General features: G+C 63.6%; 56 protein-coding genes and 1 pseudogene (1 of these 57 only partly in view). 34 read left to right on the top strand and 23 right to left on the bottom strand.

The features are described 5' to 3' along the window. On the bottom strand, window positions 1–1,082 hold the beginning of the coding sequence (gene metE, locus BG83_RS0124675) for a 5-methyltetrahydropteroyltriglutamate--homocysteine S-methyltransferase (protein ID WP_024979261.1). The gene continues 1,240 nt to the left of window position 1, outside the view; the window shows 1,082 of its 2,322 coding nt (coding positions 1–1,082); its start codon is at window positions 1,080–1,082; its stop codon lies off the left edge, out of view. A 124-nt stretch (window positions 1,083–1,206) separates the two neighbouring features. On the opposite strand from metE, the gene BG83_RS0124670 reads away from it, so the two are divergent. Beyond that, window positions 1,207–2,124 (top strand): LysR family transcriptional regulator, encoded by a 918-nt coding sequence (locus tag BG83_RS0124670; protein WP_024979260.1) that lies wholly within the window; start codon window positions 1,207–1,209, stop codon window positions 2,122–2,124. Here BG83_RS0124670 and BG83_RS0124665 read toward each other — a convergent pair whose 3' ends face one another. Next, window positions 2,125–3,045: a LysR family transcriptional regulator gene (locus BG83_RS0124665; protein WP_024979259.1), complete on the bottom strand. Its 921-nt coding sequence runs from the start codon at window positions 3,043–3,045 to the stop codon at window positions 2,125–2,127. A gap of 113 nt (window positions 3,046–3,158) precedes the next feature. Between BG83_RS0124665 and BG83_RS0124660 the strand changes: the two genes are divergently transcribed. After that, window positions 3,159–4,316: an acyl-CoA dehydrogenase family protein gene (locus BG83_RS0124660; protein WP_024979258.1), complete on the top strand. Its 1,158-nt coding sequence runs from the start codon at window positions 3,159–3,161 to the stop codon at window positions 4,314–4,316. A gap of 104 nt (window positions 4,317–4,420) precedes the next feature. After that, the gene (locus tag BG83_RS0124655) at window positions 4,421–5,059 is read left to right on the top strand and encodes an FMN-binding negative transcriptional regulator (RefSeq protein WP_024979257.1); all 639 of its coding nucleotides are present in this window, start codon (window positions 4,421–4,423) and stop codon (window positions 5,057–5,059) included. Between the two features lie 40 nt (window positions 5,060–5,099). On the opposite strand, the gene fahA is transcribed toward BG83_RS0124655, so the two are convergent. The 3 genes from fahA to BG83_RS0124640 all read right to left on the bottom strand — a co-directional run bounded on the left by fahA (window position 5,100) and on the right by BG83_RS0124640 (window position 9,510). After that, window positions 5,100–6,371: a fumarylacetoacetase gene (gene fahA, locus BG83_RS0124650; protein WP_024979256.1), complete on the bottom strand. Its 1,272-nt coding sequence runs from the start codon at window positions 6,369–6,371 to the stop codon at window positions 5,100–5,102. Between the two features lie 307 nt (window positions 6,372–6,678). Continuing rightward, on the bottom strand, window positions 6,679–8,037 hold the full coding sequence (hmgA, locus tag BG83_RS0124645) for a homogentisate 1,2-dioxygenase (protein WP_024979255.1): 1,359 nt from the start codon (window positions 8,035–8,037) through the stop codon (window positions 6,679–6,681). 63 nt (window positions 8,038–8,100) lie between these two features. Beyond that, on the bottom strand, window positions 8,101–9,510 hold the full coding sequence (locus BG83_RS0124640; protein ID WP_024979254.1) for an MFS transporter: 1,410 nt from the start codon (window positions 9,508–9,510) through the stop codon (window positions 8,101–8,103). A gap of 133 nt (window positions 9,511–9,643) precedes the next feature. On the opposite strand from BG83_RS0124640, the gene BG83_RS0124635 reads away from it, so the two are divergent. Then, window positions 9,644–10,561 (top strand): LysR family transcriptional regulator, encoded by a 918-nt coding sequence (locus tag BG83_RS0124635; RefSeq protein ID WP_024979253.1) that lies wholly within the window; start codon window positions 9,644–9,646, stop codon window positions 10,559–10,561. A gap of 3 nt (window positions 10,562–10,564) precedes the next feature. Here the strand turns inward: BG83_RS0124635 and BG83_RS0124630 are convergent, their stop codons facing one another. From BG83_RS0124630 to kdgT, 4 genes are read right to left on the bottom strand one after another with little or no spacing between them, the layout of a single operon-like run. After that, the gene (locus tag BG83_RS0124630) at window positions 10,565–11,413 is read right to left on the bottom strand and encodes an ureidoglycolate lyase (protein WP_024979252.1); all 849 of its coding nucleotides are present in this window, start codon (window positions 11,411–11,413) and stop codon (window positions 10,565–10,567) included. A gap of 38 nt (window positions 11,414–11,451) precedes the next feature. Beyond that, window positions 11,452–12,210, bottom strand: coding sequence for an SDR family oxidoreductase (locus BG83_RS0124625; RefSeq protein ID WP_037032465.1), 759 nt, complete (start codon window positions 12,208–12,210; stop codon window positions 11,452–11,454). Beyond that, window positions 12,207–12,665 carry a nuclear transport factor 2 family protein gene (locus BG83_RS0124620; RefSeq protein WP_024979250.1) on the bottom strand — a complete coding sequence of 153 codons (459 nt, stop codon included), beginning with the start codon at window positions 12,663–12,665 and terminating at the stop codon, window positions 12,207–12,209. The genes BG83_RS0124625 and BG83_RS0124620 overlap by 4 nt, the downstream gene beginning before the upstream one ends. 51 nt (window positions 12,666–12,716) lie before the next feature. Next, window positions 12,717–13,733 (bottom strand): 2-keto-3-deoxygluconate transporter, encoded by a 1,017-nt coding sequence (kdgT, locus tag BG83_RS0124615; protein ID WP_024979249.1) that lies wholly within the window; start codon window positions 13,731–13,733, stop codon window positions 12,717–12,719. Between the two features lie 278 nt (window positions 13,734–14,011). Between kdgT and kduI the strand changes: the two genes are divergently transcribed. The 4 genes from kduI to BG83_RS0124595 all read left to right on the top strand — a co-directional run bounded on the left by kduI (window position 14,012) and on the right by BG83_RS0124595 (window position 17,717). Continuing rightward, window positions 14,012–14,848, top strand: coding sequence for a 5-dehydro-4-deoxy-D-glucuronate isomerase (kduI, locus tag BG83_RS0124610; protein WP_024979248.1), 837 nt, complete (start codon window positions 14,012–14,014; stop codon window positions 14,846–14,848). 4 nt (window positions 14,849–14,852) lie between these two features. Continuing rightward, window positions 14,853–15,638 (top strand): 2-dehydro-3-deoxy-D-gluconate 5-dehydrogenase KduD, encoded by a 786-nt coding sequence (kduD, locus tag BG83_RS0124605; protein WP_024979247.1) that lies wholly within the window; start codon window positions 14,853–14,855, stop codon window positions 15,636–15,638. An 84-nt stretch (window positions 15,639–15,722) separates the two neighbouring features. After that, entirely contained in the window at window positions 15,723–16,562 is an 840-nt protein-coding gene (kdgR, locus tag BG83_RS0124600; protein WP_024979246.1) for a DNA-binding transcriptional regulator KdgR, read from the top strand. Window positions 16,563–16,664: 102 nt separating this feature from the next. Then, on the top strand, window positions 16,665–17,717 hold the full coding sequence (locus BG83_RS0124595) for an aldo/keto reductase (RefSeq protein ID WP_024979245.1): 1,053 nt from the start codon (window positions 16,665–16,667) through the stop codon (window positions 17,715–17,717). Here the strand turns inward: BG83_RS0124595 and prfH are convergent. The 5 genes and pseudogenes from prfH to BG83_RS0124570 all read right to left on the bottom strand — a co-directional run bounded on the left by prfH (window position 17,714) and on the right by BG83_RS0124570 (window position 22,583). After that, window positions 17,714–18,332 (bottom strand): annotated as a pseudogene (gene prfH, locus BG83_RS28080) (peptide chain release factor H). The gene BG83_RS0124595 and the pseudogene prfH overlap by 4 nt on opposite strands. Next, entirely contained in the window at window positions 18,332–19,459 is a 1,128-nt protein-coding gene (locus tag BG83_RS0124585; protein ID WP_024979243.1) for an RNA ligase RtcB family protein, read from the bottom strand. The pseudogene prfH and the gene BG83_RS0124585 overlap by 1 nt, the downstream one beginning before the upstream one ends. A 261-nt stretch (window positions 19,460–19,720) precedes the next feature. Further along, entirely contained in the window at window positions 19,721–19,924 is a 204-nt protein-coding gene (locus BG83_RS0124580) for a DUF2783 domain-containing protein (RefSeq protein ID WP_024979242.1), read from the bottom strand. Window positions 19,925–19,941: 17 nt separating this feature from the next. Next, complete coding sequence (locus BG83_RS0124575) at window positions 19,942–21,621, bottom strand: FAD-dependent oxidoreductase (RefSeq protein ID WP_024979241.1); 1,680 nt, start codon at window positions 21,619–21,621, stop codon at window positions 19,942–19,944. 2 nt (window positions 21,622–21,623) lie between these two features. Next, the gene (locus tag BG83_RS0124570; protein WP_024979240.1) at window positions 21,624–22,583 is read right to left on the bottom strand and encodes an MBL fold metallo-hydrolase; all 960 of its coding nucleotides are present in this window, start codon (window positions 22,581–22,583) and stop codon (window positions 21,624–21,626) included. Between the two features lie 277 nt (window positions 22,584–22,860). Here BG83_RS0124570 and BG83_RS0124565 point away from each other — a divergent pair, with 277 nt between their 5' ends. From BG83_RS0124565 to BG83_RS0124550, 4 genes are all read left to right on the top strand, one after another. Further along, window positions 22,861–23,745 carry an IclR family transcriptional regulator gene (locus BG83_RS0124565; protein ID WP_024979239.1) on the top strand — a complete coding sequence of 295 codons (885 nt, stop codon included), beginning with the start codon at window positions 22,861–22,863 and terminating at the stop codon, window positions 23,743–23,745. A 114-nt stretch (window positions 23,746–23,859) separates the two neighbouring features. Continuing rightward, on the top strand, window positions 23,860–24,912 hold the full coding sequence (locus BG83_RS0124560; protein WP_024979238.1) for a branched-chain amino acid ABC transporter permease: 1,053 nt from the start codon (window positions 23,860–23,862) through the stop codon (window positions 24,910–24,912). Between the two features lie 4 nt (window positions 24,913–24,916). After that, window positions 24,917–26,743, top strand: a complete 1,827-nt coding sequence (locus BG83_RS0124555) for an ABC transporter permease subunit (RefSeq protein ID WP_024979237.1) — start codon at window positions 24,917–24,919, stop codon at window positions 26,741–26,743. A gap of 11 nt (window positions 26,744–26,754) precedes the next feature. After that, window positions 26,755–27,498, top strand: coding sequence for an ABC transporter ATP-binding protein (locus tag BG83_RS0124550; RefSeq protein ID WP_024979236.1), 744 nt, complete (start codon window positions 26,755–26,757; stop codon window positions 27,496–27,498). Between the two features lie 18 nt (window positions 27,499–27,516). Here the strand turns inward: BG83_RS0124550 and BG83_RS0124545 are convergent, their stop codons facing one another. Continuing rightward, a complete protein-coding gene (locus BG83_RS0124545; RefSeq protein ID WP_024979235.1) occupies window positions 27,517–27,819 on the bottom strand; it encodes a hypothetical protein in 303 nt (100 codons plus the stop codon). 104 nt (window positions 27,820–27,923) lie between these two features. Then, window positions 27,924–28,433 (bottom strand): GNAT family N-acetyltransferase, encoded by a 510-nt coding sequence (locus tag BG83_RS0124540; RefSeq protein WP_024979234.1) that lies wholly within the window; start codon window positions 28,431–28,433, stop codon window positions 27,924–27,926. Between the two features lie 165 nt (window positions 28,434–28,598). Between BG83_RS0124540 and BG83_RS0124535 the strand changes: the two genes are divergently transcribed. Both BG83_RS0124535 and BG83_RS0124530 read left to right on the top strand, forming a co-directional pair. Beyond that, window positions 28,599–29,471 carry a D-amino-acid transaminase gene (locus BG83_RS0124535; RefSeq protein ID WP_024979233.1) on the top strand — a complete coding sequence of 291 codons (873 nt, stop codon included), beginning with the start codon at window positions 28,599–28,601 and terminating at the stop codon, window positions 29,469–29,471. A gap of 65 nt (window positions 29,472–29,536) precedes the next feature. After that, entirely contained in the window at window positions 29,537–30,091 is a 555-nt protein-coding gene (locus tag BG83_RS0124530) for a surface-adhesin E family protein (protein ID WP_024979232.1), read from the top strand. 41 nt (window positions 30,092–30,132) lie between these two features. Here BG83_RS0124530 and BG83_RS0124525 read toward each other — a convergent pair whose 3' ends face one another. The 3 genes from BG83_RS0124525 to BG83_RS0124515 form a co-directional block, all read right to left on the bottom strand. Beyond that, window positions 30,133–30,357, bottom strand: coding sequence for a hypothetical protein (locus BG83_RS0124525; protein WP_009239764.1), 225 nt, complete (start codon window positions 30,355–30,357; stop codon window positions 30,133–30,135). A gap of 171 nt (window positions 30,358–30,528) precedes the next feature. Continuing rightward, complete coding sequence (locus BG83_RS28075) at window positions 30,529–31,479, bottom strand: alpha/beta fold hydrolase (RefSeq protein WP_037032462.1); 951 nt, start codon at window positions 31,477–31,479, stop codon at window positions 30,529–30,531. 85 nt (window positions 31,480–31,564) lie between these two features. After that, window positions 31,565–32,485 carry a LysR family transcriptional regulator gene (locus BG83_RS0124515; RefSeq protein WP_024979231.1) on the bottom strand — a complete coding sequence of 307 codons (921 nt, stop codon included), beginning with the start codon at window positions 32,483–32,485 and terminating at the stop codon, window positions 31,565–31,567. A gap of 106 nt (window positions 32,486–32,591) precedes the next feature. Between BG83_RS0124515 and BG83_RS0124510 the strand changes: the two genes are divergently transcribed. From BG83_RS0124510 to BG83_RS0124500, 3 genes are all read left to right on the top strand, one after another. Continuing rightward, on the top strand, window positions 32,592–32,843 hold the full coding sequence (locus tag BG83_RS0124510; protein ID WP_024979230.1) for a DUF2798 domain-containing protein: 252 nt from the start codon (window positions 32,592–32,594) through the stop codon (window positions 32,841–32,843). 418 nt (window positions 32,844–33,261) lie between these two features. Beyond that, window positions 33,262–33,729 carry a GNAT family N-acetyltransferase gene (locus BG83_RS0124505; RefSeq protein ID WP_024979229.1) on the top strand — a complete coding sequence of 156 codons (468 nt, stop codon included), beginning with the start codon at window positions 33,262–33,264 and terminating at the stop codon, window positions 33,727–33,729. A 143-nt stretch (window positions 33,730–33,872) separates the two neighbouring features. Next, window positions 33,873–34,349 (top strand): DUF1348 family protein, encoded by a 477-nt coding sequence (locus tag BG83_RS0124500; protein ID WP_024979228.1) that lies wholly within the window; start codon window positions 33,873–33,875, stop codon window positions 34,347–34,349. Between the two features lie 49 nt (window positions 34,350–34,398). Here the strand turns inward: BG83_RS0124500 and BG83_RS0124495 are convergent, their stop codons facing one another. Continuing rightward, window positions 34,399–34,716: a helix-turn-helix transcriptional regulator gene (locus BG83_RS0124495; RefSeq protein ID WP_235193271.1), complete on the bottom strand. Its 318-nt coding sequence runs from the start codon at window positions 34,714–34,716 to the stop codon at window positions 34,399–34,401. 173 nt (window positions 34,717–34,889) lie between these two features. Between BG83_RS0124495 and BG83_RS0124490 the strand changes: the two genes are divergently transcribed. The 15 genes from BG83_RS0124490 (at window position 34,890) to BG83_RS0124420 (ending at window position 49,777) form a co-directional block, all read left to right on the top strand. Then, on the top strand, window positions 34,890–35,456 hold the full coding sequence (locus tag BG83_RS0124490; RefSeq protein ID WP_024979226.1) for a TetR/AcrR family transcriptional regulator: 567 nt from the start codon (window positions 34,890–34,892) through the stop codon (window positions 35,454–35,456). 182 nt (window positions 35,457–35,638) lie between these two features. Further along, complete coding sequence (locus tag BG83_RS0124485) at window positions 35,639–35,944, top strand: recombinase-like helix-turn-helix domain-containing protein (protein WP_037032460.1); 306 nt, start codon at window positions 35,639–35,641, stop codon at window positions 35,942–35,944. A gap of 79 nt (window positions 35,945–36,023) precedes the next feature. Further along, the gene (locus BG83_RS0124480; protein WP_024979224.1) at window positions 36,024–37,091 is read left to right on the top strand and encodes an aromatic ring-hydroxylating oxygenase subunit alpha; all 1,068 of its coding nucleotides are present in this window, start codon (window positions 36,024–36,026) and stop codon (window positions 37,089–37,091) included. Beyond that, window positions 37,084–37,857 carry an SDR family oxidoreductase gene (locus BG83_RS0124475; RefSeq protein ID WP_024979223.1) on the top strand — a complete coding sequence of 258 codons (774 nt, stop codon included), beginning with the start codon at window positions 37,084–37,086 and terminating at the stop codon, window positions 37,855–37,857. Before BG83_RS0124480 ends, BG83_RS0124475 begins: the two co-directional genes overlap by 8 nt. Window positions 37,858–37,889: 32 nt before the next feature. Then, window positions 37,890–38,426, top strand: a complete 537-nt coding sequence (locus BG83_RS0124470) for a cupin domain-containing protein (protein ID WP_024979222.1) — start codon at window positions 37,890–37,892, stop codon at window positions 38,424–38,426. A 4-nt stretch (window positions 38,427–38,430) separates the two neighbouring features. After that, a complete protein-coding gene (locus BG83_RS0124465) occupies window positions 38,431–39,333 on the top strand; it encodes an alpha/beta fold hydrolase (RefSeq protein WP_024979221.1) in 903 nt (300 codons plus the stop codon). A gap of 12 nt (window positions 39,334–39,345) precedes the next feature. Continuing rightward, the gene (locus tag BG83_RS0124460) at window positions 39,346–40,173 is read left to right on the top strand and encodes an IclR family transcriptional regulator (protein WP_024979220.1); all 828 of its coding nucleotides are present in this window, start codon (window positions 39,346–39,348) and stop codon (window positions 40,171–40,173) included. 2 nt (window positions 40,174–40,175) lie between these two features. Continuing rightward, window positions 40,176–40,979: an SDR family oxidoreductase gene (locus BG83_RS0124455; protein ID WP_024979219.1), complete on the top strand. Its 804-nt coding sequence runs from the start codon at window positions 40,176–40,178 to the stop codon at window positions 40,977–40,979. After that, a complete protein-coding gene (locus BG83_RS0124450) occupies window positions 40,972–42,699 on the top strand; it encodes a thiamine pyrophosphate-binding protein (protein WP_024979218.1) in 1,728 nt (575 codons plus the stop codon). Before BG83_RS0124455 ends, BG83_RS0124450 begins: the two co-directional genes overlap by 8 nt. 32 nt (window positions 42,700–42,731) lie before the next feature. Continuing rightward, window positions 42,732–43,535, top strand: a complete 804-nt coding sequence (locus tag BG83_RS0124445; RefSeq protein WP_024979217.1) for an aspartate dehydrogenase — start codon at window positions 42,732–42,734, stop codon at window positions 43,533–43,535. Window positions 43,536–43,551: 16 nt separating this feature from the next. After that, on the top strand, window positions 43,552–45,054 hold the full coding sequence (locus BG83_RS0124440) for an aldehyde dehydrogenase (RefSeq protein ID WP_024979216.1): 1,503 nt from the start codon (window positions 43,552–43,554) through the stop codon (window positions 45,052–45,054). 35 nt (window positions 45,055–45,089) lie between these two features. Beyond that, window positions 45,090–46,052, top strand: coding sequence for a VOC family protein (locus tag BG83_RS0124435; RefSeq protein ID WP_024979215.1), 963 nt, complete (start codon window positions 45,090–45,092; stop codon window positions 46,050–46,052). Between the two features lie 21 nt (window positions 46,053–46,073). Beyond that, window positions 46,074–47,024, top strand: coding sequence for a PDR/VanB family oxidoreductase (locus tag BG83_RS0124430; protein ID WP_024979214.1), 951 nt, complete (start codon window positions 46,074–46,076; stop codon window positions 47,022–47,024). 177 nt (window positions 47,025–47,201) lie between these two features. Continuing rightward, a complete protein-coding gene (locus BG83_RS0124425) occupies window positions 47,202–48,302 on the top strand; it encodes a porin (RefSeq protein ID WP_024979213.1) in 1,101 nt (366 codons plus the stop codon). Window positions 48,303–48,373: 71 nt separating this feature from the next. Further along, the gene (locus BG83_RS0124420; RefSeq protein WP_024979212.1) at window positions 48,374–49,777 is read left to right on the top strand and encodes an MFS transporter; all 1,404 of its coding nucleotides are present in this window, start codon (window positions 48,374–48,376) and stop codon (window positions 49,775–49,777) included. Between the two features lie 66 nt (window positions 49,778–49,843). Here BG83_RS0124420 and BG83_RS0124415 read toward each other — a convergent pair whose 3' ends face one another. From BG83_RS0124415 to BG83_RS0124400, 3 genes are all read right to left on the bottom strand, one after another. Continuing rightward, window positions 49,844–50,722: a 2-hydroxy-3-oxopropionate reductase gene (locus tag BG83_RS0124415; RefSeq protein WP_024979211.1), complete on the bottom strand. Its 879-nt coding sequence runs from the start codon at window positions 50,720–50,722 to the stop codon at window positions 49,844–49,846. A 435-nt stretch (window positions 50,723–51,157) separates the two neighbouring features. After that, window positions 51,158–51,676, bottom strand: coding sequence for a cupin domain-containing protein (locus BG83_RS0124405; RefSeq protein WP_024979210.1), 519 nt, complete (start codon window positions 51,674–51,676; stop codon window positions 51,158–51,160). 17 nt (window positions 51,677–51,693) lie between these two features. Continuing rightward, on the bottom strand, window positions 51,694–52,899 hold the full coding sequence (locus BG83_RS0124400) for a sterol desaturase family protein (RefSeq protein ID WP_024979209.1): 1,206 nt from the start codon (window positions 52,897–52,899) through the stop codon (window positions 51,694–51,696). A 296-nt stretch (window positions 52,900–53,195) separates the two neighbouring features. On the opposite strand from BG83_RS0124400, the gene BG83_RS0124395 reads away from it, so the two are divergent. Both BG83_RS0124395 and BG83_RS0124390 read left to right on the top strand, forming a co-directional pair. Further along, window positions 53,196–53,768, top strand: coding sequence for a DUF4337 domain-containing protein (locus tag BG83_RS0124395; RefSeq protein ID WP_024979208.1), 573 nt, complete (start codon window positions 53,196–53,198; stop codon window positions 53,766–53,768). Between the two features lie 130 nt (window positions 53,769–53,898). Next, window positions 53,899–54,600 (top strand): hypothetical protein, encoded by a 702-nt coding sequence (locus BG83_RS0124390; protein WP_024979207.1) that lies wholly within the window; start codon window positions 53,899–53,901, stop codon window positions 54,598–54,600. The last annotated feature ends 204 nt before the right edge of the window (window positions 54,601–54,804 follow it).

The raw sequence follows: 54,804 nt of genomic DNA, 5'->3' as shown, positions 1-54,804 counted from the left end.
AGTGCAAGCTTGAGGATCGCCAGTTCATCCAGCTTCTGGCGCGCGAAGGCCAGCCAGCCCTTGAGTTCGTCGTCGAGCTTGGTTTCGGCAGACAGGTCCACCGGCACGTGCAGCAGCGAGCAGCTTGGCGCCACCCACAGGCGATCGCCAAAGGCTTCGGCCAGCGGAGCCACGCGTGCCAGCACGCGTGCGAGATCCGAGCGCCAGATGTTGCGGCCATCCACCACGCCAACGGAGAGGACCTTGTCTGCAGGCCACGGCGCGAAGGCGCCAAGCTGTTCCGGTGCACGCACCAGATCCAGGTGCACGCCATCGACCGGCAAGGCTTTGATCAGTGCCGCGTGGTGGGAAGCGGCTTCAAAGTACGTCGCAAGCAGCAGCTTCGGGCCCTTGGCGGCGGTCAGCGCCTGGTAAGCGGGGCTGAATGCATCGACCCACGCTTGCGGCAGATCCAGCACCAGCGCAGGTTCGTCAATCTGCACCCATTCCACATTCAGGGCGGCCAGGCGCTGGAGCACGGCCGTGTAGGCCTGCAGAACCTGCGGCAGCAGGGCGAGCTTGTCGTTCAAGCCGTTGCGCGCCTTGGTCAGATGCAGGAACGTGACCGGCCCCACCAACACGACCTTCACGCGGTGCCCAGCGGCCTGTGCTTCGCGCACTTCATCGAACAGCCATTCGGTGCCGGGGCCAAAGTGCAGGTCCGGCGTGAGTTCGGGCACGAGATAGTGGTAGTTGGTGTCGAACCACTTCGTCATCTCCATGGCTGCATGGTCGGCATTGCCGCGCGCGAGCACGAACGATTGCGCCAGCGTCAGTTGTGCGGCGTCAAAGCCATAGCGTGTGGGAATGGCGCCGAGCAGCGCGGCCGTCTGCAGTACCTGGTCGTACCAGGCGAAATCGCCCACGGTCACAAAGTCGAGGCCCGCATCGCGCTGTGCCGTCCAGTGGCGCTCGCGCAAAGCGCGGCCGGTGGCGCGCAGGTCGTCTTCGGACGAAGCGCCTTTCCAGAACGATTCAAGGGCGAACTTCAGCTCGCGTTGTGCACCGATGCGCGGGTAGCCGAGGGTATGGATGGTCGTCATAGTGGTCGCAGGAGAGGCGATTCGTTTTTCAGTCCTGCGATGATCGGCGACCCTATGTCATGAATCAAATGATATTATTTTCGATAAAGTTGAATCGTATTCATACATTGGAAGCCGCACCAACATGCTTGAAATCCGCCACCTACGCACGCTGATCGCCTTGGCCGACGGTGGCTCCGTCTCGCGCGCCGCCGAGCGGCTGCACTTGACGCAATCGGCGCTGTCACATCAGTTGCGCGCGCTGGAGTCGCATTACGGGCTGGCCGTCGTGCGCCGCAAGGGCCAGACGGTTGAATTGACCGAAGCGGGCGAGCGCATGCTTGAACTCGCACAAAAGGTGGTCGCCGACATCCAGACCGCTGAGCGCGATCTTGAACGCATCAAGGGCCGCGCGGCCGGCACGCTGCGCATCGCGCTCGAATGCCACACCTGCTTTGACTGGCTGATGCCTGTGATGGACGCCTTCCGCCAGCGCTGGCCGGAAGTCGAGATGGATCTTGTGTCGGGCTTCCACACCGATCCGCTCGCGCTACTCAAGGACGGCCGTGCCGACGTCATCATCGGCTCCGATGCCAAGATGCGACGCGGCGTGGTGTTCGCGCCGCTGTTTCGCTTCGAGATCCTCGCCGTGCTGCCGGTCGATCACGCGCTGCGCAAGAAGAAGTGGCTGGACGCGAAAGACTTTACGGACCAGACGCTCATCACGTACCCCGTGCCCGAAGAGCGCATCGATCTGATCCGACAGGTGCTGACACCGGCCGGGATCGCATTCAACCGCCGCACTGCGGAACTGACCATTGCCGTGCTGCAACTCGTTGCCAGCCGCCGCGGGCTTGCCGCGCTGCCGAGCTGGGGCATCAAGAATTACGTCGATTACGAATACGTGGTGGCCAAGCGTGTCGGCAAGGAAGGCCTGTGGAGCGATCTGTACGCGGCCATGACGCGCGACTACGCACAGGCGCCGTTTGCGCAGGACTTTATCGAGACGGCCAAGTCGATCTGCTTTGCGCAGTTGCCGGGCCTGATGCCGCTCGAGGCGTAGTCAAACGCGTTCCTTCTGGGGCAGGCGCGGCAGCTTGCCTTGCAGCCCCTCTTTGAGAAAGTCCAACAGATGCCGCGTGGCCAGCGTCCGGTATCGGCTTGGCATCGCCAGCATGTAAAGGCGGCTGCCGAACACGCTGAACCGATACCCGGGCAGCACGCGTTTGACGTGGCCTCCGCGCAAATCATCCGCAGCGGCGTAATAAGGCAGGATGCCGAGCCCATTGCCCGAACGCACGGCGGCCTGCAGGAACAGGTAGTTGTCGGACGAGACGCCGGGGTCGAGTGTCACGAGCGTTCGCTCATCGCCCAGTTGTGCCGATAGCCGCAGCGGCTGCCCAACCGCTGGCGCGCTGACGATGGTGTGTTCGTGCAGCGCGTCGAGCGTTTTCGGCATGCCACGCACGGCCAGGTAGTCCGGCGCCGCGCACAACACCCAGTCGACTTCATCGAGCAGCGTGGCGACGAGTGATTCCGGCGGGTTCGACACGATGCGCAGCGCCACATCCACATCTTCGCCAATCAGGTCGGACACGCGGTTGTCGAACCGCACATCAAGGCGGATATCCGGATACGCGCGTTTGAACGCCACCAGCAGCGGTGACACCAGCAGGTGCCCCAGCCCCGTCGGTACCGACAGCCGCACGCTGCCTTGCAGCGACTTGCCGAGCGAAGACACCAGCGCATCGGCGGCGGCCATTTCTCGCAGGATGCTGCGACCGTGTTCGTAGATGCCGGCGCCCACCTCCGTGGGTTCCACGCGGCGCGTGGTTCGGCGCAGCAGTTGCACGCCCAGCGCGCGCTCGAATGCTTTTAGCCGGTGGCTCACGTTGGAGCGCGTGGTCTGCAGCCGGCGCGCCGCCGCCGACAGGTTGCCCGCATCGACGATTTCCACGAACAGCTTGAGCGCATTGAGATCCATGACGGCCAGCCAGATTGGTGAATGGGATTCGACATTCTGTTGATGCGGGCAAAGATTGTCAAAAAACGCCGGCCGGGTAACATCCCCGGGAACATCCCACAGGAGCAGGTGACATGGCGCTCGACGACGAATCCTTCGGTTTGCTGCAGCAATCAGTGCAGCGCTTCATCCAGGAACGGCTCGTGCCGGCGGAGAACATTCTCGAGGAAGAGGACGACGTGCCCGCCGACATCGTCGCCGACATGAAGGAGATGGGGCTCTTTGGCCTGTCGATTCCGGAAGAGCACGGCGGCATTGGCCTGGCGATGGCGCAGGAATGCGAAGTGGCGTACGACCTCGGACACACGGCGCTGGCCTTTCGCTCGGTGTTCGGCACCAACGTCGGCATCGGCTCGCAGGGCATCCTGATGGACGGCACCGATGCGCAAAAGGCCAATTACCTGCCGCGCATCGCCAGCGGCGAGCTGATCATCTCGTTTGCACTCACGGAACCGAACGCGGGGTCGGATGCCGCATCGCTGCAGACGCGCGCCACGCTGGACGGCGATCACTACGTCATCAACGGAACCAAGCGTTTCATCACCAACGCGCCGCGCGCCGGGGCATTCACGTTGATGGCACGCACGGGTGGCGAAGGCGCGAGCGGCATCTCGGCCTTTATCGTGCCGGCCGATACGCCCGGCATCACGCTCGGCAAGCCAGACAAGAAGATGGGGCAGCGCGGCACCAAGACGTGCGATGTGCTGCTCGATAACGTGCGTGTGCCTGCGGCCAACATCATTGGGGGCGTGGCGGGGCAGGGCTTCAAGACGGCGATGAAGGTGCTCGACCGCGGCCGCCTGCATATCTCGGCGCTGGCATGCGGCATGGCGCACCGGCTGATGACCGACGCGGTGGCCTATGCCAAGGAGCGCAAGCAGTTCGGACAGCCCATCGCAGACTTTCAGTTGATCCAGGCCATGCTGGCCGACAGCCAGGCAGAGCTGTACGCCGGCATGTCGATGGTGCGCGACTGTGCGCGCCGCTACGACGCCAAGCCGGTCGGCAAACAGGATCACGAAGTCAGCATGCTGGCCTCGTGCACCAAGATGTTCTGTACCGAGATGGTGGGCCGCGTGGCGGATCGCGCGGTGCAGATTCACGGGGGCGCGGGCTACATCGCTGAATACAAGGCCGAACGTTTCTATCGCGATGTGCGCCTGCTGCGTCTGTACGAGGGCACTACGCAGATCCAGCAGCTCATCATCGCCAAGAACCTGCTGCGCGACTAGGCTGGCTCTAACAATCTGCCAGGATCTGGCTCTGTTTTGGAGCCACGTTCTGGTTCAGAATGGGCGCTTTCCTGTTCGATTGCAGGGTCGCTGCCGGAGTTGCCATGTACGTTCCCGCCCACTTTGAAGAATCGCGCCCCGAGGCGCTGCACGGCCTGATCGCGCAGAACCCGTTCGGAACGCTCGTCACGCATGGCGAGCATGGGCTGGACGCGAACCACATTCCGTTTTTGCTGCTGCCGGAAGAGGGCAAGCTTGGTGTGCTGCATGCCCACGTGGCGCGCGCCAATCCGGTCTGGAAAGACGTGGCGAATGGCGACGAGGTGCTCGTGATCTTCCGCGCGGGCGACGCGTATATCTCGCCGACGTGGTATCCGAGCAAGCACGAAGCCCACCGGCAGGTGCCGACGTGGAACTACCGCGTCGCGCATGCGCATGGTCGTATCACCGTGCGTGACGACGAGCGTTTTGTGCGCGGCGTGGTGGCACGCCTGACGCGCACACACGAGGCATCGCAACCCACGCCGTGGAAGATGTCCGACGCCCCGGCCGACTACACCGACGCGTTGCTCAAAATGATCGTTGGCATCGAGATCGAGATCACGCGCATCGAAGGCAAACTCAAGCTGGGCCAGAACAAGGAAACGCGAGATATCGTGGGCGCCGGCGAAGCGCTCAAGGCTAGCGGCGAGCATGTGATCAGCGACGCGATGCTGGCTTGCGCTGCTGCCAAGACGGAATAAGGCGGAGCGACCGACTGCTGATCCGTCGCTCCGCACTGCATTACTTTGCGCTGCGCGCCGGCAGGATCTCGCCGCGCACCTCCCCAAAGCCCACGCGATAGCCATCGCCCTGGCACCAGCCGGTCATGATGACTTCATCGCCGTCTTCCAGGAACGCACGCGTGGTGCCGTTGCCGAGGTCAAGCGGCTGCTTGCCGTTGAGGGTCAGCTCCAGCAGGCTGCCGTACGAATCCGGTGTCGTGCCGCTGATGGTGCCGGAGCCCATCAGGTCACCCACGCGCACGTTGCAGCCGGACACGGTGTGGTGTGCGAGCTGTTGCGCCATCGTCCAGTACATCGCGCGGAAGTTTGTGCGGGCGATGGTGGTGCGCTCGCCGCCGTGGGGGCGCAGTGCGGTTTCGAGGGCGATGTCGTAAGCATTGGGGCGGCTCTGGCGCAGGTATTCCAGCGGCTCGGGCGATTGGGCCGGGTTGGCCACGCGGAACGGCTCGAGCGCGTCCATCGTCACGATCCACGGCGAGATCGATGTGCCGAAGCCCTTCGAGTTGAACGGGCCGAGCGGCACGTATTCCCATTGCTGAATGTCGCGCGCGCTCCAGTCGTTGAGGAGCACGACGCCGAACATGTGGTCCGGTGCCGCGTCAACGGAAACCGGCTCCCCGAGCCCGCTCGGCTTGCCGACCACAAATGCCATCTCGAGTTCGTAGTCCAGCTTGCGGCAGGCCGTGAAGATCGGGCGCGGCTGATCGGGCAGCTTGATCTGGCCCATCGGGCGATGCAATGGCGTGCCGCTCACCACAACCGAGCTTGCGCGGCCGTTGTAGCCGATCGGGATTTCCAGCCAGTTGGGCAGCAGTGCATTCTCCGGATCACGGAACATGCGGCCGACGTTGGTGGCGTGTTCGCGAGACGAATAGAAATCCGTATAGCCTGGGATGTCGATGGGCAGGTGCATCACGGCATGTGCTTGCGGCACCAGCGCGCGGGCGTGCAGCGTGGCGTTGTCGCGCACGTGCGTGTCGGCCACGCTGAACAGCGTTTGCAGCTTCTTGCGGGTTTCCGCCCATACGGGCTTGCCGAGTGCGATGAAGCTGTTGAGCTTGCCGGTGCGGAACGTGCCGCGTGTGGATGCGGGCAGCAGCCCGGCGTCATCCAGCACGCCAAGATCGATGACTTGATCGCCCAGTGCCACACCTGCGCGTGGCGACGGGTTTTCCTTGGTGGAGAAGATGCCGAAGGGCAGGTTTTCCAGCGGGAAGTGGGTGTCGGGGGTGTTGGCGGATTCGAGCCAGCTTAGTTGTCGGGTGGTCATGATGGGGGCGATGGTTTTGTTTGTTGAGTCGGTTATCTCTTGACGTTGCGGGTGCATCCGGTGTTTCGTCCCCTGCTGGGGCCGACTCACTTTCTTTGTCTTGCCAAAGAAAGTAAGCAAAGAAAGGCGCGCCCGAGATGGCGACTTCCCCTTGAATTTATGTCGCAGGGAGGGAAGGGAGGCAAACTCGCTGCGCTCAGACAGGCCTCCCTTCTTTTTCCTCCCTGCAACAGAAATTCAAGGCGCCATCTAGGGCATCAAGGGCCAAACATTCGCGGCGCTTGCCTTGGCGTGAAGGTTGATTTGCTTAACGCTTGCTCGGGTCGAAATGCTTCTTCAGGCCCTGCCAGCATTCGAAATATTTGGCCTGCAACTGTGCCGATTCCGCCGCGAAGCGCGTCGGGCGGATCACCGCCGGTGTTTCGAACATGAAGGCCATCGTTGCGTCTACCTTGTGCGGCTGGGTGGTGTCGCCGTTGCTGGCTTTCTCAAACGTGTCGGCATCGGGGCCGTGGCCGCTCATGCAGTTGTGCAGGCTGGCGCCGCCCGGCACAAAGCCTTCGGCCTTGGCGTCGTACACGCCCTGGATGAGGCCCATGAATTCGCTTGCAACGTTGCGGTGGAACCAGGGTGGGCGGAACGTGTTTTCGGCCGCCAGCCAGCGCGGCGGGAAGATCACGAAATCGATCGTGTCCACGCCCGGCGTGTCGGAGGGGCTTTGCAGCACCAGGAAGATCGACGGGTCCGGATGGTCGTAGCTGATCGAGCCGATGGTGTTGAACAGGCGCAGGTCGTACTTGTACGGCGCGAGGTTGCCGTGCCAGGCCACGACGTCCAGCGGCGAGTGGCCGATCTTCGCCGTCCACAGGCTGCCCTGGAATTTTGCAACGAGTTCAAAGTTGCCCTCGCGGTCTTCATACCAGGCGTGCGGCGTGAGAAAGTCGCGCGGGTTGGCCAGGCCGTTCGAGCCGATCACGCCCAGGTCTGGCAGGCGGAACATCGCGCCGAAGTTCTCGCAGATGTAGCCGCGCGCGTCACCGTCCGGTAGCTCGACGCGGAAGCGCACGCCGCGCGGGACGACGGCAATCTCCAGCGGTTCGACATCGACCACGCCCATCTCCGTCAGCAGGCGCAGGCGGCCTTGCTGCGGGACGATCAGCAGCTCGCCGTCGGCGTTGTAGAAGAAGCGGTCGGTCATCGACGCGTTGGCGGCGTACAGGTGGATGCCGCAGCCGGTTTGCGCGTCTGGCCCGCCGTTGCCGGCGAAGGTGACGATGCCGTCGATGAAATCGGTGCCGGCCGCCGGCGCGGGCAGCGGGTCCCAGCGCAACTGGTTGGGGGAGGGCGGTACCTCGTTGAAGTTGCTGTGGAAGCGGCCTTGCGCCATGGCGTCGAACGGCAGATGCACGGCACCCGGACGAATGCGATACAGCCACGAGCGGCGGTTGTGCGCACGCGGCGCGGTGAACGCCGTGCCGGAGATCTGTTCCGCATACAGGCCATACGGCGCCTTCTGCGGCGAGTTCTGGCCGTGCGGCAGCGCGCCGGGCAGTGCTTCGGTGGCGAACTCGTTGCCGAAGCCGCTTTGGTAAGCGGGCCGGTCCAGCGACGCGGGGGTGAATGCGAAGGGGGACGCGCTCGGGGCCGTCGGGGCGAGCATGTTCATGGTGAAGTCCTTGGAGAAAAGGTCAGGAGCGTCTTCAGGGAAAGCGTAGTCGTTAGAAAGCCATCAAGCGGGCTTGCCGGTTGTGCGACCTGAGGCAAAGCGTGCGGCGTCCGGGCCACTGGCGGCCAGCGTGAGCGCCAGCACCATGCCAAACGACACCAGCGCCGGCACCGCCGCGGCCGAGAACAACGCCGGGCCGCTCCATTGCATGGCAATCAGTTGCCCGCCGATCACCGGGCCGATGACGGAGCCGATGCGGCCCACGCCAAGGCTCCAGCCGATGCCGGTCGCGCGCAGCGTGGTGGGGTAATACGTGGCGGCCAGCGCATTCACCGCAGGCTGCCCGCCGACGATGCAGAAGCCGGCCACGAACACCACCGCCACCAGCATGGGCAGCGCAGCCGCCACATGGCCGATCAGCCCAACGGTGACGGAGGCGATCAGGAAGCACACGGCCAGCACGCGCACAAAGCCCAGGCGATCGATCAGCCGGCCCAGCGTGAGCGTGCCAATGACGCCGCCCACCTGCAGCGCGGTCGCTACCAGCACGGCGGTATCCGTCGGATACCCCGCATCGCGAATCAGCGTCGGCAGCCAGTTCGACAGGAAATACAGGTCGATCAGGTTCATGAAGTTGATGACCCACAGCACGAGCGTGACTTTGGCGCGGCCTTCGGTGAACAGCGCCGAGACCGGCATGCCGTGCGCAGGTGCCTCGGGCACCACGAATTGCGTCTGCGCGTTCACCTGCAGTTGCGGATCAAGCTTGCTCAACCAGCGAGCCAGGCGCTGATGGCGCGTCTGCCGCATTTGCCCATGGCCCTTGAGCACCAGGTATTGCAGGGATTCCGGCAGCCACAGCACCATCATCACGCCAATGGCGAGGGGCACCAGCCCGCCCACCAGGAACACCGCATGCCACCCAAAGCGCGAGAGCAGCGCCGCGCTGACAAAGCCGCCAAGCGCGGCGCCCACGGTAAAGCCACACGACACCAGCATCATCCACGTCACGCGAGAGCGCGCGGGGCTGAACTCACCGGCCAGCGCCATCGCGTTGGGCATGATGCAACCCAGGCCCAGGCCCGTGATGAAGCGCAAGACGAGTAGGGCCCGCACCGTTTCCACCTGCGTGGTGGCCAGCATGCAGGCCGCAAAGAAGAACGTGGCGACGATCAGCACCGGCCGACGCCCGAAGCGGTCGCCCAGCACGCCAAATACCAGCGAGCCGACCAGCATGCCGAACAGGCCCGCCCCAAATACCGGGCCGAGGCTCGCCTTGGTGATCCCCCAATCCTTGATGATGGCCGGCGCCACATAGCCCATGGCCTGCACGTCAAAGCCATCGATGATCAGGCACAGCCCGCATATGGCGAGCAACAGGATCTGGAAGCCGCCAACCTTGCCCTGGTCGATCAGGCGGGCAAGGTCGATGGGCGTGGACGGCGCTTCATGTGCGGCGGGGGCAGGGCGCATGGTGGTCTCCGGTGGCGGCGTTGCCGCTCTGTTCTGGATTTTTGGTATGCGCGTATTGTCCGGATCGGATGAAAATTTGGAATATCAATGCGAGAATGAGTGCTATTGATATTGTGAATGTTGAGGGGCCGCCATGCTGAATCTGCGGGATGTCGACCTGAACCTGCTGGTGCTGTTTCAGGAAATCCTGCGCGAAAAGCGCATTTCTGTGGTCGCCGAGCGGCTGGGTCTGTCGCAGCCGGCGGTGAGCAACGCGCTGTCGCGCCTGCGCCAGACCTTTGACGACGAACTCTTTGTGCGCACGCCGCGCGGCATGATGCCGACCGCACTTGCCGAGCAACTGGCCGAACCGGTTGCCACAGCGCTCGACACGCTGCAACGCGCCTTCGGCCAGCGCACGCACTTTGAAGCGGCCACATCCACGCGCACCTTCACCCTTGCCATGAGCGACGTCGGCGAGGTGTATTTCATGCCGGTGCTGGCGCAGTTGTGCGCCGAGCAGGCGCCCGGCGTGCGCATCGACACCATGCGGGCCGGCGGCTTCGATATGAAGGCGGGGATGGAGGCAGGCGCCGTCGACCTCGCTATCGGCGCGTTCGATGATCTTTCCGGCGAGAGCATCTTTCAGCGCCGCCTGTTTCAGCAGGATTACGTGACGATGTTCCGGCGCGGCCATGCGCTGTCCGAAGGCAAGCTCACGCTGGAGCGCTTTCGCGCCGCATCGCATCTGGTGGTGGCGAGTTCGGCCAGCCCCTACAACGCCATCGGGCCGCTGCTGGACAAGGCGGGGATCACGCAATCGGCGCGTTTTTCAGTGCCGCATTTCGTGGCGGTGCCATACATTGTCAGCACGACCGACCTGGTGGTGACGGTGCCGCGCAAGCTGGCCGAACGCGCGGCGCCGCCATTCGGGCTGGAGTTCGTTGCGCCGCCGCTCACGCTGCCGGCACTGCAGACCAATGTGTTCTGGCACCGGCGCTTCCATCAGGACGCCGGCAACCAGTGGCTGCGCAACGTGGTCGCGCAGCGCTTTGCAGAGTTGGAGGGCTAGGCTTCAGCCTGCCGAGACCGTGCGCTGCAATTGTTCGCCCAGGCCGGCAATGCCCAATCGGATGGTCTGCCCCGGCTTGAGATAGACCGGGTTGGGTTTGATGCCCAGCCCCACGCCCGGCGGCGTGCCCGTCGAGATGACATCGCCCGGCTGCAGGCTCATGCAGCGGCTCAGATACGCCACCAGTTGCGCCACGCCAAACACCATCGTGCGCGTGTTGCCGTTCTGATAACGATGGCCGTCCACTTCCAGCCACAGGTCCAGCGCCTGCGGGTCAGGCACCTCGTCGCGCGTGACGAGCCACGGGCCAAGCGGGCCGAACGTGTCGAAGCCCTTGCCCTTGTCCCACTGGCCGCCGCGCTCGATCTGCCATTCACGCTCGGAAACGTCGTTGACGATGCAGTAGCCCGCCACGTAGTCCAGCGCGTTGGCTTCTTCGACGTACTTGGCAGCTTTGCCGATGACCACGCCCAGTTCAACTTCCCAGTCGGTCTTGACGGAGCCGCGTGGGATTTCGATGTCGTCGTTCGGGCCGCAGATGGCGCTGGTCCACTTGTTGAAGACGACCGGCTCGGCCGGAACCGGCAGGCCGGATTCCGCGGCATGGTCGGCGTAGTTCAGTCCGATGCAGACAAACTTGCCGACACGCCCGACGCACGGCCCAATGCGGGGTTGCCCGCTGACTGCCGGCAGCGTGGTGGGATCCACGTCGCGCAGCTTGGCAAGGAATGCGTCCGACAGCACGTTGCCCGCAATGTCGTCGACGATGCCCGACAGATCGCGGAGGGTGCCGGTTGCATCGAGCAGGCCCGGTTTCTCTTGGCGGTGGGGGCCGAAGCGCAGCAGTTTCATGAAAGGCTCAAATCGGTTGGGAGAAAGGCATCAAGGCATCAATTTGACCAGCCGCCGTCGATCAGGTGGACTTGCCCTGTCGTGAAGGCGGCTTCGTCGGAAGCCAGATAGGCGGCCAGCGCGGCAATCTCTTCCGGCTGTCCGAGGCGCCCCATCGGCTGGCGTGCGACAAATGCAGCTTCGACTTCTGCGCGCGGTTTGCCTTGCGCGCGGGCTTGTTCGTCGATGCGCTGCGCGAGCGATGGCGACACCACCGTGCCCGGGCAGATGGCGTTGCAGCGGACGCCGCGCGCCACAAAGTCTACCGCCACGGCCTTGGTCAGCCCGATCACCGCGGCCTTTGACGTACCGTACACAAAGCGGTTCGGCACGCCTTTGATGCTCGATGCGGCCGACGACATGTTGATGACACTGCCGCCACCGCGTTCCAGCATGCCCGGCAGGAATGCGCGGATGGTGCGGTACATCGACTTGACGTTGAGGTCGAACGAGAAATCCCACGCATCCTCATCGCACTCCAGCACCGAGCCGGCGTGTACGAAGCCCGCGCAGTTGAAGAGGATGTCGATGCCGCCAAGCTCGGCGGCAAGGGCATTCACCTGCTGGGTATCGCGCACGTCGAGGCGGCGGACGTCGAATGGCACATCGTTCAACGCATCGATGCGGAGATCGGTGGCGATTACGCGGGCACCTTCGCGCGCAAAGCGCTCGGCGCAGGCGCGGCCGATGCCTTGCGCAGCGGCCGTCACGAGCGCGGTCTTGCCCGTCAGGCGCCCGGGAAAAGCGGCGCCGCTCATTGCTTCGGAAGCAGATAGGCCTGGCGCGCAAACAGGCGCCAGCCATCCGGATGTTTCTTCCAAACCTGCAGCACGCCGATATGCGCGGTGCTGGTCTTGCCGTCGGGCAGATTGTTGACGGAGTCGAACACGTGGCGCACCCACGCGTTGTCGCCGTTGATCTGCACGGTCTGGTTGGTCAGCGCAATCGACTTGAATGAATTTGTGCCGTCCAGCGCCTTGAGAAAGGCTGCGTGGTCTTCCAGCTTGCCCGACGAGTGGCCGTAGGTCAGATCGTTTTCGATCAGCTTGGTGAGCGTGGTGCCGTCGCTGGCAACCATGGCCACGCGCATGCGCTCCACGGCTTGCGCCACCGTATCGGCGTCAGTGGCGGCATGGGCGAGGGCGCTGCCGGCCGCGAGTGCGGCGGTCATGGCAACACTCGCAATGCGGCGGACAAACGTGTGCAACAGCATGGGCAATCTCCTCTCTGGTCTGGTCTGGTGTACGGTGGATCGCAGGCGTGGTCAGAAATGGGCTTCGCGGTGCGCAGCCTGCGGCGGCAGGCTCGCGGTTTCCGGCTCGGGTAATGGCGCCGCACGGCCCACGCGACGCACCCACATCGCGGTCAAGATCGGCACGAGAATCGCCGTGACCAGGCAGGCCGTGGCTACCAGCGCGGTTGCGGCCGGCACCATGGGTTTGAACTTCGGAATCATCTCGCCGATGATGGCCGGGTTGGCGACTGCCGCGCCAGCTGTGGACGATGCCGCCAAGCCAGCAGCGCCATTGCCGCCGGCGATGAATTTGTCGGTGAGGATGAGCGGCACGCCGGTGATGATGATCACCGTGAGGCCGAGCAAGAGGCCCGGGAGGCCGCTCTTGGCAATCACGTGCAGGTCGATGCCGTTGCCCAATGCAAAGCCGAAGAACGGAATGAGCGGATGCACGCAGCGGCCGAACAGCTCGCGCAGTTCGCCGTCGAGATTGCCCAGCGTAAAGCCGATCAGGAACGGCAGCACCGCGCCCACGAACAGCCGTGGCTCAAACACGGCAATGCCCGTTGCGCCCAGGATGAACATGCTGACCAGCGGTCCCGATTCGATCGACATCAGCACGAACGCACCGGCTTCTTCCTTGGTGCCGTACTGCTGCATGACGGCGGCATAGAGCCCGCCGTTGGTCATGTCCATCGACGTGGTGATCGCCAGCACCGAGAGCCCTGCAAGGATGCCGGTCTTGATGCCCTCGTCCGGAATGAACTGCGCCGCCACCAGCGTTGCCAGCCACGCCACGGCAATCTTCGTCACGAGCAGGGTTCCCGACTTGCGCAGCACCACACCGGTGGCGTGCAGGTCGATGGTCGCGCCCATGCAGAAGAACCACACCGCCAGGATCGGCACCGTACCGGTGATCAGGCCGTTGGTGAACGAGCCGAAGTATTTCCCGGCATCGGGTGCGAACGTATGCGCGCATGCGCCCAGCAGCAGCGGCACGAGCATCAGCCCGCCTGGAATGCGGTCAATCGCCTTCTTTATCTTCACGTCTCCTCCGTGAGCCTCTATGGGCTCGGTTGGTTGGGGTCCAACATCGTGGAGTGACTATAGCGGATGATGTGGAACGATGTTCCATGTTTTTGAATTCGCTGATTTATCGTTTACCCTAGATCGCAAATGTGTGCGGTGCAGCGCTATTCCCCTCGATCAGGGGCTCGTATCAAAAAAATGGATCGACGTTCCGTATTTTTGGTTTTTGTGCTTCAATCCAACCCAGAACAACCGGCACCCACGCGGATGCCGGCGCATCCCAACGGAGAAATGGCATGGAAGTGCGGCAAGGAATCCACAGCGAACACGCAAAAACTCTCGACACGGCCGGGCTGCGCCGCCAGTTCCTGGTGGAACAGGTGTTCGAGCGCGATGCGCTTCAGCTCACGTACAGCCATATCGACCGGATCATCGTGGGCGGTGCATGGCCGGCAACGCGGCCGGTGGAGGTGCCGGCATCGCTCGCCAAGTCGATGGGCGTGAGCCATCTGCTGGAGCGCCGCGAGCTGGGCGCGATCAACATTGGCGGCCCGGGCTGGGTGGAGGTGGACGGCGCACGGCACGCCGTCGGCAATGAAGAGGCGATCTACGTCGGCCAGGGCGGCCAGAACGTCGTCTTCGGCAGTGACGATGCAGCCAGGCCCGCCAAGTTCTACATCAATTGCGCGCCGGCCCATACGGCCTATCCGACGCGCACGATCACACTGGCGCAGGCGTCGCCCGAAACGCTCGGCGATCCGGCCACCAGCAACCGGCGCACGATCTACAAGTTCATCGTGCCGGACGTGCTGCCCACGTGCCAGCTCTCGATGGGTATGACCAAGCTCGAGCCCGGCAGCCTGTGGAACACCATGCCGTGCCACACGCACGAGCGCCGCATGGAGGTCTATTTTTACTTCAACCTGCCGGACAACGCCGCCGTGTTCCACATGGTCGGCGAGCCGCAGGAGACGCGCCACATCCTCGTCCACAACGAGCAGGCTGTGATCTCGCCAAGCTGGTCGATCCACTCGGGCGTGGGCACGCAGGCGTACACCTTCATCTGGGGCATGGTCGGCGAGAACCAGGTGTTCCACGACATGGACCACATCGCCATTGCCGACCTGCGCTGACACCATGCGGCTCGAGAATCCCTATCTCCAGGGCGCAAGCCTGTTCGACCTGAGCGGCAAGGTGGCCATCGTCACCGGCAGCAACACGGGGTTGGGTGCGGGCATGGCGATGGCGCTCGCTGCGGCGGGCTGCGACATCGTGGGCGCCAACCGTTCGGACCCAGCAGAGACGGCCTCGCGCGTGGAAGCGGTCGGCCGCCGGTTTGTTGACGTGCGAGCCGATCTGTCTTCGCTGGAGCCGATCGAGCGCATTGTCGAGGCCGCGATGGACACCTTCGGCCGTGTCGACATCCTGGTGAACAACGCGGGCATCATCCGCCGCTGCGACGCACTGGAATTTTCCGAAGCCGATTGGGATGCAGTAATCGACGTCAACCTCAAGGGCGTGTTCTTTCTCTCGCAGGCGGTGGCAAGGCAGTTCGTGGGGCAAGGTGGCCGCGGCAAGATCATCAACGTGGCGTCGATGCTGTCGTTCCAGGGCGGCATTCGCGTACCGTCGTATACGGCATCGAAGAGCGGCGTGCTGGGGCTCACCCGGCTGCTGGCCAATGAATGGGCTGGCCGCGGCATCAACGTCAACGCCATCGCGCCCGGTTACATGGAAACCGACAACACAGCGCAACTACGCGAAGACCGGCAACGCAGTGAAGAGATTCTCGCGCGCATTCCTGCCGGACGCTGGGGCGTGCCGGATGACCTGGCGGGCGCGGTGGTGTTTCTCGCTTCGGCGGCATCGGATTACGTGCACGGCCACACGCTCGCGGTGGACGGCGGCTGGCTGGCGCGGTAGGCAACGTCGGCAGGTGGATTGATGGAACGCGGTATGAGACCGGTTATGCTCTCTCCAGATTTTGAAATCACGGAACCACGAGAGATGAAAGCCACGCCCCGGCAACGCAAGCCGGAAGACCTGTCCGCCAATGAAGCCGTTGATACCGGTGCCGATAAGGCCGAATCGGTCTCGGCGGTCGACAAGGTGTTCACCATCCTGGGCGCGATGGGCGAGCTTGGCGCCGTCGGCCCCAGCGAACTGTCGCAGCGGCTGGGCATGTCAAAGACGACGGTTCACCGCTTTCTGCAGACGCTCAAAAGCCTGGGCTATGTCGCGCAGGAGGGCGACACCGATCGCTACCGGCTGACGATTCGCCTGTTCGAGCTTGGCGCCAAGGCGCTCGAAAACGTCGACCTCGTCCGCGAGGCTGACACCGAGATGCGCCGCATCGGACAGCTCACGCGCGAGGCTGTCCACCTGGGCGCCTTTGACGAAGACGCCATCATCTACATCCACAAGATCGACGCCGACTACGGTTTGCGCATGCAGTCGCGCATCGGCCGGCGCAATCCGCTGCACAGCACGGCTATTGGCAAGGTGCTGCTGGCATACATGCCGCCGGAAGAGGCGCGCGAGGTGCTGTCGAAGGTGGAGTTCAAGAAATCCACGCAGAAGACGCTCGCCTCTGCCGAGGCCGTGCTGAGCATCCTGCCGCGCGTGCGCCAGCAAGGTTTTGGCGAAGACAACGAAGAGCAGGAAGACGGGCTGCTGTGCATTGCTGTGCCGGTGTTCGATCGCTTTGGCCGCGTGATCGCGGGGCTGTCGATCTCGTTCCCGACCATGCGTTGCGGCGCCGATACCAAGGCGCACTACGTCGCGCTGCTGCAGCAGGCGGGTGCGGCGATCTCCTCGCGCCTGGGCTATCACCCTGCGTCTGATTGAGCGCTCTGCAGGATCAGCCGGTCCGTCTTATCCTCTGCGTTGTTTCCCGCATCTGAGCCAGTGCGCTCAGCATTCCATTCCCACCGTATTGGAGTCGATCACATGCGTTACAACCAACTGGGCCGGACCGGCCTGTTCGTTTCGGAGTTGTGCCTGGGCACGATGACCTTCGGCGGCAACGACGGCATCTGGCAGCACATTGGCGATTTGCAGCAAGCCGATGCCGAGCGCCTGATCGGGCGCGCGCTCGACGCCGGCATCAATTTCATCGACACGGCCGATGTGTACGCCAACGGCCTCGCTGAGCAGATGACGGGGCAGGCGCTCAAGAACCTGAAGGTGTCGCGCGACAGCGTGGTCGTCGCCACCAAGGTGTTCGGCCAGACCGGCGATAGCGTGAACGCACGCGGCGCCTCGCGGTTCCACATCATGGACGGCATCAAGGCGAGCCTGAAGCGCATGCAGCTCGACCATATCGATCTCTATCAGATCCATGGTTTCGACCCCGCCACGCCCATCGAAGAAACCGTGCGTGCGCTCGACACGCTCGTCCAGCATGGTCACGTGCGCTATGTGGGTGTATCGAATTGGGCGGCCTGGCAGATCGTCAAGGCGTTGGGAATTGCCGAGCGGCTCGGCTGCGCACGCTTCGAAAGCCTGCAGGCGTACTACACCGTCGCGGGCCGCGATCTGGAGCGCGAGCTGGTGCCGATGCTCAAAAGCGAAGGCCTGGGCCTGATGGTCTGGAGCCCGCTGGCCGGTGGCCTGCTCAGCGGCAAATACACGCGCGAGCAGCACGGCGAGCAGGACAGCCGCCGCAACAAGTTCGACTTCCCGCCGGTGGACCGTACACGTGCCTACACGTGCGTCGATGCCATGCGCGTCATGGCCAATGCGCGCAGCGTTTCGGTCGCGCAGATTGCGCTTGCGTGGCTGCTGCATCAGCGCGCAGTGACCACCGTGATCGTCGGTGCCAAGAAGATCGAGCAGCTCGACGACAACATCGCGGCCACCAAGGTTGAACTGACGGCGGAAGAACTGGCGCAGCTCGATGAGCTGAGCAAGCTCCCGGCCGAATACCCGGGCTGGATGCTGGAGCGGCAGGGCGAGTACCGGCGTGGCCAGCTTGCCGGAACGCGGCAGGCCGGACGCTAGTCTGCCGGCTCAAATCGTTCGCCTTTGAACACGCGGTGCGGGTTGCCGCGCTCCACCTGGTGATGGAGCGCGCGCCGTTGCGCACGCTGCGCCGCATCGGTTGCCGCGTCGTGGTCCGCCAGCTTGTGTGCGAGCAGCAGCACGGCCAGCCGCTTGTTGGCGTGCTGGCTGCGCTCGGTTTGCACCTTCACGCTGATGCCCGTGGCGAGATGTGTGGCCCGCACGGCCGATTCCGTCTTGTTGACATGCTGCCCACCGGGGCCTGACGAACGCGTGGTCTCGAAACGGATCTCGCTGGGTAGCGTTGCCGAGGGCGCCGCACAGCGCGCCACCCCGAAGAACCAGTTCTTGCGCGCGTGCCGCGGCCGATACGGGCTGGGGCATGTCCACTGGATCGTGCCTTCCCATGCTTGCGCCAGGGTGTCTTCAGCGTCGCCTTCCAGGCTGACCAAGGCGGAGCGCAGCGTGCCGGTGCGCTCACCGTCTTCCTGTTTCCAGCAGTTCCAGTTGAATGCCTGCGTCTACAGCCTCGCGTTGCAGCCGCTCAAGCGCTTTCCCCACAGCCAGCTCGCATTCGGCCGGACCTTGCGCAGAAGAGAGTTGCAGTAACACCATCAGCAGCATTCCCCACGCGTCTTGTACGTCAACACCGGGCGCAGGCGCGCGAGCACCTTCACCAAGCCGGCATCCACCAGTGGCGCGATGACGCTGTCGATCGGCTTGTAGGCTTCGGGCGCCTCTTCGTAGATCAACTGCTTGTCTTCGCAGATGACGTGGCCGCCGAGCTTGGTGCGGTTGAGCTGCGCGGGCGTGAAGCGGCGGATGAGCCGGTCTTTGCACTCGCTGCGCATCCACTTGCGACCGGCACCGTGAGCGAGCGAGAACAAACCGTGCTCGCTCGGGCGTGGCGCGACGAGGTAGCTGTAATCCCCCCGCGAACCCGGGATGACGACCACGCCGGCATCCGATGGTGTTGTGCCCTTGCGATGCAGCCAGCCGCCTTCGCCAAACACGGTGGCCAGAGCGACAAAGTTGTGATGCACGTCGAGCAACACCTTGCCCTGCGCGTGCAGGCGGTCGAGCATGCGGCGCGCGATGAGTTCGCGGTTGGCCCTGGCAAAGTGCAGCGCGGTGTCGTGGCGCGCCAGATAGGCGGCGCATGCCGCATCGTCCTGTGCAAGCCCGGCGTGGCCATACATGCGCACCTGTTCTTCGAGGATGGCTTGGCCGAGGCCCCGTGAGCCACTGTGCACAAGCAGCAGAAGCTGGCGCGGGTCCAGCGGCAGTTCATCTGCGTCGTAAATCTCGTCGATGCGCTGCAGCTCGGCGAAGTGGTTGCCACCGCCGATGGTGCCAAGCGCAGTATCGAAGCCGGTGCCATTCGGCGCCAACGATGCGACAAGCTCGCTCCAGTTGTCGTCGAGGGGCGTGTCGATGTTGCCGAGACGCTTTTCGAGCTTGTCCAGGCCGATCTTGTTGGCGTCCAGATCGGTGGCCCACAGCGCCATGCCGCAGCCGATGTCATTGCCGATCAATGCCGGATACAACCGGCCGACCGAAAAAAACGCCGCGCCGACGGGGTAGCCGCGACCCGGATGCAAGTCGGGCATGCCGGCCACGTGGCGCATGCCGTCGAGTGCTTTGGTGGTTTGAAGTTGTCGGATCGCGTCGCCTTCGATCCAGGTGTCGTCCGAGGCGATCAGGGAGACGCCGTCGAACAAATGCAAGATGCAATTGCCCATGAACTATCCATATCAGGTCTGAAAAAAAAACTGATGTGGCAGGCCGAAGGCCGGGCAATGCGAAGACGCTGCGAACGGCAGCGCGAGAGATTCGATCAACCCAGGCAAGGGCCTGCAAAGGGGAAAGCAAGGTGACGCATGACGTTTTTTCCTCCTATGCAAAATGGTTGATCGGTAAGCGGGGCGGATACTAGCACCGCACTTTGCGCAGTCGCAAGTACGATCAAGCGTAAGTGTTGGATTGTTGAAACGCGGTGGCGCTCAGGTTGCTGCCGGCAATGCGAGTCGCGCCGCTGTCAGCGCTTCACGCAATACCGCCATGTCGCCGATATGGTTTGCGAGCAGCAGGATGAGTTGCGCGTTTAGCATCGCGCTGTGCTCGTCGTTCAGGTTGCGATGCGCGTCGATCAGCGCTTCGTAAAAATCATCGGGGCGCGGCAAGTTGGGTTGCGTGTTCAGCGGCATGGCGGTCGGTATTCAGCTCAGGCGGAGACAGCGGTGTGGGGCTTTGCTGCGGGCGCCGTTTGTCCGGTGGCGCGGAGCAACGCAGCGGCCAGCTTGGCAGGCTCAAGCGCGCGCCAGCGTGCGCAGACGTGCTGGTCGGGCCGGATCAGGTAAGTCGTGCCGGGGCGTGCGTCATAGCGTTGCGCGACCAGGCCGTCAATGTCTTCCAGCGCCGTCACGTTGGCCGACACCGTGCCCATGCCGCCCACTGGGAAGATTGCCAGCGTCGGCAGCGGCAGCGCATCGACGTGTTCTCCTGCACCGCAGAAACGTAGCGCCATGAAGCCGCCGTGCAGATGACTGAGGAGCCAATCGGCACCGCCATCGGCATTGCGCACCGGTGCGTCGAGTGCGACCGCGCCGGGCACGAGCGCGCAGGCGAAGGGCGCTTCATCTTCCGTCTGTAATGCAGAGCCTTCAAGCACCGTCGGCATTGACAGCCGCCCGCTGTTGACCAGCGTCCGCGCAAACGGATAGTGCTTGGCCAAGCGCAGCGTGGCATCGCGAAAGAGCCGGCTGACAGCGCTCTTGGGCGTGATGAAGTCGGTCGAGCGGGTGGAGTGGCGGATGTTGTCGTCGGCGGCAAACTCGCGCTCGCTCGCGTAGGTGTCGAGCAGCGCGTCGGGCGCATCGCCGGCAAGCACCATGCGCAATTTCCACGCGAGGTTCTCGGCATCCTGCAAGCCGCTGTTGGCACCGCGCGCGCCGAATGGCGATACACGATGCGCGGCATCACCGATGAAGAGCACGCGGCCGTGGCGGAAGCGGTCCATGCGTTCGCACGAGAACGTATAGACGCTGACCCATTCCAGCTCGAAATCGACGCCTTGCCCCAGCAGCGCACGCACGCGCGGGATGACGCGCTCGGGTTGCTTCTCGGCTACGGGGTCGGCGTCCCAGCCGAGCTGGAAGTCGATGCGCCAGACGTTGTCGGGCTGATGGTGCAGCAGCACCGATTGATTCGGGTGGAACGGCGGGTCAAACCAGAACCAGCGCTCGCTGGGGAAGGGCGCATCCATGCGCACGTCGGCGATCAGGAAGCGGTCTTTGAATGTCTGGCCGCGGGCTTCGAGGCCCATCATGTGACGTACCGGGCTGCGCGAGCCATCGGCGGCGACCACGTATTGCGCGCGCTGCGCGTACGTGCCGTCGGGCGTCTCGATGGTGAGCGTCACGCCATCGGCATCCTGCGTGAGGCCCGTCACCTTGTTCTTCCAGCGCAGCTCGATGTTCGGCAAGGCTTGCGCGCGTTCGACAAGAAAGCCTTCCACGTAGTACTGCTGCAGGTTGATGAACGCCGGCCGGCGATGTCCGGTTTCGGGCAGCAGGTCAAAGCTGTAGAGCAGTTCGTTCTTCAGGTAGACCTTGCCGACGTTCCAGCTCACGCCTTTGTCGACCATGCAATCGCCGCAGCCGAGTCGATCAAAAATCTCCAATGAACGCTTGGAGAAGCAGATCGCGCGCGAGCCGGTAGACAGCGTGCAATCGTCGTCGACTACCACCACGGCCACGCCCTGCTGTGCGAGATCGATGGCCGTGGCCAACCCCACCGGCCCTGCGCCGACGATAACGACGGGGCGAGCTTCAGTTGCCGCGCCGGGTTGCTGTTCGGCGCACGGCGTATACGGGAAGACGCGGTTCTGGAAGTCGGGGTTCATGTTCAGCCTTGCAGGGCGGCCCACATTTCCTTGTCGCGCTCGGCTGTCCAGATGCGCGGGTGCTTGATGCCGCTGGCCTCATCGAAGGCACGCGTCACATCAAACGGCAGACAGTGCTCGTAGATGAAGACGCTGCCGAATTTCGGGTCCATGGCCGCGCGGGTGTGCGCCATGGCGGCTTTCAGGCCCATCTTTTGCGCGACGGCTTCCTTGCCGCGCTGGAGCAGGGTGGACACGAAATCGCGCGTATAGGCCAGACCCTTGTCGACTTCGGCCGGATTGAGCAGCGCCGGGCCGCGGCCGGGCACAAGCTTGTCGGCGCCGAGCGCGCGTAGCGCATCCAGTGTGGCGGGCCATTCTTCGAGTTGGGCGTCGCCGCAGTAGCAGGCGGCGTCGTATTCGACCAGATCGCCTGAGAACAGCACCTTCTGCGACGGGATCCACACCACCGTGTCGCCCTTCGTGTGGCCGGGGCCGAGGTGCAGGATCTTCACTTCCAATTGCCCAAGGAACAGTGTCAGCTCGCGCTCGAACACCAGCGTCGGCCACGTCAGGCCCGGCACGGTTTCCACGCCCGCGAACAGGCGCGGAAAGCGTTCGATTTCCGATTTCATATCGGCCTCGCCGCGCTCGACGATCATCTCGTAAGTGCCGCGGCTGGCAATGATGTTCTGCGCGCCTTCTGCAAAGTAGGCTGATGCGCCGAGCACGCGCACGGCGTGATAGTGCGACAGCACCACGTGCTTGATCGGCTTGTCGGTGATGGCGCGGATGCGTGCGATCAGGTCTTGCGCCATCGCGGGCGTGGCGGTGGTGTCGACGATCAGCACCGAGTCGTCGCCGATGATGACGCCCGAGTTCGGGTCGCCCTCGGCTGTGTAGGCGTAGGCGTTGGGGGAGAGTTGGGTGAAGGTGACTTGTTTGGCCTCGAGGTCGGCTTGCGAGGCGAAGGCTTTGGCCATTCTGTCACTCCTGGTGTAGTGGATTACGGTTGGGGGAATTGTTCTTGAACGTGCTCGGGCCGGAAAGCTTGGGTTGGGGCGTGCTGATACCAAGCCATACCGAACGCTGGCAATCATAGACCGCAGGGTCTGGGGATGCGCCTAGGGTATACGTGAATTATGATTAGAAGCATTGTTTCTACAATGCATAAAAATCAAAAACTGGCCGTCGAGGCGAAGCTGCGTGCTACGCTCGCAGCACTTTGTCGGCTCAGCCCAGCCAATGCGCCCCCAAGACATAGAGACTCCGGAAGTCGAAGACGACCTGCCACCCGATGGCGATGCTGAAGACGCGCGCGCAAACCGTGACCGTTCGGGCATCCAATCCATCGAAGTCGGCTCTCAATTGCTGGTGGCGCTGACGCGTGCCATGCGGGCGATGGCGCTGGGCGATCTGGCGCGTGCGGCGGGTATGCATCCGTCCAAGGCGCATCGCTATCTGGTGAGCCTGCAGCGCGTGGGCGCGGTCTCTCAAGACCCGCTGACCGGGCGTTACGAACTCGGCCCGTTTGCGCTGCGCCTGGGTTTGGCCAGCCTCAACCGCTCCGATGCCATTGTCCGCACGCGGCCGTTGCTTGCCGGTTTGCGAGACCAGACCGGCCACACCATTGGCATTGCCGTCTGGAGCGATCGTGGCCCGACCGTTGTGCATTGGGAGAAGGCCGGTGGTGCGCCTGGCGTGAACCTGCGTATTGGCGACGTCTTGCCGATGCTCAATTCCGCCACCGGCCGCCTGTTTGGCGCCTATCAACCGATGGAGCAGACGCTGCCGCTCGTTGAGCGCGAACTGCACGAGCGCGCCAGCGACGACCTGCCGGGCCTGCCGCGTTCGCTGACCGATTACTACCGTCTGTGTGAAGACGTCCGCACCGAAGGCGCATCGTGGGTCACGGGTAGCTTGCTGCCGGGCGTGAATGCCCTGTCGCTGCCGGTGTTTGGTGCGCGCGGGCAGCTTGTGCTGGTGCTGATCGCGCTGAACCTGCAACCGTTGTTCCACGCGCAGCGCGGTGGCGAGCTGGAGCACACGCTGCGCACGTTCGTGATGCGCCTGTCTGCCATGCTGCAGGCGCCCGCGGTCAGCCCCGCCAAGGCCAGCAACCGGCGGAGCAGGGCGACGCGTTAGGGTTGTCGCCAATTTCATCCTGTCGTAAGAAATTTACTATCTCGTAACTCGTGGCGCCCCCTCGCCCGGTTCACATCCGGCGCGAACTCCACGACTACAAGAACGAGGAGCTTCATGGACTTGTCGATTGCCGCCATCCTGGCGCAAGACGGCGTGACATCGGGCGCGATCTACGCGCTGCTGGCACTGGCGCTCGTGCTGGTGTTTTCCGTCACGCGCGTGATCTTCATCCCGCAGGGCGAATTCGTGGCGTACGGCGCGCTTACGCTGGCGGCCATCCAGGCCAACAAGGCGCCGCTCTCGGCCAGCATGCTGGTGACGCTGGGCGTGCTGACGTTCCTCGTCGAGATGGGCCGCACGCTGCTGCAACCCGAACTGCGCCTGCATGCGCTGCGCACAGGCGCGATCTATGCAGTCAAATACCTGGTCTTTCCGACTGCGGTGTACATCGCCGCCAGCATGCTCGCCCCGATGACGCTGCCCATGCTTGCGCAGGTCGCGTTGACATTGCTGATCGTCATTCCCATGGGCCCCATGATCTACCGCCTGGCCTACGAGCCATTGGCCGAAGCCAGCACCCTGGTGCTGCTGATCGTTTCAGTGGGTGTGCATTTTGCGATGGTGGGCCTCGGCCTTGTGATGTTCGGCGCGGAAGGCTCGCGCACGGATGCGTTTTCCGATGCGCGTTTTGACCTGGGTGCGCTCACCGTGTCGGGCCAGAGCCTCTGGGTGGTGGCTGTATCGGTGCTGATGATCGTGGCGCTGTACTTCTACTTTGGCCGTACGGTGTCGGGCAAGGCACTGCGTGCGACGGCGGTGAACCGGCTGGGTGCGCGGCTGGTCGGCATCGGGACCACGCAGGCGGGGCGCCTGGCGTTCACGCTGGCGGCGGCGCTTGGCGCCCTGTGCGGCATCCTGATCGCGCCGCTCACGACGGTCTACTACGAGTCCGGTTTCCTGATCGGCCTGAAGGGGTTTGTGGGCGCGATCGTGGGCGGTCTCGTGAGCTATCCGGTGGCTGCGCTGGGCGCGCTGCTGGTTGGGTTGCTGGAGTCGTATTCATCGTTCTGGGCGTCGGCGTTCAAGGAGGTGATCGTGTTCACGCTCATCCTTCCCGTGCTGCTGTGGCGATCGCTCACCACCAAGCATGTCGAGGAAGAGGAATAAGCCGATGAACACGCTGACCAAATCTTCCGAGGGCACGGCGCAGCGCAGCCGGCTTTCGCGCAATCGCGTGCTGACCGCCTTGTTTGTGGTTGTGCTCGCGTTGATTCCCATCGTGCCCACGCCCGAGTTCTGGATCACGCTGCTGAACTACATCGGGCTCTATAGCCTCGTCGCGCTGGGGCTGGTGCTGCTGACGGGGGTGGGCGGTCTGACCTCGTTCGGGCAGGCGGCGTTCGTTGGGCTCGGTGCATATAGCACCGCCTATCTGACGACGCAGTACGGTGTGTCGCCGTGGATCGGCTTGCTGGCCGGGCTGGTGATCACAGTGGTCAGTGCATATGTGATCGGCCTGATCACGATGCGCATGTCGGGCCACTACCTGCCGCTGGCGACGATTGCGTGGGGGCTGTCGTTGTTTTTCCTGTTCGGCAACCTCGAATTCCTGGGCAAGTACGACGGGCTGAACGGTATTCCGGTGCTAAACGTGCTCGGTAAGTCGTTGCAGACCGGCCGCGAGATGTTCTACCTGATCTGGGCCGTCGTTGTCGTGGCGGTGCTGGCGGTGCAGAACCTGCTGAATTCGCGCCCGGGCCGCGCCATCCGCGCACTCAAGGGCGGCGGCACGATGGCCGAAGCCATGGGCGTGAATACGGCGTGGATGAAGGTGGTGATCTTCGTGTTTGCGGCGGTGCTGGCCTGCATTTCGGGCTTTCTCTATGCGCATCTGCAGCGCGCGGTGAACCCGACGCCCTTCGGCCTGAACTACGGCATCGAATACCTGTTCATGGCGGTGGTCGGTGGCGTGGGCCACGTGTGGGGCGCGGTGCTTGGCGCGGGTTTGCTGACCATCCTGAAAGACAGCCTGCAGAGCATTCTGCCGAAGCTGCTGGGCTCCAACGGCAACTTCGAGATTATCGTGTTCGGCGTGCTGCTGGTGCTGTTGCTGCAGTACGCGCGCGATGGCGTATGGCCGTTCATCCGCAAGCTGTTTCCCTCTGCGCCGACAGCGCGTGCGCCCGACGAAGCGCCGGCGCTGAAGCAGCGCGAGAAGCCCCAAGCCGGTGAGCTGATTCTCGACGTACGCGCCGCGCGCAAAGAGTTTGGCGGCCTTGTTGCCGTGAATGACGTCAGCTTTCAAGTGAAAGCCGGCGAGATCATCGGCCTGATCGGCCCCAACGGCGCGGGCAAGTCGACCACCTTCAACCTCGTGACAGGCGTGCTGCCGGTCACGCGCGGTGAGGTGCTCTACCGTGGCGAGCACATCAGCGGCATGCCTTCGCGCGAGATCGTCAAACGCGGCATCGGCCGTACCTTCCAGCATGTGCAATTGCTGTCGGGCATGACCGTCTTGGAAAACGTAGCGCTGGGCGCCCACCTGCGCGGCGACTTCGCGGCGCAGGGCGGCGTGCTTGCGAGCGTAGTGCGCATGAACCAAGCCGAAGAGCAGAAGCTGTTGTTTGAAGCGCGCCGCCAACTGGAACGCGTGGGTCTGGCCGATTGCATGTATCAGGAAGCCGGCAGTCTGGCACTGGGCCAGCAACGCATTCTGGAAATCGCCCGTGCGCTGTGCTGCGATCCGGCGCTGCTGCTGTTGGACGAGCCCGCCGCGGGGCTGCGCTACAAGGAAAAGCAGGCGCTTGCAGCGCTGCTCATCAAGTTGAAAGCCGAAGGCATGAGCGTGCTGCTGGTCGAGCACGACATGGACTTCGTCATGAACCTCACCGATCGGCTGGTCGTCATGGAATTCGGCACCAAGATCGCCGAAGGGCTGCCGCAGGAAGTGCAGCAGAACCCGGCCGTGCTGGAAGCCTACCTGGGCGGCGTGGAATAAGGAGAACGCGCATGTCGATCATCCTGGAAGTGAAGGACCTGCACGTCCGCTACGGCAAGGTGGAGGCGCTGCATGGCGCCAACCTGAAGGTGGGAGCGGGCCAGATCGTGACCGTCATCGGCCCGAACGGCGCGGGCAAATCGACGATGCTGGGCGCCATCATGGGCGCGCTGCCGACCACCGGGTCGGCCAGCGGCGTGGTCTCGTACCTCGGTCACAACCTGACTGGTCTGCCGGTGGAAAAGCGCGTGGCACGCGGCATGTGCCTGGTGCCGGAAAAGCGCGAGCTGTTTGCCACCATGAGCGTGGAAGACAACCTCGTGCTCGGCGCGTACCGCCGCAAGCGGGCGGGTGAGCGCAACTACCTCGATCAGATGGAGGTGGTGTACGACCTGTTCCCGCGCCTGAAAGAGCGTCGTGCGCAGGAAGCCGGCACGCTTTCCGGCGGCGAGCGCCAGATGCTTGCCGTGGGCCGCGCGTTGATGGCCAAGCCCCAGTTGCTGATGCTGGATGAGCCGAGCCTGGGCCTCGCGCCGCTCATCGTCAAAGAGATCTTCCACATCATCAGCGACCTGCGCAAAACCGGCGTGGCGACGTTGCTGATCGAGCAGAACGCACGCGCCGCGCTGCAGGTGGCTGACTACGGTTATGTACTGGAAACGGGCGACATGACCCTCGAAGGCCCGGCGCACGAGTTGGCTGTCAACCCGCGCGTGATCGAAACCTACCTGGGATTGGCGAAGAAGGCCGCTTGAGCGCGGCCGTGCGCAGGATCAATCGTCGTCGTCGTGACGATGGTGCCTGCGCCATTCACGCTCACGCCAGCGCTGTTCGCGCCATTGGCGTTCCTGCCATTCGCGGCCGCGGCCATCGTCGTAGTAGCCGGGTGCAACGATGACCGGCTGCGGCGCGACATAGACCGGTGGCGGCGCATAGTAGGCCGGCGGCGCGGGCTCGACATAAACGGGTGCGACAGGCACGCCGATTCCAATATCGACATTGACGTGGGCCAGGGCCGCCTGCGACGACAGCGCCGCAGCGGCTGCCAGCACGTACAGCGCGAAGTTCTTATGCATGTGGGAATTCCTCTAGACACTGCACTGTAGTTGAACGGGGCGCGCGCAGTCTTACAGAAGATATACGGATGTTGCAAATTGTAACGGAGTGACGCGATGGCCGCTCACGGCAATGCGCGTTCCATCAATTCAGCATCCTCGCCGTAGATGGCGAGCAGGGCTCCCAACGCGGCGCTATCCATGTCGACGGACTGATAACCAAGGCGGCGCCAGAAGCCATCCGCGCCTTGCACCGCCACCAGCCGGGATCGGCCCAGGCCTTGTGACTGGGCGCTGGCAGATGCCATGGCGTAAAGCCGCTCGCCCAAACGCTGGCCGCGGCGCTCCGGCGCGATAGCCATGTCGTGCACGAACCAGAGAACATCGGTTGCATCCGTGTCGGGCAGCGGCACGTGCAATTTGGGCGGCGTCCATGCGTGCCACGCATGCGAGAGCAGGTACCCCACCACTTCAGACCCACGCAGTGCGACCAAGCACATGGCCGGACTGCGCGCCCAGCGGCTGGCGAGCGCATCGCCCGGTTCCAGGAACCCGTCGCCGTAGCACGCCTGCTGTACGGCCAGGATGCCGGGCAGGTCGTCTGCAACGATCGGGCGGATGGCGAGTTCGGACATGGGCGCGCAATTGGCAAAAAAACGGCAGAGTTTACCGGACGTGTCCCGCGCATCATGCTGTTTTCGCATAACGTGGGCACATATCGGTATTCGCGGCATGGCGCACGTATCCTGTAGATTCGTTGGCAGGGCAGTCCCGCCCGCACCTGAATTCCTTCTCCCAGCATGTCCCGAATCATCTTCCTGAACGGCCAATACGTGCCGGCCGCCGAAGCCACCGTCTCTGTCATGGATCGTGGCTTCACCTTTGCCGATGGCATCTACGAAGTGACCGCCGTGGCGCGCGGCAAGCTCGTCGACAACGACGCGCACCTCGCCCGCCTGACCCGCTCGCTGTCCGAGATCGGCATCGACAACCCGTACACGGCCGCCGAATGGACGCGCGTTTGCGAAGCGTTGGTCGCGCGCAATGGGCTGGACGAGGGCGTGGTCTACATGCAGGTTACGCGCGGTGTGGCCGAGCGCGATTTCGGCATCCCGGCAGACATTACACCGACGTCTGTGGCGTTCACGCAGGTCAAGTCCATTGTCAACAGCCCGCTCGCAAAGAAGGGCGCAACCGTGGTGACGGTGCCCGACCTGCGCTGGAAGCGTTGCGACATCAAGAGCGTGGGCCTGTTGCCGCAGGTGATGGCCAAGCAGATCGCTGCCCGCGCCGGCGCGCACGAAGCCTGGATGACCGATGGCGACCGCGTGACCGAAGGCGCGTCGTCTACCGCGTTCATCATCACCGCCGATAAACGCTTGATTACGCGTCCGCTGTCGAACGCCGTGCTGCCGGGCATCACGCGCGTGTCGATCCTGGCGCTGGCGCGCGAACATGGCCTGACGCTGGAGGAGCGCACCTTTACCGTGGCCGAAGCCCAGCAAGCGGCCGAAGCGTTCTACACGAGCGCGTCGACGTTCGTGATGCCGGTGGTGTCCATCGACGGCGTGCAGATCGGCAACGGCCAGCCGGGCCCGCTCACGCAGGCTCTGCGCACCTTGTATCTGCGCTTTGCCGGCGTGGACGTTGCCGAGCCCGTTGGCCAGATGTGATGTAAGCGGTTGCGCCATCGCGGTAGAATCGCCCGCTAAGTTTTTGTAGCAAGGCGAGATATCCCATGAAAACAGGAGGCTGGCGCTGGCAAAGCGCCATCGCGGCGACCGTTCTGGTGGCCGCGCAGTGGGCAGCGATGCCCGTATCCGCACAAACCGTGTCTGCGTCGGCGGCTGTGCCGACAGCGTCCGCGCAAGCCGTTACGGGCGGTGCGGCACCCGCGGTCGAATCGGCGAGCACCGATTCCCGCTGGCGCCGGTTCGAGAGCATCAACGGCATCGTTTCGTATATCGATCGGCAATCGGTCAAGCCAGAGCCAAGCGCTGAGGCGGAAGCCGACTCGCATACCGTGCACTTCAGGCTGCTGCGCAACGTGCTGCCCGACTTTACGATCAAAACGGCAGATGGCCAGCCGATCCGCTCTTCGGTCAAGCAGGTGGTGCTCGATTGCGCGCGACATAGCTACACGGTGATTGCGCAAACGCTCTATCGCGCGCGCAATGCCAGCGGCAAGCCGCTTTACCAGATCCACTACGGCGACGAGGCGCAAAGCCGCTCGCTGCGCGAAGGCAGCGTGTTCGAATGGATTGCCGGCCGCTTTTGCGGGGCAGGCCGTTAACGCAGTCTCTGCAAGGGCGGCTTAGACGCCGCCCGGCGTCTTCAGATCGGCGCCGCTTCCCGGCTGTCGCTTCCGTTCTCGCTTTCTTCGCGGCCTCGCGCGTAAGGCTGCCGCTCCTGCTCAAGCTCCGGATATCGGCGTGAAGCGAAACCCATGGCGGCTTCGTACGAGCCAAACTGGTTGGATTCGGCCGCTACACCGTCGTTGACCAGGATTGCGTACCACTTCCCGTAGAGCGGGCCGTACACCACGACCTTGCTTTTCATTGTCTTGTCCCTGTTTCTTGTATCGATGGCCGGCGACGCGGTTTGCGCGAAGCGGCGGCTCGAGCCGTCCGGGCACCAGGTCATGGCGCGCCGTCAGCGTTGTGGCGGACGATGATTACAGTGTGTTACACGCGCGTCAACGTTTGCGTTGGGCGCAATGCTCTAGTTGCGTCAGGTCGTTGCCAGCGTGCCGGCCACGCGGGCCTGCCGCAATTCGGCGGGCTCGTGGCCGGATTCGACATAGTCGGCAAAGCGGCGGATGCGGTCCGCAACCCAGTCGGGGCGACGCAAGGGCAGCCAGTGACCGGCGTCGACCTCGTGGCGCCAGTAGTGCGACACCCAGGCTTCAACCGCGCGCGTAACGGCGGGGCTGACGTAGCGGTCGCGCGTTGGCACGATCAGTTGCACGGGCGCATGCGGTGCACGTGCCCGGGGGCGAGCGAGACGGTCGCGAAAATTTGCGCGATACATACGCACGCCGTTGCAGGCATCGCGCACGAGCGTCGGTCGCTGGGCCTCGATGCGAATGCCTTCCGTCCTGTGCAGCCACCACGGCCAGGCGCGCGCCACCCATAGCCGCCACGACCATTCCGGCACCAGCGGCAGGTGGAAATATCCCACGTACCACGATTGCAGCCGCTGCTGCCACACCGCGCGCTTGGCCGTCCATGTGCCGGCATCGAGCTGTGTGCGCATCCAGTGGCCGACGTGGTCCAGGCATGGGCCCGAGATCGACGTGTACGACGCGATGCGCCCGCGCAGCCGGTCGGTCGTTACCGATTCCCAGCTATGGATGGAGCCCCAGTCGTGCCCGACCAGATGGAAGCGCTCCCCGGGCAGCAGCGCATCGGCCACGGCGGCAAGGTCGTCGACAAATTGGGGGATGCGGTAACCGCTGGTATCTGCCGGGGCGTCTGACAGCCCGGCACCGCGCACGTCGAAGGTAAGCACGCGGCGATCGCGCGCCAGGGTATCGCGCACGCCGTGCCAGACGGAACTGTCGTCCGGATAGCCATGCACGAGAACCACGGCGGGGCGCTGCCGCGCGGAACCGTCGGCGGGCTGTGTCATGCGGGCATGCAGACGAATGTTGCCGGAGCGCACCACGTGGCTGCTGTGCATCGGGCCTCCAGTGAAAACGGCGTGATGGAATGCTTGCAGCCTACGGGGTGATCGGGCGGTGCGACAACGCGTGTTTTTACCCGTTTCAAGCAGCGTGGGAGGCACTCGGCGCGGCGTCGGCCTGCAGCAAGGGCGCAGCCGCGGCGAAGGCCGCCAGATGCTCCAGCAACGTACGCACCTTACGTGGCAACTGCTGCTGCGGCCACACCGCGTAGATGGGCCGCTGCGGTGTACCCCATTCGGGCAGCAGGCGCACCAGCCTGCCTGCCTCCAGCGCCTGATGGCAGAGCGTGCGCGGACAGTACAGCAGACCGAGGCCCGTTTCGGCCAGCGTCACGCCCAGTTCAATGTCGTTCAGGTCGCAGCGGCCGTGAGGCTGCAGTTCGATGGTTTCCGCGCCATCTGGCGAGATGAAGCGCCATGTCGAGAGCGGCGACGACACCAACAATCGATGTGCCTGAAGTTCATCTGGATGTGTCGGGGCACCATGCTCGGCCACATAGGCAGGCGACGCCACCAGCACCATCCCGATGACACCCAGCCGGCGCTGCCGCAGCTTCGGGTCGTCCTGCTGGCCGACGCGGATGGCCAGATCGGCGCCATGTCGCCACACGTCTTCATTGCGGTTGCTCAGCGATAGCTCCAGCCGGATCTCCGGCCACGTCGCCATGAAGCTGGCATACGCGGGTGCGAGCAGCCCGCGCGACAGGTTCAGCGGTGCGAGCACGCGCAGGGTGCCCTTCACCTGATTGAGGTCGTCGTCGAGCGTGGCCGTGGTTTGCGCAAGCGCGGTCAGCAGCGGGCGGCATTGCTCGTAGTACAGCTGGCCTTCCGGCGTTGGTTTCAGGCTGCGGGCGCTGCGCAGCAGAAGCTGGCAACCCAGTGCTGTCTCCAGCTTCTGCAGGCGCCGCGTCAGCGTGGCGGGCGGCAGGTTGGCGTGACGGGCCGCGGCCTGCAGGCTGCCGTGGTCCACGATGGAAACAAAGAGGGCTAGGTCGTCGAGCATGATTCCATTTTCGGAATTTAAGTTTCAATAAACGTCTATAGTTTCTTGAAACGCGGTTGTCTAGCATACCGTCAATCACATTTGATGGCTTGCAAGGAGAACCGCCATGTCGATGCCCGTTTCCACTCCCACCCGTCTTCGTGTCATTTTTGCCTGGCTGATGTCCGGCCTGATGTCGTTGTTGATGACCGGCTGGATCGGCTGGATCAACGCCGGTATCAGCCCTGACTTTCTCGCCCGCTGGGCGCATGCGTTCGTGCTGGCCTGGCCGGCGGCCTTCACCATCGTGCTGATTGCGGCACCGACGGTGCAGCGGCTGACGCAGCGTCTGGTGTTGCCCAATCCCGCGCAACCCTGAAAAGAAAACAGCCCACCGGGAGGACGGTGGGCTGCAAGGTTGACAGCAGGAAAGACCGATTGAAACGGACGCCGGACTGACATCCCGTAGAGCCCGGCGATATGGCTGGTACAACACCCGACCCTTATCGTGGTGACGCTGATGTGCGTGGAGATCGCACTGCCCGATACCGGGTCGTTACCGGGCCATGGAGCGCACTTTAGTGGGTCGAGGCTTTCAGCAAACTTTCTTCCGGCAATGACTTGTCTCCGGACAATCCCTAGGGTCGGGGCGCTGCACACGCGCTGTTGATGGCGTGCGCCGCACATGGCAGCCGATGGTGCACGGCGCCACGAGTTAAGCGAACGGTAGGAAAGCCGGCTGCACGCATGGCGCCCGGCTGGCAGAATGCGCGAGCGTGCCACCCATTCAGCCAACCATGTCCGCACCTTCCGACCTCCTGATTCGTCCCATCCACCAAGACGACTTCACTGCCTGGAAACCCCTCTGGGATGGCTACAACGCCTTTTACGGCCGCGCGGGCGAAACAGCCTTGCCCGACATCGTCACGCAGACCACATGGCAGCGTTTTTTTGACGAGGCCGAGCCGGTCTATGCCATGGTTGCCGAGCGGGAGGGCACGTTGCTCGGCATCGTGCATTTCCTACTCCACCGCAGTACCACACAAGTGCAGATGAACTGCTATCTGCAAGACCTTTTCACCGCCGAAGCCGCACGCGGGCAGGGCGTCGGTCGCGCGCTTATCGAGGCGGTCTATCGCCGCGCCGCAGAGGCGGGCCTGCCGCGCGTCTATTGGCAGACCCACGAAACGAACACCACGGCGATGAAGCTTTACGACACCGTGGCTGAGAAATCCGGCTTCGTCGTTTATCGCAAATTTCTGTAGGCCTGCGGTGCGGGAATCGTGCGTTCGCGAAACTCCCCGTGCATTCCTGGTATCGGCGCGGCAGTCGGTTGGGCAGACTGTGTGCGTGCTGCTGCGTTGTTAGCGTGGTGGCCTCCACTGTTGCCATTGCAAAGGAGTTGCCGATGTCTGCCAATGAGACCCGCCCGCCGGTTCCGCCGTTCACCCTCGAATCTGCCACCGAAAAGGTGCGTCTGGCCGAAGACGGCTGGAACAGCCGCAACCCAGAGCGCGTCGCGCTCGCCTACACGCCGGATAGCGAGTGGCGCAACCGCGCCGAGTTCGTCAATGGGCGCGAACAGATCGTCGAGTTCCTCACTCGCAAGTGGCGTAAGGAACTCGACTACCGGCTGATCAAGGAACTGTGGGCGTTTGGCGGCAACCGCATCGCCGTGCGCTTTGCGTATGAGTGGCACGATGATTCCGGCAACTGGTTCCGCTCGTACGGCAACGAGAATTGGGAATTCGACGCACACGGCGTGATGCAACGCCGTTATGCCTGCATCAATGACCTGCCGATCAAGGCGGATGAGCGCAAGTTCTTCTGGCCGCTTGGGCGTCGCCCGGATGATCACCCGGGGCTGTCTGCGCTGGGTTTGTGACGCGGTCGGCCAAAAAGAGGCGCCCCGGTCTTGGCCGGGCGCTGTGCATTCAGCCATGCAGTTGGTCAAGCGCGCGTCGTCGCCAGGTCGACGGGCTATCGCCCGCGAGCCGCTTGAATACCGTCGAGAAATGCGCCTGGCTGTGAAAGCCGACCTCCAGCGCAATCTCGACCACCGTAGCATCCAGTCTCATCAGCAAGGTCTTGGCGCGCTCGATGCGCCGATGCAAAAGATACGCGTGCGGGCGCACGCCCATAGCGGCGCGGAACTGGGCAGCAAAGTGCATGCGCGTCAGGCCGGTCGCGCGAGCAACGTCTTCCAGCCGAACCGGGCCGCCCAGATTCTCTTCGATATAAGTCGTTGCCAATCGCAGGCGCCACAGCGGCAGCGGCGATAGCGTGGCCCGAGCTGGGCGGCAATTATCGGGAGCAGTGGTGCAAACGGAAGTCACGGCTTTATGAGACAAGTCTGTCTACATGATTGAGTAGACAGGTCTGTCTGTCAAGGCCATACTGGACCATTGCCTTCACGTTCATCGACATGGCCAAGACTGCCGAAACCCTCTCCGCCCGCGAGCGCATCATGGAAACCGCCGAGCGGCTGTTCCTGCAGGAAGGTTTTCGTGCCACCGGTATCGACCGAATCATCGCCGAGTCTGGCGTGGCAAAGATGTCGCTGTACCGGCATTTCCCGTCAAAGAGCGATTTGATCGCAGCCTTCCTGGATGCACGGCACGAACGGTGGATGGCTTGGTTTCGTGAGGCAACGGAAGCGCGCCTTGCCAAGCGTGCTGACCTCGACGTGCTGGCGGACGTGTTGGCCACCTGGTTCGACACCGAAACCTACCGAGGTTGCGCGTTCATCAACCTCGTTGCCGAATCTGGTGCGGAAACCGGGGACGCGCAGTTGGTAGAAAAGGCTGTCCTGCATAAGGCCGAGCTGGCGACGTATCTGGCGGAGCTGGCGAAGCGTCTTGGCTATCCACGCCCGAAGGCCATTGCCGAAGAAGCGCTGCTGTGCGTGGAGGGGATGATCGTGCGCTACCAGATGACCGGGCAGCGCTCGGTTGTCGATGCGGGCAGGCGTCTGCTGGCGCGGCTGCGCTAAGTCGGCGCCCCAAGCTTTTGTCGGCTGCCTGGCCGACGTGTGACGCAGCCTTCCTTTTTGGAAACCATAGGGTAATCCCGCATCTGCGATTTCGAAGACGCGGTCTATAGTTGCACCTGTGTTCCAGATATTAACAGACGTTTCATAGGTAAAACAAGCGAAACGTGATGGAGTCGACAGAAATGCAACCGCAATACAACCCCGACCTCGCTCCGTGGGAGCCGATTTCTCCGAACAACGTCGCAGGAAAGGGCCGCGTCGAGCGGCCGGGCCACGTCGCCAATCTGGTGTGGCAAACGCGCGCCGCCGAGCCGACAGCCTATGAGGACCAACTGGCCGATTCGCTGGAGGCGGCATTTATGGGTGGTGCTCAAACGCCGGCCGACATCGTGGCTGTGCTGAACGAGCGCGGCCCGCGCAATGCCGCCGGCGGCGAGACCTGGACGGAAGACACGTTCCTGGCAGAGATGCGCCGCCTGGGCGCCTGAACCCAGACCGGTTCCAACACGATTCGACGCTGCGTCGCCCGCAGAGGCGCCCGGCTCAACCCATCAGAAGAGGCAAGCAATGGAAGGCAACAAGGAAGCGCAGAAGGAAGCGCGCATCAACACCGGTCTGCGCAACTACTGGTATCCGGTGGCGGCGTCGTGGAATGTGAAGAACGCGCCGGTCGGCATCACGCGCCTGAGCCAAAACATCGTGCTGTGGCGCGATACCGCCGGCCAGGTGCATGCGCTGGAAGACCGCTGCCCGCACCGCGGCGCGCGCCTGTCGATGGGCTGGAACCTGGGTGACCACGTGGCTTGCTGGTACCACGGCGTCGAAGTGAACGGCCAGGGTACGGTGACGAGCGTGCCAGCCGTTGACGCTTGCCCCATGGAAGGCAAGACCTGCGTGCGCAGCTACCCGGTGCAGGAGCGTGCCGGCGCCATCTTCCTGTGGTTTGGTGACAAGGCCCCGTCCGAGTTCGACGACGCTGTTGGCACGCTGCGCTTGCCGGAAGAACTGACCAGCGACGAGCACAGCCACTTCCTCTGCTTCGCGCATTGGAACGTCAACTACCGCTATGCCATCGACAACGTCATGGACCCGATGCACGGTGCGTACCTGCACGCCGTGTCGCACTCGATGGCCAGCGGCGAGAAGAAGGCCGTGATGGAAGTGGTGGAAACCGATCACGGCATCATGTTCCAGAAGACCGGCCAACGTGGCGTGAACTTCGATTGGACCGAGTTTGGCGAGACCGGCACGATGTGGCTGCGCCTGTCGATTCCGTATCAGCCGAAGGTCGGCCCTGGCGGTCCGTTCACCATCATCGGCATCGTGACGCCGGTGGACGAAGAACACTGCATCGTCTACTTCTGGCGCACGCGCCATGTGCAGGGCTGGCAGCGCGACGTGTGGCGCTTCCTGTATCGCAACCGCTTGGAAGGCCTGCACTGGGATGTGTTGGAGCAGGACCGCGTGGTGCTCGAGTCGATGGCCCCCGAGGCGCGCGATCACGAGACGCTGTATCAGCACGACATCGGCATCACGCGTATCCGCCGTGTGCTGGCGCGCCGCGCTGCCGCTGAATTGGCCGATGCGCCGGTTGCCATGCTCAAGCCCGTTCCCACGGAAGCTCAACATGCTTGAGCGCAATCCAACTGCCGGGCTGCTGGCTGGCCGCAAAGTCCTCGTGACGGGCGCTGCGCGCGGGTTGGGTTTGGCGTTTGCCAAGTCGATTGCCGAAGCTGGCGGCGCGGTTGCGCTGGCGGACATTCTTGGCGAGCGCGTGCAGGAAGAGGCCGCGGCACTGCGTGCGGCTGGCTTCGACGCACATGGCTTTGCGCTTGATCTTGGCGATCCGGCTTCCATTCAGGCGTGCGCTGCGGCAGCTGTGCAGGCTCTGGGTGGGCTCGACGGCCTCGTCAACAACGCGGCCATCACCAATTCGGGCGGGCGCGACGCATCGTCGATCGACGTCGAGACCTGGGACCGCGTGATGAATGTCAACGTGCGCGGCACCTGGCTGATGACGACGGCCTGCCTGCCGGCACTCAAGGCATCGGGCCGCGGCGCGATCGTCAACTTGTCGTCGGACACACCGCTGTGGGGCGCGCCCAACCTGTTGGCTTACGTGGCCAGCAAGAGCGCCGTCATCGGCATGACCAAGTCCCTGGCGCGTGAATGCGGCGCAGACGGCATCACCGTCAACGCCATCGCGCCGGGCCTGACGCTGGTGGAAGCCACCGAATACGTGCCGGCACACCGCCATGCGCTGTACCGCGACCAGCGCGCCATTTCGCGCGATCAGGTGCCCGACGACGTCTGCGGCGCCGTGCTGTTCGCGCTGTCCGATCTTTCCCGATTCGTGACGGGCCAGACGCTGGCCGTCAACGGCGGTTTTGTCATGCAGTAATGCATCCACACTCCATTCAGAAGAGGTATTCGATGAGCGATCTCTCCGAACAACAGCAAGTGCAACGCACGTGGGACCGCCCGGAAGGCGCGTCGTTTGAAGACTGGATGAACAGCCGCGTGGCGCGCTTCGCGACCCGCCGCTACGACTGGGACGCCCTCAAGTTCCAGGCCGACTACGACCCGAAATACCGCCGTGCGCAAATGCGCTACCTCGGCACGGGCGGCACCGGCGTGGCGGCCGACACCAACACCGTGCCGGCGGAGCACTTCACGTTTTCGACCATGGTGATTCCGGCTGGGCACGAAGGCCCGTCGCACCTGCACACCGATGTGGAAGAGGTGTTCTTCGTCATTCGCGGCAAGCTCAAGCTGGTGCTGGAGAAGGACGGCGAGCGCTACGAGACCATCCTGACCGATCGCGACCTCGTCTCGGTGCCGCCCGGCGTGTACCGCGAAGAAATCAACATCGGTGATGAAGATGCGCTGATGTGCGTGATGCTGGGCGCCAAGAAGCCGATCACGCCGACGTACCCGCCCGAGCACCCGCTCGCCAAGATCAAGCGTTGATGCTATGAGCGTGCAGGCTGTCATGTCTACCCATCCGTTCCGTGTTGCCGATGCGCTTGCTGCGCTCGGCGACGGGTTTGCCGAACGTAGCGTTGCGATCAATGTGCGCGGCGATCGCATCGGCTATCGGCAATGGGGCGAGCGCGGGCCGGCGGTGGTGCTGTTGCACGGCATCAGTTCCAGCGCCGCGTCATGGCTGCCTTGTGCGCAGGTGCTTTCGCAAAGCATGCGCGTGCTGGCATGGGACGCGCCGGGCTACGGCCATTCCACGCCGCTTGAACAGGCTACGCCGTGCGCCGCCGACTACTCGGTGCGGTTGCAGGCATGGCTGGCTGCGCTGCATGTGACGCCGGATGCGATCGTCGGCCACTCGCTGGGGGCGTTGATGGCATCGGCATATGTGGCTGCCGCGCCAACCGCGATGCAGCCGAAGTGCCTGCTGCTGTTGAACCCAGCACAGGGCTACGGCCAGCCGGGGCAGGAAGACAAGTCGCGCGCCGTGCAAGCGCAGCGTCTTGCAACGCTGGACCAGCTCGGCATCGACGGCATGGCGGAGTCGCGCCACGCGCACCTGCTGCGTCCGAATGCCTCCGACGAAGAGCGCGCCTGGGTGCGCTGGAACATGAAGCGTCTCAACGATGGCGGTTACCGCCAGGCCGTGGCGATGCTCAGCGGCGACGACATCAGCGCCTATCTGCGCAAACGCCCCGCATCGACGCCGGCACAGATCGCGTGCGGCGATGTGGACGAAATCACGCCGCCGCAAGGCTGCGAAGCGCTGGCCAAGACGTTCGGTCTGCCATTTGCGCTCGTACTGTCTGCGGGGCATGCCTCCTATATCGATGCGCCTGACGCTGTCGCAGGCTGGATCGAACACGCCGTTCTCTCCCAATCTCAAAACGCCTAAGCGCCAAGACGTATGAGCAACGACCTCATTCCAGAAGACGTGCAGGAAAAGTACATCGTGCCGGGCCTCGAACGCGGCCTGCGCCTCCTGTGCGAATTCAGCCACAAAGACCGCGTCCTGTCGGCGCCGGAGTTGGCCCGCCGGCTGAAGGTGCCGCGTTCGACGGTATTCCGCCTGCTGACGACGCTCGAAGTCATGGGCTTCATTGAGCGCGTGGATGGCGGCCGCGATTTCCGTCTCGGCATGGCGGTGTTGCGCCTGGGCTTTGAGTATCTCGCCTCGCTGGAATTGACCGAGCTGGGCCGTCCGCTGCTGGACCGCCTGCGCGACGACATTCACTATCCGTGCAACCTCGTCGTGCGCGATGGCCGCTCGATCGTCTACGTGGCGAAGTCGGTTGCTCCCACGCCGTTCACCAGCTCGGTGAATGTTGGCACGCGCCTGCCGGCACATGCCACGGTGCTGGGTCGTGTGCTGCTGGCAGACCTGTCGCTGGCGGAATTGCGCCAGCTTTATCCGGAGCCGCAACTGGAGGTGTTCTCCGCCAACACGCCGCGCACGGTGGAAGAGCTGTTTGAGATGGTCCAGCGTGACCGCGAACACGGCTACGTGCTGCAGGAAGGTTTCTTCGAAGCCAACATCTCGACGATTGCTGCGCCGGTGCTGGACCGCGCAGGCAAGGTGGTGGCAGCGCTTGGCACGACCATTCCGTCGCCGCGCATTGAGGCGGCACAACTCGATCTGATGATCGACAAGGTGCGCGCCGCTGCCGGCGAGCTGTCTTACTTGCTGGACTACCGTCCCGCCAGCGGCAAGGTCGTCAACCTGTTCCGGGAATGACCATGCCGATGATCGACTTGACTGGCAAGACCGCTGTCGTGACCGGGGGCTCCTCCGGTATCGGCCTGGCCACCGTTGAACTGCTGCTGGAAGCTGGTGCCGCCGTGGCGCTGTGCGGCCGCAATGCAGAACGTCTCGCACAAGCCGAGCAAGCCCTGCGCAGCCGCTTCCCGAACGCCACGCTGTTCGCCGCAACCTGCGACGTGCTCGACGCCGCGCAGACCGCTGCCTTTGCCGATGCCGTAGAGCAGGCGCTCGGCCCGGTAGACATGCTGGTCAACAACGCCGGCCAGGGCCGTGTCTCGACGTTTGCCGATACCGACGATGCCGCGTGGACGCAGGAGCTGCATCTCAAGTTCTTCTCCGTGATTCACCCCACGCGCGCTTTCATGCCGCAACTGGAACGCTCGGAGCACGGCGCGATCGTCTGCGTGAATTCGCTGTTGGCGCAGCAGCCCGAGCCGCACATGGTGGCCACCTCGGCCGCGCGTGCAGGTGTGCTCAACCTGGTGCGCTCGATGGCGACTGAATTTGCACTGAAGGGCGTGCGTGTCAACGGCATCCTGATCGGGCTGGTCGAGTCCGGCCAATGGCGCCGCCGCTTCGAAGCTCGCCCCGAAGAGGATCGCCATCTCGACTGGGCCGCGTGGACGCGCCGCCTAGCCGCGCAAAAACATATTCCCCTTGGACGCCTGGGCCTGCCGGAAGAAGCAGCCCGCGCCATTCTGTTCCTTGCCTCGCCGTTGTCTTCGTACACCACGGGCAGCCACATCGATATCTCCGGAGGACACTCCCGTCATGCTTAATAGACAACAACAGGAACAACAACTGGTCACGGTGGGCCACGCGATTGCAGCCTTCTTGGAGGCCTGCGAGGTCAAGGCGGCCTTTGGCGTCATCTCGATCCACAACATGCCCATCCTGGATGCGATGGGCGAGCGCGGCAAGATCCGCTTCATCATGGCGCGCGGCGAAGCCGGCGGCACCAACATGGCCGATGCCTATGCCCGTACCACGGGCACCCTGGGCGTTTGCCTGACAAGCACAGGTACTGCTGCCGGCAATGCGGCAGGTGCCATGGTTGAAGCATTGACCGCAGGCACGCCGTTGTTGCACATCACGGGCCAGATCGAAACGCCGTACCTGGACCAGAGCCTCGCGTACATCCACGAAGCACCGGACCAGCTCACAATGCTCAAGGCCGTTTCCAAGGCTGCCTTCCGCGTGCGCAGTGCCGACACCGCTATCAGCACGATGAAGCTGGCTGTGCAGACCGCGCTCACGGCCCCGGCCGGCCCGGTGAGCGTGGAGATCCCCATCGATATTCAAGCCGCGCTGATCCCGATGCCGGACGACCTGCGCCCGCTGCAGGTGCCGCAGCATGTGCCGTCGGCCCACGCGCTGGACGAACTCGCTGAACGCCTGTCGCGCGCGCGCCGCCCGATGCTGTGGCTGGGCGGTGGCGCCCGCCACGCTGCGAAGCAGGTCAAGCGCCTGATGGATCTGGGTTTTGGCGTGGTCACCAGCACGCAGGGCCGCGGCATTGTTCCGGAAGATGACCCGCGTTCGCTGGGCGCCTTCAACCTGCACAAGCCGGTCGAAGCGTTCTATCAGACGTGCGATGCGATGGTCGTGGTCGGCTCGCGCCTGCGCGGCAACGAAACGCTCAAGTACGAACTGAAGCTACCGCGCCCGCTGTACCGCATTGATGCAGATGCGTCGGCAGAAGGCCGTTGTTACGCCAGCGACTATTTCGTATGCGGTGATTCGGCCCTCGCGCTGGATGGCCTGGCGGATCGACTGGAAAAGAAGATGCAGACCGATGCGGCATTCGCCACCGACTTGCGCGCCGCACACGAGACGGCGGTGCGCGGGCTGATTGATGGCCTCGGCCCGTACGCAAAGCTGGTGGAGGCATTGCAAGCCGCGGTGGGGCGCGAGTTCAACTGGGTGCGCGACGTGACGGTGTCGAACAGCACGTGGGGCAATCGTCAGCTGCGTATTTTCGATTCGCGTGCCGGCGTGCATGCACTGGGTGGCGGTATCGGCCAGGGTTTGGCGATGGGCATTGGAGCGGCCATCGGCTCGGCCGCAACCGGATCGGGCAAGACCACGTTCTGTCTGGCCGGTGACGGCGGCTTCATCCTGAACCTCGGTGAGCTGGCGACCGCCGTGCAGGAGCGCGCCAACCTCGTCATCGTGCTGATGAACGACAAGGGCTACGGCGTCATCAAGAACATCCAGGACGCGCAGTACGGCGGCCGCCGCCACTACGTGGATCTGCATACGCCGGACTACGCGGCACTCGCGCAGTCGCTGCAGTTGCGCCATCGCCGCGTATCGGATCTAGCCGACGTGGGCAGCGCGTTGAATGAGGCCACCAGCGGTGAAGGGCCGTTCCTGATGGAGATCGACATGCTCTCCATCGGCAGCTTCAAGACCATCTTTGCGGGCCCGCCCGTCAATCAACAGGCCAAGGATGGCCAGGGCGAACGCGCCGCCGAGCGTACGACGGTGGTGGCGTGAACCTGCGATCGAGCCAATTCAAGGAGCCGGACATGCTGCATGTATCGATGGTCGGGTGCGGAGCGATCGGGCAGGGCGTTCTGGAATTGCTCAAGAGCGATCCGGATGTCTGCTTTGACGCCGTGATCGTGCCCGAGCACGCGATGGACAAGGCGCGCGAGGCTATCGCACCGTTCGCGCCGAATGCGCATGTCACGACGCATCTGTCGGCCGACGCGCATCCTGATCTGCTGGTCGAATGCGCCGGTCATGACGCGCTTGAGGAACATGTGTTGCCGGCGTTGGAGCAGGGCATTGATTGCCTGGTGGTATCGGTGGGTGCGTTGTCCGAACCTGGTGTAGCCGAACGGCTCGAGGCAGCGGCCCGGCGTGGCAACGCGCAAGTGCAGTTGCTGTCGGGCGCCATTGGCGCCATCGATGCACTGGCCGCTGCGCGTGTCGGGGGGCTGGATGCCGTGATCTACACCGGCCGCAAGCCGCCGCGCGCCTGGAAAGACACGCCGGCCGAGCAGCAGTTTGACCTCGACGCGCTGAGCGAGCCGACCGTGATCTTCGAAGGCAACGCCCGCGAAGCCGCACGCCTGTTCCCGAAAAACGCCAACGTGGCCGCCACATTGTCGTTGGCGGGCCTCGGGCTGGAGCACACGCACGTCAAGCTGCTTGCCGATCCGACGGTGGACGAGAACATCCATCACGTCGAGGCGCGCGGTGCCTTTGGCGGCTTCGAGCTGACGATGCGCGGCAAGCCGCTGGCGGCCAATCCCAAGACTTCCGCGCTGACGGTGTTCAGCGTGGTGCGTGCGCTGGGCAACCGGGCGCACGCCGTTTCGATTTGAGCGAGCCCATTGCGCCATGACTGTCTCTACCCTTAACACAACCGCAACGTCCTTGCTGCCCATCTGCATCGCAGGCGAATGGCGCCTTGGCACTGGTGAGCGCTATGTCACGCGTTACCCCGCCACGGGCGAAGTGGTGGCCGAACTCAACGCCGCAAGCGTCGCCGACGTGGAAGAAGCCGTGGCCGGTGCCTACCGCGCCTTCCTTTCCAGCGGCTGGGCGAAGCGCAAGCCGCACGAGCGCGCCGCCGTTCTGTACCGCGTGGCCGAACTGATCCGCTCGCGCAGCGAAGCGCTAGCCCAACGCCAGCGCCTGGACAACGGCAAGCCGATCAACGAGACGCGAGCCCTGGTGGCAAGCGCTGCGGCCACGTTCCAGTTCTTCGGAGCCGCATGCGAGACGCTGGAGGAATCGCTCACGCCCGCGCGTGGCGATTGCCTGACGATGAGCGTGCATGAGCCCATGGGCGTGGTGGCCGCCATCACGCCATGGAATTCGCCGATTGCCAGCGAAGCGCAGAAGATGGCGCCCGCGCTGGCCGCAGGCAATGCCGTCGTCGTCAAACCGGCCGAAGTCACGCCGCTGATGGCGCTGGAACTCGCCGCTATTTGCGAAGAGGCGGGCGTGCCCAAGGGCATGATCAGCGTGCTGCCCGGCAAGGGCTCCGTCATTGGCGATGCGATCACGAAGCATCCGCTGGTGCGTCGCGTGTCGTTCACGGGCGGCACGAACACCGGCCGCCACATCGCGCACATTGCAGCCGACAAGATGATGCCGGTGTCGCTCGAACTTGGCGGAAAGTCGCCGACGATGGTGTTTGAGGATGCTGATCTCGACCATGCGGTCAATGGCGTGCTGTACGGCATCTTCAGCTCGTCGGGCGAGTCGTGCATCGCTGGTTCGCGCCTGTTTGTGGCGCGTTCCTTGTACGAGCCGTTCATGGATCGCCTGGCCGCAGCCGCAGCACGCCTGCGTGTTGGCAATCCGGCCGATGAATCCACGCAGATGGGCCCGCTGATCACCGATCGCCACCGCGAGACGATCGAGTCGTACGTGGCGATGGGCGTGCAAGAGGGCGGCCATCTGCGCACGGGAGGCTTGCGCCCGGAAATCGCGGGCTGCGAGTCGGGCTACTTCTACACGCCGACCATCATCGAAGGTCTTACCAACAGCGCACGCATTTGCCAGGAAGAGATCTTCGGCCCCGTGCTCGTTGCCATGCCGTTCGACGATGAAGACGAACTGATCGAACAAGCCAACGACAGCGTGTACGCGCTGGCTGCCGGCATCTGGACACGCGACTACAAGCGCGCGTGGCGCATTGGCCGCGCGGTGCAAGCCGGCAACGTGTGGATCAACACGTACAAGCAGTTCTCGATTTCGACGCCGTTTGGCGGCTGGCGCGACAGCGGCCTGGGCCGCGAGAAGGGTCGCCTCGGCATCCTGCAGTACATGGAGCAGAAGAGCCTCTACTGGGGCCTGAACGAACAACCGCTGGCCTGGGCCAACGCCAACTGAAGCCGAAGCAAACGCCCGGACCACAGGAGATGAAGATGAACACGATTCGAGGCATCGACGAAATCGTCTACGGTGCCGACGACCTCGCCGCCTGCAAGCAGTTCTTCCAGGATTGGGGGCTGACCTTGCAATCGGAAGACGCCAGCGGCCTGCTGTTCGAAACGCTTAACGGCTGCCGCGTGCGGGTCAAGCGCAGCGACGATGCCACGCTGCCGCCCGCCATGGAAGCCGGCCCGACGCTGCGCGAAGTGATCTGGGGCGCCGATTCGCAAGCTGTACTCGACCGTCTGGTCGACAAGTTGGCCGACCAGCCCGGCTACGTCTACGCCGACGGCCGCGTTGGTTGCACCGACCCGAACGGCTTGGCAGTGCGTGTGCAACTGACCACCAAGCGCGATATCGACGTGCAATGCGCTGAGATGAACACCTGGACGGACAAGCCACGCCGCAATCAACCCAGCCCGATCTATGAACGTGCCACGCCCATTGAAGTGGGTCACGTGGTGTTCTTCGTGAAAGACGTGGCTGCCACCGAGCGCTTCTACATCGACAAGCTCGGCTTTGTGCCGTCCGACCACTATCCGGGTCGGGGTGCGTTCTTGCGCTGCGAGCCGGAAGGTGGTCACCATGACCTGTTCCTGCTGCAAACGCCGCAGGCCAAGAGTGGACTGAACCACGTCGCCTTCACCGTGCGCGACATCCATGAAGTGTTCGGCGGCGGCATGCATGTGTCGCGCTGTGGATGGGACACGCAACTGGGCCCTGGCCGTCATCCGATTTCGTCGGCGTACTTCTGGTACTTCAAGAACCCCGCCGGCGGCCTGATCGAGTATTACGCCGACGAAGACCAACTGGACGCCGACTGGCAGCCGCGCGATTTCGAGCCCGGCCCGACTGTGTTTGCTGAGTGGGCCATCGACGGTGGCATTGACGGCAACACACGCCGGCAGAAAAACGTCGTCGGCCCGGAAGGCAAGTTCCTGACGGAAAAGCGCTGAAACGTTGCAGAGAGACGTGCTATGAATTCCCCCCTCAACCTGCGCGTGCACGCCATGCGCTACGAAGCCCAAGGCATCGTGAGCGTGGAGCTGCGCGATGTCGGCGGCAAGACCTTGCCCGAGTACGCCCCAGGCGCGCATATCGAACTGCATCTCGGCAATGGGTTGGTCCGCAGCTATTCGCTGTGCGGCGCGCCGGAGATGCGTGACCGCTATGTGGTCGGCGTGCTGCTCGATCGCAACAGCCGCGGCGGCTCGCGCTATGTGCACGAGCAGTTGCGCGTGGGCTCGACGCTCAAGATCGGCGGCCCGCGCAATCACTTCGAGCTGGACGAAACCGCGCCGCGCACGGTGCTGGTCGCGGGTGGCATTGGCGTAACGCCCATCGTCTGCATGGCACGTCGTCTGGCCGAGCACGGCAAGACGTTCTCGATGCTGTACTGCGCACGCTCGCATGCCGAAGCCGCCTTTGCCGATGAGCTGGCCGCGCATGGCGATGCGGTGCGCTTCCACCTGGATGCTGAAGCAGGTGGCCCGCCCGACCTGAAAGCGCTGCTTGCCGGACATCCGGCCGATACGCATTTCTATTGCTGCGGCCCCGGGCCGATGCTGCGGGCTTTCGAGGCTGCTTGCGAGGCACTCGGCTACACCAACGTCCATATCGAGCGCTTCGCGGCAGATCCCGGTGTGGAGTCGGTGCAAGAAGGGGAGTACCAGGTCAAGCTGGCGCGCAACGGTGCCGAACTGTGCGTACCGGCAGGCAAGTCGCTGCTCGATGCGCTACTGGAGATTGGCGTCGAGGTGGAACACAGCTGCAAGGAAGGCGTGTGCGGCTCGTGCGAAACGCGCGTGCTGGAGGGCGAGCCCGACCACCGTGACAGCGTGCTCTCCAAGAGCGAGCGTGCGTCGAACCAAACGATGATGGTTTGCGTATCCGGCTGCAAGGGCAAGCGCCTGGTGATTGATCTGTAAGCGCAGGATGGTTTAGGCGTTGGCCTGACCAGCCGCGCCCTCTTTTTTTTGCGCCCTGTTTTTCTTTTAAACGACGTTTCGCATGCGAAACAAAGCAAGACCCACAACCAGCTCGTCCACCAAGACGGCGATAACAACTGGCGGGGCGGACACCTTGTCCAGTGGAGGAAACAGCAAATGAAGACAACCTTGTTCGCCATTGCGGCGATGAGCCTGGCTGGCACGGCGGCGGCCCAGAGTAACGTGACGCTGTACGGCAGCATTGATGAAGGCGTGGCCTACATCAATAGCCTCAAGAGCGGCGCCGCCAGCGGATCGGCCCTGCGCATGGACCCGGGCACCATGCAGCCGGACCGCTTCGGCCTGCGCGGCTCGGAAGATCTTGGCGGTGGCACGCAGGCCATCTTCCAGCTGGAGTCGGGTTTTCTGGGTGACACCGGCAACAGCGTGGTGGCCGGTAAGCTGTTCAACCGGGCGGCGTGGGTGGGCCTCACCAACGATCGGCTGGGCAACATCCAGCTCGGCCACCAGGCGGACTTCATGTTCGATTACCTCGGCCGCCTGAGTAACGGCTTCCAGCTCACCAACTTCTACCTGTTTCACCCAGGCAACTTTGACAACCTGGCCAACCAGTTCCAGATCGACAACGCTGTGCGCTACGTCTCGCCCATCTTCGGCGGGCTGCAGTTGGGCGGCATGTACGGTTTTGGCGAGGTGCCGGGTTCGCCTTCGAAGAGCCGCAGCTACAGCCTGGGCGCGTACTACACGAACGGCGGTTTCCGTGCAGCCGCGGCCTATACAGCATCGAATGACCGCGCGTTGGATATCGCTGGTCGCCTGGGAATTACGAACACGCTTGGCACGACGCTGGTGCCGGGCGTGATGACGCCGATGAGTTCGGTCAAGTCGTTCGGTACTGGCGCGCTGTATCAGTTCAGCAGCCTGCCGGTGCAGATCAACGCCGTCTACACGCAAACGCGGATCACGCTGGGCGGCGCCAATGCCCGCGCTCAGAACGTCGACCTGGGCACCGCATGGCATTACAGCGCCGCCAACACGCTCAACGTGGGCTATACCTTCAGCAAGTACGAGGGGGCCCGTTGGAACCAGTTCAGCCTGGGCAACGTGTATGCATTCTCCAAGCGCACGCAGGTGTACGTTCAGGGTACCTACCAGCGTGCCGCCGGCGACGCGAAGTCCGCTGCCATCAACGGCGTGGGTGTGGCGGCGCAGCGCAACCAGCTGGTTGTCAGCACCGGCGTGCATCACTCGTTCTGACGTCCTGACCCAACGCGCGCCGCTGGGCAGCGACCTGGTGGCGCATCAACTTCCTCCGGAAGGAGCTTCACATGAAGCCAGGTGTTTTGATTGATAACGGAATTGACCACGATGGGCCGTTGGGCGGGATGAGCCTGGGCAAGATCGTTGCCCGCATCGAGCGGCTCAAGAGCAACGGCATGCACGTGCGCGCGCGTCTGCTGATCGGGCTCGCGACGTTCTTCGATGGTTTTGACGTGATCGTCATCGCGGCTACGCTGCCGCTGCTGATTGCGCAATGGCACCTGACGCCGGCGCAGATTGCTTTTGTGATCGGTGCGCCCGGCATCGGCCAGTTGATCGGTGCGCTGGTGTTCCCCATGCTTGCCGAGCGGTTCGGTCGCGTGCGCATGATCGGCTATAGCGCAGGCATCATCGGTTCGATGAGTCTCCTGTGCGGCGTAGCGCCCAGCTTTGCCGTGTTTGCGGCGCTGCGCATCGCGCAGGGCGTGGGACTGGGGGGCGAACTGCCCGTAGCGGCCACATACATCAACGAAGTCACGCGCGCACATGGTCGCGGGCGCTTTGTGCTGCTCTATGAGGTGGTGTTCCCGATCGGCCTGCTGGTGTCCAACGCGCTGGGTGCATGGCTGGTGCCGCATTTCGGCTGGGAGGTGATGTACTTCCTCGGCGGCATTCCGCTGGTGCTGTTCTTCACGCTGCCCAAGGCCGTGCCGGAATCCCCGCGCTGGCTGGCGACCAACGGCCGCCTGGCCGAGGCCGACGCCGCGCAGGCTCGCTTTGAAGCCAGATCGAAGGAACCGTTGCCTCCGCTGGGCGATACCTCGGCCTTTGAGCAGATGTCGCACCGCCACCCGAAGCGCGGCATGCGCGATCTGTTCGGTCCCGTGTACATCAAGCGCACCGTGGTCGTGGCCATGCTGTGGGCGACGTGCGGTTTCATCCAGTACGGTCTGTCGACATGGCTGCCGACGGTCTACAAAACGATCTATCACGCGCCGCTGCAACTGGCGCTCAACCTGGCGGCGCTGGCTTCGGTGCTGGGCGTGGTCGGCTCGTTGGTCTGCGCCATGATTGTGGACAAGGTGGGCCGCAAGCCCGTGATGGTGGTGTCGTTCGTACTGTGCGGCGTCTCGCTGGCACTGGCTGGGCTGCTGCACGAGCAGTCGCTCTATGTGGTGGCGGGGTTGTGCTCGTTGGCGCTGGGGTTAATGGCGTGCGGCTTCATCACCGCATATGTCTATACGCCGGAGCTGTACCCGACCAACATCCGTGCGATCGGTTGCGGCATGGGCGGCGCGTGGCTGAAGATTGCGGCCATCTTTTCACCGATGCTGATCGGTTCGACGATCGGCTCGGGCAACGTCAGCAATGCGTTCTTGCTGCTGGCCTTGGTCCCCATACTGGCCGCGATCACCATCTACTTCCTCGGCATCGAAACCAAGGGGAAAGTGCTGGAGCAACTTGAGCTGTAAGCCGACGCCGTCGACGGCCGTAAAACGGGGCGGGTGTGCTCGCCTGTGCACGCACCCCGTTTTGGTTCAGGCAATGTTGTGATCCGCCATCAGTTCCAGTGCGCGAACCATGGCAGAGTGGTCCCATGCCTTGCCGCCGTTAGCGGCGCACACGTTGAAAAGCTGCTGTGCAGCGGCGGTGTTCGGCAGGGCGATGCCGAGCTTGCGAGCGCCTTCCAACGCCAGGTTCAGATCCTTCTGGTGCAGCTCGATGCGAAAGCCCGGGTCAAACGTCCGCTTGATCATGCGTTCGCCATGCACTTCGAGAATGCGCGAGGAGGCAAAGCCCCCCATCAACGCCTCGCGCACACGTGCCGGATCGGCACCGGCCTTGGACGCGAACAGCAGTGCTTCGCCTACCGCCTCGATGGTCAATGCCACGATGATCTGGTTGGCCACCTTGCATGTTTGCCCAGCACCGGAGTCGCCCACGTGCGTGACGTTCTTGCCCATCAAGGCGAACAGCGGTCTGGCACGCTCGAACGCGGCTTCTTTTCCGCCAACCATGATCGTGAGCGTCGCATCGCGTGCACCGACTTCACCGCCTGAAACGGGCGCATCGAGGTAATCGGCGCCCAGCGCTTCGACGCGCTTGGCAAAGGCCTGCGTTTCAATCGGCGAGATCGAACTCATGTCGATGAAGAGCTTGCCTGCAGCCAAGCTCTGCGCAACACCCTCTTCGCCAAACAGCACATCGGCTACGTCCGGCGTGTCCGGCACCATGGCGATGACGATGTCCGCGGCTTGCGCCACCGCCGTTGAGCTGGCGACAACCGTGGTGCGCGACCGCAGATCTTCCGGCACAGAATGCTTGCCGCTGACGATCAGGGTGTGGTCGCCTTTGAGCAGGTTGCGCGCCATGTGAGCGCCCATGATGCCAAGACCGATGAATCCGATGGTAGCCATGATGTTCTTCCGAAGGCGTCTGTGTGATGTGGATGGGGAGCGTGCGTCACGCCGCAGCGCGTCTCACAAGCGTAGATCGACGAACCGATGAAGACTAGCCGGCGCCGTCATGCTGTGCGTTCCAAGATGCATTAGAGCCGCACCCAAACGGGCGTTTGCGACGCGCGATGCCCATACGGAGGCGAGATCCGGAAATAAGGGCCGAGAAGCGTCATTGCTCGTGCAATGGTTTTGGAGACCCCTCTCCTAGACTGAAAACGTGCCGATAAGACAACTATCGGGGCAGGCAGAGAGGGAGGGGATATGTCCACCACAGCCACCGCAGCAGCTAACTGGATCGTCGTCCTGACATGCGCGTACATGGAGTACAGCACGTGGCGGGGTATAAGTGTCTACCGCCGCACAGTCGGCTATGAAAGCGTGGTGTGGTGCTGACTAACGTACCGCAGGCTTGGGCAGCAACCTTCGAATGAGATCGCCATGTGCCGAGTACTTTGCCAGCAGCGCGCCTTCGTCGGCCAGTTCGAACTCGCTGAACTCGAACCCCGGCGCAACGGTGCAGCCGACCAGCGCATAGCCATGTTCACCCGGCACGCGCTCGGCCGCAAACCAGCGGCCTGCCGGAACCACCGCCTGGTACACCGCCATCGCGTCGTCGGCCGCATCGCCCAGACGATGCGTGCTCACCGTACCGTCGTCCTCCAACACATGCACATTGAGTGAGTCCCCCGCATGGAAGTGCCACAACTCGTCCGACTGGATCCGATGCCAGGCGGAATATGCATCATCCGCCAAGAGGTAATAGATGGCGGTAGCAGCCGCACGTTCGACGGGCGGGACGCCTCGCTGGACGCGTTCCTCACTGCGATAGGTTTCGCGATAGAAGCCGCCTTCCGGGTGCGGTTCGAGACCGAGGCGGGCGATGAGGTGCTGAGCAGCGGCGGTGATCGGCATGATGAAGAACCTTCGACTCAGTTCTGCTGACGCCGGAACGGAAAGCGTTGCTGGTTGACGAAGCCGTCGGGCATGTAGTCGCCTACCACGCCGTACTTCTCTGGGAAAGCCTTCTTCGATTTGACGGCGGTACCGAACAGGTAATCGATGAAGGCGAAGTGCGCGGCGTAGTTCTTGTCGATCGCTTCGTCTTCCGACGAGTGGTGCCAATGATGGAAATCCGGCGTCACGAAGATGTACTTCAACGGCCCCCACGGCAAATGCACATTGGCGTGATTGAACACCGCCTGGAAGCCCACGATGATGATGTAGACATCGACCACGGCTTTGTCGAATCCCAGCACGAACAGCGGCCCCAGCACTGCCACCCGCGTGACGATCAGTTCAAGAATGTGCTGACGTGAGCCGGCCAGCCAGTCCATGGTCTTCACGCTGTGATGCACGGCATGGAAGCGCCAGAGGAACGGCACTTCGTGATACGCGCGGTGCGTGACGTACTCCATCAGGTCGGCAACCAGCATGCACAGCAACAACTGCGGAATGAACCAGATGTGCTGCACCATTTGCTGAAAGTCCGCGTGGACCATCCATCCGAACACGCGGTGGATCACGAAGTTCACCACCAGCAGCACCAGCCCCACGATGAAGTGGTTCACTGCAAAGTGCACCATATCGGTCTGCCATTCGGCCCGGAACACCGGCTGCTTCTTGTAGAGCGGGAATAGCTTCTCAAGCAGCACGAAAATCGCCGTCGAGCCGAGCAGATCGAGAATGAACCAATCCATGCCGATGTACGGCGTGTGATCCGGAAAATCGCCTACCGGCACGCGTGAGCCGCCTAGCGCAACGGCAATCACCACAAACAGGAACCCCAGACCGTTCAGGCGGCGGCGGTTATCCAGCACGATATTCGCCAGCGATAACCCGCCCGAGATCAGCAGAGAGACAAACAGAATCTGCCGAATCACATCCACTGAATACGCGCGCCGCAATTCGGGCGTCGTCAGATACTGGGGAAAGTGAAACGCCAGTACGCCCAGCAAGCACAGAAAGCTCAGCACCAACGCCAGGATGGTGCCGATCATGCCCCGGCCGAACTTCAGGCCGCCGTTGGCATGCAGCAATGCATTGGCATCGCGGATCGTCGCGTCGGCCACGCGGACGATGGCGGGTTGGTGTTCCTCTTCAGGCAGTGGCGCCAAAGGCTTTTGGGACGCATCCATGGATCTGACTCGCAGTATTGTTTTGTTTTATTAACAATGCGATTACCAACGAATATTTGGCGCTGATTCGCATTGCTGCGCGATTATACGGACCGGTTTCATGTATTCAACGACGCAATTGCTCAGCGTATAAATGATTTGCGATTGCCGCGCTCCCTCCTTGCGCGGCAGCGTCAGAAAGCTGATCTGCAACGTTGGATGCGCGCCGCATGGCGTTGCCTTTCCGTACGAGGCCATGCATTGTGAGGTCTGCGCCTGAGGGGCGACCGACGATACAGACTAGAAGGGGAGCAACCATGTCAGAAGGATTTCACGTGCACGGCGCGCATGATCACGCGCTCGAGCACGCAGCGGAAAGCGGCCACGCCGACAGCTTTGCCGGGCGTATCGCCGTCATGACGGCGATTCTTTCGACGGCCGGCGCTGTCTTCGGTTACCAAGGCGGCGCCACGCAAAACGCCGCGCTACTTGCCAAGAACGAAGCCGCCATCCACAAGACCGAGGCTGCCAACCGCTGGGCGTACTACCAAGCCAAAGGCCAGAAGCAAGCCATTGCCGAGTTGACCGCCCAACTGCCCGGCACCGATCAGGCCGCCGCCAAGCGCGAAGCCCAGCGCTACGCCGCCGAGAAAGAAGACATTCGCCGTCAGGCTGAAGACCAGGAGCGCCTTGCCAAAGAGGCCGACGACGCCAGTGAGCTTGCCGTGCACCATCATCACCGGTGGGCGCAAGCGGTGGTCGCCATTCAGGTGTCGATCGCGCTGGCGGCCATCACGTTACTCTCGCGCCGGCGCTGGATGCAGGTGCTTTCGTACGGTGTGGGCGCTGTCGGTGGTGTCGTCGCAGTGCTGGCGCTATTTCATATCTGACAGCGTTACGGCGTCGGTCGTTAGGGCGGTTGGGTGCCGATATACCCAGCCGCGCCGCAAGAACGGCGCGCTTGCAGGAGGCATCCGCCTCCATGGATCTGGAGCAAACACCATGGCAATTGGAATGTGGATGCGGCACGCGTTGACGATTGCAGGCTTGTTGGCTAGCGCGTGCACCATGGCGGCCGGCCCAGCCGTCGAGCCGGGCGAATACGTCTACATCCTGGGCGGGAGCGCGAGCGGCGCGATGACGGTCAAGGGCAGCAGCTTCAATATCGCCACCATCGGCGGCAACTGCCACACGTGCGCGATTGAAGGTACGTTCCAAGGCCGCGTCGGCATCGAGAAAGACGAGGGCAAGTGCCGCATCGCCGTGTCGGGTAATAAGGATGCGCTTAAGCTGAATTCCTCCGCCACCGCCGAGGCGTGCCGAGATTTCTGCGGTATGCGCGCCATGTTTGACGGTGACTACCGCCGTGCCCCGGCCGCCTGTACAGACCGCCAGCGCCAGGCCCGCATCGGCCAGGCCCACAAGCAATATGCCGCCAAGGATTACGATGCAGCCCGCACCACGCTGCGTTCGCTGCTCTCCGATTGCGACCCCTTCATGGATTGGATTGAGCGCGACAAGGCCCGCAGTGATCTTGCCGTAACTGAATACCATCGCGGTGACAATGCCCAATGTCTGACTGTGCTGTCTGAGACAACTGCCGTCAAAGCACAAAAGGACGCATCACTGTTCCTGCCGCCGTGCGACGCTGACAACTACGCATCGACCAGCAAGGCGATTCTCTACAACCAGGGGCTGTGCAAGGCGCCGGTCAAGCATTGATGCCAACCACATCTCCATAAGTGAGAAGGGCGCTCCGGGACTAATGACCTGCCCATCCGTGCCGCTCGCAGGCCGGGCGAGGCGTGCAGCACCGCTCCAACCCCGCCGTAACGTGGGTCTCATCGCGAGTAGACGGGTGCTGAACAAGCTTTTTTGCGAGCAACTCACAAAAAAGCTTGCCAGCCATGCATCCGCACATTAGTA

This window comes from Ralstonia pickettii (assembly GCF_000607165.1).
Lineage (GTDB): Bacteria > Pseudomonadota > Gammaproteobacteria > Burkholderiales > Burkholderiaceae > Ralstonia > Ralstonia holmesii.
This window is presented reverse-complemented; position numbering and strand designations above follow the sequence as displayed.

What these genes read in the sequence shown, in the direction of transcription:
- BG83_RS0124635 (WP_024979253.1), top strand. Translation starts at nt 9,644, where the DNA reads ATGCTGAATCTGCGGGATGTCGACCTGAACCTGCTGGTGCTGTTTCAG.
- BG83_RS0124525 (WP_009239764.1), bottom strand. Translation starts at nt 30,357, where the DNA reads ATGAAAAGCAAGGTCGTGGTGTACGGCCCGCTCTACGGGAAGTGGTAC.
- BG83_RS0124640 (WP_024979254.1), bottom strand. Translation starts at nt 9,510, where the DNA reads ATGCGCCCTGCCCCCGCCGCACATGAAGCGCCGTCCACGCCCATCGAC.
- BG83_RS0124420 (WP_024979212.1), top strand. Translation starts at nt 48,374, where the DNA reads ATGAAGCCAGGTGTTTTGATTGATAACGGAATTGACCACGATGGGCCG.
- BG83_RS0124425 (WP_024979213.1), top strand. Translation starts at nt 47,202, where the DNA reads ATGAAGACAACCTTGTTCGCCATTGCGGCGATGAGCCTGGCTGGCACG.
- BG83_RS0124460 (WP_024979220.1), top strand. Translation starts at nt 39,346, where the DNA reads ATGAGCAACGACCTCATTCCAGAAGACGTGCAGGAAAAGTACATCGTG.
- hmgA (WP_024979255.1), bottom strand. Translation starts at nt 8,037, where the DNA reads ATGAACATGCTCGCCCCGACGGCCCCGAGCGCGTCCCCCTTCGCATTC.
- BG83_RS0124555 (WP_024979237.1), top strand. Translation starts at nt 24,917, where the DNA reads ATGAACACGCTGACCAAATCTTCCGAGGGCACGGCGCAGCGCAGCCGG.
- BG83_RS0124445 (WP_024979217.1), top strand. Translation starts at nt 42,732, where the DNA reads ATGCTGCATGTATCGATGGTCGGGTGCGGAGCGATCGGGCAGGGCGTT.
- BG83_RS0124545 (WP_024979235.1), bottom strand. Translation starts at nt 27,819, where the DNA reads ATGCATAAGAACTTCGCGCTGTACGTGCTGGCAGCCGCTGCGGCGCTG.
- BG83_RS0124630 (WP_024979252.1), bottom strand. Translation starts at nt 11,413, where the DNA reads ATGAAACTGCTGCGCTTCGGCCCCCACCGCCAAGAGAAACCGGGCCTG.
- BG83_RS0124655 (WP_024979257.1), top strand. Translation starts at nt 4,421, where the DNA reads ATGTACGTTCCCGCCCACTTTGAAGAATCGCGCCCCGAGGCGCTGCAC.
- BG83_RS0124400 (WP_024979209.1), bottom strand. Translation starts at nt 52,899, where the DNA reads ATGGATGCGTCCCAAAAGCCTTTGGCGCCACTGCCTGAAGAGGAACAC.
- BG83_RS0124670 (WP_024979260.1), top strand. Translation starts at nt 1,207, where the DNA reads ATGCTTGAAATCCGCCACCTACGCACGCTGATCGCCTTGGCCGACGGT.
- BG83_RS0124585 (WP_024979243.1), bottom strand. Translation starts at nt 19,459, where the DNA reads ATGGGCAATTGCATCTTGCATTTGTTCGACGGCGTCTCCCTGATCGCC.
- BG83_RS0124530 (WP_024979232.1), top strand. Translation starts at nt 29,537, where the DNA reads ATGAAAACAGGAGGCTGGCGCTGGCAAAGCGCCATCGCGGCGACCGTT.
- BG83_RS0124625 (WP_037032465.1), bottom strand. Translation starts at nt 12,210, where the DNA reads ATGAGCGGCGCCGCTTTTCCCGGGCGCCTGACGGGCAAGACCGCGCTC.
- BG83_RS0124620 (WP_024979250.1), bottom strand. Translation starts at nt 12,665, where the DNA reads ATGCTGTTGCACACGTTTGTCCGCCGCATTGCGAGTGTTGCCATGACC.
- BG83_RS0124660 (WP_024979258.1), top strand. Translation starts at nt 3,159, where the DNA reads ATGGCGCTCGACGACGAATCCTTCGGTTTGCTGCAGCAATCAGTGCAG.
- BG83_RS0124405 (WP_024979210.1), bottom strand. Translation starts at nt 51,676, where the DNA reads ATGCCGATCACCGCCGCTGCTCAGCACCTCATCGCCCGCCTCGGTCTC.
- BG83_RS0124540 (WP_024979234.1), bottom strand. Translation starts at nt 28,433, where the DNA reads ATGTCCGAACTCGCCATCCGCCCGATCGTTGCAGACGACCTGCCCGGC.
- BG83_RS0124435 (WP_024979215.1), top strand. Translation starts at nt 45,090, where the DNA reads ATGAACACGATTCGAGGCATCGACGAAATCGTCTACGGTGCCGACGAC.
- fahA (WP_024979256.1), bottom strand. Translation starts at nt 6,371, where the DNA reads ATGACCACCCGACAACTAAGCTGGCTCGAATCCGCCAACACCCCCGAC.
- BG83_RS0124480 (WP_024979224.1), top strand. Translation starts at nt 36,024, where the DNA reads ATGGAAGGCAACAAGGAAGCGCAGAAGGAAGCGCGCATCAACACCGGT.
- BG83_RS0124570 (WP_024979240.1), bottom strand. Translation starts at nt 22,583, where the DNA reads ATGGCCAAAGCCTTCGCCTCGCAAGCCGACCTCGAGGCCAAACAAGTC.
- BG83_RS0124470 (WP_024979222.1), top strand. Translation starts at nt 37,890, where the DNA reads ATGAGCGATCTCTCCGAACAACAGCAAGTGCAACGCACGTGGGACCGC.
- BG83_RS0124505 (WP_024979229.1), top strand. Translation starts at nt 33,262, where the DNA reads ATGTCCGCACCTTCCGACCTCCTGATTCGTCCCATCCACCAAGACGAC.
- BG83_RS0124395 (WP_024979208.1), top strand. Translation starts at nt 53,196, where the DNA reads ATGTCAGAAGGATTTCACGTGCACGGCGCGCATGATCACGCGCTCGAG.
- BG83_RS0124500 (WP_024979228.1), top strand. Translation starts at nt 33,873, where the DNA reads ATGTCTGCCAATGAGACCCGCCCGCCGGTTCCGCCGTTCACCCTCGAA.
- BG83_RS0124510 (WP_024979230.1), top strand. Translation starts at nt 32,592, where the DNA reads ATGTCGATGCCCGTTTCCACTCCCACCCGTCTTCGTGTCATTTTTGCC.
- BG83_RS0124535 (WP_024979233.1), top strand. Translation starts at nt 28,599, where the DNA reads ATGTCCCGAATCATCTTCCTGAACGGCCAATACGTGCCGGCCGCCGAA.
- BG83_RS0124450 (WP_024979218.1), top strand. Translation starts at nt 40,972, where the DNA reads ATGCTTAATAGACAACAACAGGAACAACAACTGGTCACGGTGGGCCAC.
- BG83_RS0124455 (WP_024979219.1), top strand. Translation starts at nt 40,176, where the DNA reads ATGCCGATGATCGACTTGACTGGCAAGACCGCTGTCGTGACCGGGGGC.
- BG83_RS0124560 (WP_024979238.1), top strand. Translation starts at nt 23,860, where the DNA reads ATGGACTTGTCGATTGCCGCCATCCTGGCGCAAGACGGCGTGACATCG.
- BG83_RS0124550 (WP_024979236.1), top strand. Translation starts at nt 26,755, where the DNA reads ATGTCGATCATCCTGGAAGTGAAGGACCTGCACGTCCGCTACGGCAAG.
- BG83_RS0124490 (WP_024979226.1), top strand. Translation starts at nt 34,890, where the DNA reads ATGGCCAAGACTGCCGAAACCCTCTCCGCCCGCGAGCGCATCATGGAA.
- BG83_RS0124415 (WP_024979211.1), bottom strand. Translation starts at nt 50,722, where the DNA reads ATGGCTACCATCGGATTCATCGGTCTTGGCATCATGGGCGCTCACATG.
- BG83_RS0124465 (WP_024979221.1), top strand. Translation starts at nt 38,431, where the DNA reads ATGAGCGTGCAGGCTGTCATGTCTACCCATCCGTTCCGTGTTGCCGAT.
- BG83_RS0124440 (WP_024979216.1), top strand. Translation starts at nt 43,552, where the DNA reads ATGACTGTCTCTACCCTTAACACAACCGCAACGTCCTTGCTGCCCATC.
- BG83_RS0124595 (WP_024979245.1), top strand. Translation starts at nt 16,665, where the DNA reads ATGCGTTACAACCAACTGGGCCGGACCGGCCTGTTCGTTTCGGAGTTG.
- BG83_RS0124475 (WP_024979223.1), top strand. Translation starts at nt 37,084, where the DNA reads ATGCTTGAGCGCAATCCAACTGCCGGGCTGCTGGCTGGCCGCAAAGTC.
- BG83_RS0124485 (WP_037032460.1), top strand. Translation starts at nt 35,639, where the DNA reads ATGCAACCGCAATACAACCCCGACCTCGCTCCGTGGGAGCCGATTTCT.
- kduI (WP_024979248.1), top strand. Translation starts at nt 14,012, where the DNA reads ATGGAAGTGCGGCAAGGAATCCACAGCGAACACGCAAAAACTCTCGAC.
- BG83_RS0124390 (WP_024979207.1), top strand. Translation starts at nt 53,899, where the DNA reads ATGCGGCACGCGTTGACGATTGCAGGCTTGTTGGCTAGCGCGTGCACC.
- BG83_RS0124515 (WP_024979231.1), bottom strand. Translation starts at nt 32,485, where the DNA reads ATGCTCGACGACCTAGCCCTCTTTGTTTCCATCGTGGACCACGGCAGC.
- kduD (WP_024979247.1), top strand. Translation starts at nt 14,853, where the DNA reads ATGCGGCTCGAGAATCCCTATCTCCAGGGCGCAAGCCTGTTCGACCTG.
- kdgR (WP_024979246.1), top strand. Translation starts at nt 15,723, where the DNA reads ATGAAAGCCACGCCCCGGCAACGCAAGCCGGAAGACCTGTCCGCCAAT.
- BG83_RS0124430 (WP_024979214.1), top strand. Translation starts at nt 46,074, where the DNA reads ATGAATTCCCCCCTCAACCTGCGCGTGCACGCCATGCGCTACGAAGCC.
- BG83_RS0124580 (WP_024979242.1), bottom strand. Translation starts at nt 19,924, where the DNA reads ATGCCGCTGAACACGCAACCCAACTTGCCGCGCCCCGATGATTTTTAC.
- BG83_RS0124575 (WP_024979241.1), bottom strand. Translation starts at nt 21,621, where the DNA reads ATGAACCCCGACTTCCAGAACCGCGTCTTCCCGTATACGCCGTGCGCC.
- BG83_RS28075 (WP_037032462.1), bottom strand. Translation starts at nt 31,479, where the DNA reads ATGCACAGCAGCCACGTGGTGCGCTCCGGCAACATTCGTCTGCATGCC.
- BG83_RS0124665 (WP_024979259.1), bottom strand. Translation starts at nt 3,045, where the DNA reads ATGGATCTCAATGCGCTCAAGCTGTTCGTGGAAATCGTCGATGCGGGC.